This window comes from Nocardioides sediminis, from assembly GCF_003047295.1.
Taxonomy (GTDB): domain Bacteria; phylum Actinomycetota; class Actinomycetes; order Propionibacteriales; family Nocardioidaceae; genus Nocardioides; species Nocardioides sediminis.
In genome coordinates, this window is the sequence record NZ_PZYZ01000007.1 from 168,708 (window position 1) to 224,784 (window position 56,077).

The 56,077-nt window shown below is 71.7% G+C and carries 58 protein-coding genes (1 of these 58 running past the window's edge); 40 read left to right on the plus strand and 18 right to left on the minus strand.

Annotation, left to right across the window (positions count from 1 at the left end; genetic code table 11):
- From uvrA to DAI17_RS16535, 12 genes are all read left to right on the plus strand, one after another.
- On the plus strand, positions 1-2,357 hold the 3' portion of the coding sequence (uvrA, locus tag DAI17_RS16480; protein WP_107774297.1) for an excinuclease ABC subunit UvrA. Its footprint begins 715 nt before the window's first position; the window shows 2,357 of its 3,072 coding nt (coding positions 716-3,072); the start codon falls outside the window, past its left edge; its stop codon occupies positions 2,355-2,357.
- 128 nt (positions 2,358-2,485) lie between these two features.
- The gene (locus DAI17_RS16485) at positions 2,486-2,953 is read left to right on the plus strand and encodes a Rieske (2Fe-2S) protein (RefSeq protein WP_107774298.1); all 468 of its coding nucleotides are present in this window, start codon (positions 2,486-2,488) and stop codon (positions 2,951-2,953) included.
- A gap of 55 nt (positions 2,954-3,008) precedes the next feature.
- Positions 3,009-5,012, plus strand: coding sequence for an excinuclease ABC subunit UvrC (gene uvrC / locus DAI17_RS16490; protein ID WP_107774299.1), 2,004 nt, complete (start codon positions 3,009-3,011; stop codon positions 5,010-5,012).
- On the plus strand, positions 5,012-5,878 hold the full coding sequence (gene rapZ, locus DAI17_RS16495) for an RNase adapter RapZ (protein ID WP_107774300.1): 867 nt from the start codon (positions 5,012-5,014) through the stop codon (positions 5,876-5,878). Before uvrC ends, rapZ begins: the two co-directional genes overlap by 1 nt.
- Entirely contained in the window at positions 5,875-6,849 is a 975-nt protein-coding gene (locus tag DAI17_RS16500; protein WP_407669742.1) for a gluconeogenesis factor YvcK family protein, read from the plus strand. The genes rapZ and DAI17_RS16500 overlap by 4 nt, the downstream gene beginning before the upstream one ends.
- Positions 6,850-6,900: 51 nt before the next feature.
- Positions 6,901-7,887, plus strand: a complete 987-nt coding sequence (gene whiA / locus DAI17_RS16505) for a DNA-binding protein WhiA (RefSeq protein ID WP_107774301.1) — start codon at positions 6,901-6,903, stop codon at positions 7,885-7,887.
- Positions 7,888-8,110: 223 nt separating this feature from the next.
- Positions 8,111-9,106: a type I glyceraldehyde-3-phosphate dehydrogenase gene (gene gap / locus DAI17_RS16510; protein ID WP_107774302.1), complete on the plus strand. Its 996-nt coding sequence runs from the start codon at positions 8,111-8,113 to the stop codon at positions 9,104-9,106.
- Between the two features lies 1 nt (position 9,107).
- Positions 9,108-10,319 (plus strand): phosphoglycerate kinase, encoded by a 1,212-nt coding sequence (locus DAI17_RS16515; RefSeq protein WP_107774303.1) that lies wholly within the window; start codon positions 9,108-9,110, stop codon positions 10,317-10,319.
- The gene (tpiA, locus tag DAI17_RS16520) at positions 10,316-11,104 is read left to right on the plus strand and encodes a triose-phosphate isomerase (protein WP_107774304.1); all 789 of its coding nucleotides are present in this window, start codon (positions 10,316-10,318) and stop codon (positions 11,102-11,104) included. The genes DAI17_RS16515 and tpiA overlap by 4 nt, the downstream gene beginning before the upstream one ends.
- 30 nt (positions 11,105-11,134) lie before the next feature.
- Positions 11,135-11,374, plus strand: a complete 240-nt coding sequence (gene secG, locus DAI17_RS16525; protein ID WP_107774305.1) for a preprotein translocase subunit SecG — start codon at positions 11,135-11,137, stop codon at positions 11,372-11,374.
- Positions 11,375-11,441: 67 nt separating this feature from the next.
- Positions 11,442-11,804 carry an RNA polymerase-binding protein RbpA gene (locus DAI17_RS16530; protein ID WP_107774306.1) on the plus strand — a complete coding sequence of 121 codons (363 nt, stop codon included), beginning with the start codon at positions 11,442-11,444 and terminating at the stop codon, positions 11,802-11,804.
- A 143-nt stretch (positions 11,805-11,947) separates the two neighbouring features.
- Positions 11,948-12,928, plus strand: a complete 981-nt coding sequence (locus tag DAI17_RS16535) for a hypothetical protein (RefSeq protein WP_107774307.1) — start codon at positions 11,948-11,950, stop codon at positions 12,926-12,928.
- A gap of 58 nt (positions 12,929-12,986) precedes the next feature.
- Here the strand turns inward: DAI17_RS16535 and pgl are convergent, their stop codons facing one another.
- The 6 genes from pgl to tkt are packed head-to-tail and all read right to left on the minus strand — an operon-like array spanning position 12,987 to position 21,043.
- Positions 12,987-13,715, minus strand: a complete 729-nt coding sequence (gene pgl / locus DAI17_RS16540) for a 6-phosphogluconolactonase (RefSeq protein WP_107774308.1) — start codon at positions 13,713-13,715, stop codon at positions 12,987-12,989.
- Positions 13,716-13,717: 2 nt separating this feature from the next.
- The gene (locus DAI17_RS16545; RefSeq protein ID WP_107774309.1) at positions 13,718-14,629 is read right to left on the minus strand and encodes a glucose-6-phosphate dehydrogenase assembly protein OpcA; all 912 of its coding nucleotides are present in this window, start codon (positions 14,627-14,629) and stop codon (positions 13,718-13,720) included.
- Between the two features lie 2 nt (positions 14,630-14,631).
- Positions 14,632-16,167 carry a glucose-6-phosphate dehydrogenase gene (gene zwf / locus DAI17_RS16550; protein ID WP_107774310.1) on the minus strand — a complete coding sequence of 512 codons (1,536 nt, stop codon included), beginning with the start codon at positions 16,165-16,167 and terminating at the stop codon, positions 14,632-14,634.
- An 11-nt stretch (positions 16,168-16,178) separates the two neighbouring features.
- Complete coding sequence (gene pgi / locus DAI17_RS16555) at positions 16,179-17,846, minus strand: glucose-6-phosphate isomerase (protein WP_107774311.1); 1,668 nt, start codon at positions 17,844-17,846, stop codon at positions 16,179-16,181.
- Entirely contained in the window at positions 17,843-18,964 is a 1,122-nt protein-coding gene (tal, locus tag DAI17_RS16560) for a transaldolase (protein ID WP_107774312.1), read from the minus strand. Before tal ends, pgi begins: the two co-directional genes overlap by 4 nt.
- 45 nt (positions 18,965-19,009) lie before the next feature.
- Positions 19,010-21,043, minus strand: a complete 2,034-nt coding sequence (gene tkt / locus DAI17_RS16565; RefSeq protein ID WP_234412567.1) for a transketolase — start codon at positions 21,041-21,043, stop codon at positions 19,010-19,012.
- 210 nt (positions 21,044-21,253) lie between these two features.
- Between tkt and DAI17_RS16570 the strand changes: the two genes are divergently transcribed.
- Complete coding sequence (locus DAI17_RS16570) at positions 21,254-22,186, plus strand: heme o synthase (RefSeq protein WP_234412568.1); 933 nt, start codon at positions 21,254-21,256, stop codon at positions 22,184-22,186.
- 79 nt (positions 22,187-22,265) lie between these two features.
- On the opposite strand, the gene DAI17_RS16575 is transcribed toward DAI17_RS16570, so the two are convergent.
- Genes DAI17_RS16575 through DAI17_RS16585 form a run of 3 tightly spaced genes read right to left on the minus strand, consistent with a single transcriptional unit; the run spans position 22,266 to position 24,938 of the window.
- Entirely contained in the window at positions 22,266-23,198 is a 933-nt protein-coding gene (locus tag DAI17_RS16575; protein ID WP_107774315.1) for a COX15/CtaA family protein, read from the minus strand.
- A gap of 1 nt (position 23,199) precedes the next feature.
- A complete protein-coding gene (locus DAI17_RS16580) occupies positions 23,200-23,991 on the minus strand; it encodes an ABC transporter permease (RefSeq protein ID WP_107774316.1) in 792 nt (263 codons plus the stop codon).
- Entirely contained in the window at positions 23,988-24,938 is a 951-nt protein-coding gene (locus DAI17_RS16585; protein WP_234412544.1) for an ABC transporter ATP-binding protein, read from the minus strand. The genes DAI17_RS16580 and DAI17_RS16585 overlap by 4 nt, the downstream gene beginning before the upstream one ends.
- A gap of 72 nt (positions 24,939-25,010) precedes the next feature.
- Here DAI17_RS16585 and DAI17_RS16590 point away from each other — a divergent pair, with 72 nt between their 5' ends.
- Positions 25,011-26,033: an ATP-binding cassette domain-containing protein gene (locus DAI17_RS16590; protein ID WP_107774318.1), complete on the plus strand. Its 1,023-nt coding sequence runs from the start codon at positions 25,011-25,013 to the stop codon at positions 26,031-26,033.
- On the plus strand, positions 26,030-26,854 hold the full coding sequence (locus DAI17_RS16595) for an ABC transporter permease (RefSeq protein ID WP_107774319.1): 825 nt from the start codon (positions 26,030-26,032) through the stop codon (positions 26,852-26,854). Before DAI17_RS16590 ends, DAI17_RS16595 begins: the two co-directional genes overlap by 4 nt.
- Positions 26,855-26,893: 39 nt before the next feature.
- Here the strand turns inward: DAI17_RS16595 and DAI17_RS16600 are convergent, their stop codons facing one another.
- The 3 genes from DAI17_RS16600 to DAI17_RS16610 all read right to left on the minus strand — a co-directional run bounded on the left by DAI17_RS16600 (position 26,894) and on the right by DAI17_RS16610 (position 29,286).
- Positions 26,894-27,556: a glycerophosphodiester phosphodiesterase gene (locus tag DAI17_RS16600; RefSeq protein WP_107774320.1), complete on the minus strand. Its 663-nt coding sequence runs from the start codon at positions 27,554-27,556 to the stop codon at positions 26,894-26,896.
- Between the two features lie 2 nt (positions 27,557-27,558).
- Positions 27,559-28,296, minus strand: a complete 738-nt coding sequence (locus DAI17_RS16605) for a phosphatase PAP2 family protein (RefSeq protein WP_107774321.1) — start codon at positions 28,294-28,296, stop codon at positions 27,559-27,561.
- A gap of 111 nt (positions 28,297-28,407) precedes the next feature.
- On the minus strand, positions 28,408-29,286 hold the full coding sequence (locus DAI17_RS16610; protein WP_107774322.1) for a lysylphosphatidylglycerol synthase domain-containing protein: 879 nt from the start codon (positions 29,284-29,286) through the stop codon (positions 28,408-28,410).
- A 160-nt stretch (positions 29,287-29,446) separates the two neighbouring features.
- Between DAI17_RS16610 and DAI17_RS16615 the strand changes: the two genes are divergently transcribed.
- From DAI17_RS16615 to DAI17_RS16680, 14 genes are all read left to right on the plus strand, one after another.
- Complete coding sequence (locus DAI17_RS16615; protein WP_234412545.1) at positions 29,447-30,157, plus strand: helix-turn-helix transcriptional regulator; 711 nt, start codon at positions 29,447-29,449, stop codon at positions 30,155-30,157.
- Complete coding sequence (sufB, locus tag DAI17_RS16620) at positions 30,154-31,572, plus strand: Fe-S cluster assembly protein SufB (RefSeq protein ID WP_107774324.1); 1,419 nt, start codon at positions 30,154-30,156, stop codon at positions 31,570-31,572. Before DAI17_RS16615 ends, sufB begins: the two co-directional genes overlap by 4 nt.
- Before the next feature lie 85 nt (positions 31,573-31,657).
- Entirely contained in the window at positions 31,658-32,824 is a 1,167-nt protein-coding gene (sufD, locus tag DAI17_RS16625; RefSeq protein WP_234412546.1) for a Fe-S cluster assembly protein SufD, read from the plus strand.
- Entirely contained in the window at positions 32,824-33,171 is a 348-nt protein-coding gene (locus tag DAI17_RS16630; protein ID WP_107774326.1) for a non-heme iron oxygenase ferredoxin subunit, read from the plus strand. The genes sufD and DAI17_RS16630 overlap by 1 nt, the downstream gene beginning before the upstream one ends.
- Positions 33,168-33,929 carry a Fe-S cluster assembly ATPase SufC gene (gene sufC, locus DAI17_RS16635; RefSeq protein ID WP_107774327.1) on the plus strand — a complete coding sequence of 254 codons (762 nt, stop codon included), beginning with the start codon at positions 33,168-33,170 and terminating at the stop codon, positions 33,927-33,929. Before DAI17_RS16630 ends, sufC begins: the two co-directional genes overlap by 4 nt.
- A 44-nt stretch (positions 33,930-33,973) precedes the next feature.
- Positions 33,974-35,236: a cysteine desulfurase gene (locus DAI17_RS16640; protein WP_107774328.1), complete on the plus strand. Its 1,263-nt coding sequence runs from the start codon at positions 33,974-33,976 to the stop codon at positions 35,234-35,236.
- The gene (gene sufU, locus DAI17_RS16645; protein WP_107774329.1) at positions 35,236-35,682 is read left to right on the plus strand and encodes a Fe-S cluster assembly sulfur transfer protein SufU; all 447 of its coding nucleotides are present in this window, start codon (positions 35,236-35,238) and stop codon (positions 35,680-35,682) included. The genes DAI17_RS16640 and sufU overlap by 1 nt, the downstream gene beginning before the upstream one ends.
- Positions 35,679-36,062 (plus strand): metal-sulfur cluster assembly factor, encoded by a 384-nt coding sequence (locus DAI17_RS16650; protein WP_107774330.1) that lies wholly within the window; start codon positions 35,679-35,681, stop codon positions 36,060-36,062. Before sufU ends, DAI17_RS16650 begins: the two co-directional genes overlap by 4 nt.
- A 34-nt stretch (positions 36,063-36,096) precedes the next feature.
- Positions 36,097-36,480 (plus strand): ASCH domain-containing protein, encoded by a 384-nt coding sequence (locus DAI17_RS16655; RefSeq protein ID WP_107774331.1) that lies wholly within the window; start codon positions 36,097-36,099, stop codon positions 36,478-36,480.
- Positions 36,473-37,030 (plus strand): NYN domain-containing protein, encoded by a 558-nt coding sequence (locus tag DAI17_RS16660; RefSeq protein WP_199905170.1) that lies wholly within the window; start codon positions 36,473-36,475, stop codon positions 37,028-37,030. The genes DAI17_RS16655 and DAI17_RS16660 overlap by 8 nt, the downstream gene beginning before the upstream one ends.
- A gap of 86 nt (positions 37,031-37,116) precedes the next feature.
- Entirely contained in the window at positions 37,117-38,049 is a 933-nt protein-coding gene (locus DAI17_RS16665) for an ABC transporter ATP-binding protein (RefSeq protein WP_234412547.1), read from the plus strand.
- The gene (locus DAI17_RS16670; protein ID WP_107774333.1) at positions 38,049-38,927 is read left to right on the plus strand and encodes an ABC transporter permease; all 879 of its coding nucleotides are present in this window, start codon (positions 38,049-38,051) and stop codon (positions 38,925-38,927) included. The genes DAI17_RS16665 and DAI17_RS16670 overlap by 1 nt, the downstream gene beginning before the upstream one ends.
- A gap of 30 nt (positions 38,928-38,957) precedes the next feature.
- The gene (locus DAI17_RS16675; protein ID WP_107774334.1) at positions 38,958-39,200 is read left to right on the plus strand and encodes a helix-turn-helix transcriptional regulator; all 243 of its coding nucleotides are present in this window, start codon (positions 38,958-38,960) and stop codon (positions 39,198-39,200) included.
- 18 nt (positions 39,201-39,218) lie between these two features.
- Positions 39,219-39,821 carry an acVLRF1 family peptidyl-tRNA hydrolase gene (locus DAI17_RS16680; RefSeq protein WP_107774335.1) on the plus strand — a complete coding sequence of 201 codons (603 nt, stop codon included), beginning with the start codon at positions 39,219-39,221 and terminating at the stop codon, positions 39,819-39,821.
- On the opposite strand, the gene DAI17_RS16685 is transcribed toward DAI17_RS16680, so the two are convergent.
- Positions 39,792-40,316, minus strand: coding sequence for a GbsR/MarR family transcriptional regulator (locus DAI17_RS16685; RefSeq protein ID WP_107774336.1), 525 nt, complete (start codon positions 40,314-40,316; stop codon positions 39,792-39,794). The two genes, DAI17_RS16680 and DAI17_RS16685, sit on opposite strands and share 30 nt — an antisense overlap.
- Positions 40,317-40,370: 54 nt before the next feature.
- Between DAI17_RS16685 and DAI17_RS16690 the strand changes: the two genes are divergently transcribed.
- From DAI17_RS16690 to DAI17_RS16700, 3 genes are read left to right on the plus strand one after another with little or no spacing between them, the layout of a single operon-like run.
- Positions 40,371-41,285: an ABC transporter ATP-binding protein gene (locus DAI17_RS16690; protein WP_107774438.1), complete on the plus strand. Its 915-nt coding sequence runs from the start codon at positions 40,371-40,373 to the stop codon at positions 41,283-41,285.
- Entirely contained in the window at positions 41,282-42,859 is a 1,578-nt protein-coding gene (locus tag DAI17_RS16695; RefSeq protein ID WP_107774337.1) for an ABC transporter permease, read from the plus strand. The genes DAI17_RS16690 and DAI17_RS16695 overlap by 4 nt, the downstream gene beginning before the upstream one ends.
- 10 nt (positions 42,860-42,869) lie before the next feature.
- Positions 42,870-43,772, plus strand: coding sequence for a phosphotransferase (locus DAI17_RS16700; protein ID WP_107774338.1), 903 nt, complete (start codon positions 42,870-42,872; stop codon positions 43,770-43,772).
- 9 nt (positions 43,773-43,781) lie between these two features.
- On the opposite strand, the gene ypfJ is transcribed toward DAI17_RS16700, so the two are convergent.
- Positions 43,782-44,711 (minus strand): KPN_02809 family neutral zinc metallopeptidase, encoded by a 930-nt coding sequence (ypfJ, locus tag DAI17_RS16705; protein ID WP_107774339.1) that lies wholly within the window; start codon positions 44,709-44,711, stop codon positions 43,782-43,784.
- A 118-nt stretch (positions 44,712-44,829) separates the two neighbouring features.
- Here ypfJ and DAI17_RS16710 point away from each other — a divergent pair, with 118 nt between their 5' ends.
- The 3 genes from DAI17_RS16710 to DAI17_RS16720 all read left to right on the plus strand — a co-directional run bounded on the left by DAI17_RS16710 (position 44,830) and on the right by DAI17_RS16720 (position 49,180).
- A complete protein-coding gene (locus DAI17_RS16710; RefSeq protein WP_107774340.1) occupies positions 44,830-46,428 on the plus strand; it encodes an ABC-F family ATP-binding cassette domain-containing protein in 1,599 nt (532 codons plus the stop codon).
- Between the two features lie 90 nt (positions 46,429-46,518).
- Positions 46,519-48,396: an ABC transporter ATP-binding protein gene (locus DAI17_RS16715; protein WP_107774439.1), complete on the plus strand. Its 1,878-nt coding sequence runs from the start codon at positions 46,519-46,521 to the stop codon at positions 48,394-48,396.
- A 28-nt stretch (positions 48,397-48,424) separates the two neighbouring features.
- Positions 48,425-49,180: an SDR family oxidoreductase gene (locus DAI17_RS16720; RefSeq protein WP_107774341.1), complete on the plus strand. Its 756-nt coding sequence runs from the start codon at positions 48,425-48,427 to the stop codon at positions 49,178-49,180.
- Here DAI17_RS16720 and DAI17_RS16725 read toward each other — a convergent pair.
- Positions 49,066-49,962 (minus strand): SURF1 family cytochrome oxidase biogenesis protein, encoded by an 897-nt coding sequence (locus tag DAI17_RS16725; RefSeq protein ID WP_107774342.1) that lies wholly within the window; start codon positions 49,960-49,962, stop codon positions 49,066-49,068. The two genes, DAI17_RS16720 and DAI17_RS16725, sit on opposite strands and share 115 nt — an antisense overlap.
- 127 nt (positions 49,963-50,089) lie before the next feature.
- On the opposite strand from DAI17_RS16725, the gene moaA reads away from it, so the two are divergent.
- Positions 50,090-51,079 carry a GTP 3',8-cyclase MoaA gene (gene moaA / locus DAI17_RS16730; protein WP_107774343.1) on the plus strand — a complete coding sequence of 330 codons (990 nt, stop codon included), beginning with the start codon at positions 50,090-50,092 and terminating at the stop codon, positions 51,077-51,079.
- Between the two features lie 15 nt (positions 51,080-51,094).
- On the opposite strand, the gene DAI17_RS16735 is transcribed toward moaA, so the two are convergent.
- Complete coding sequence (locus DAI17_RS16735) at positions 51,095-51,298, minus strand: acetone carboxylase (protein WP_107774344.1); 204 nt, start codon at positions 51,296-51,298, stop codon at positions 51,095-51,097.
- 148 nt (positions 51,299-51,446) lie between these two features.
- Complete coding sequence (locus DAI17_RS16740; protein ID WP_107774440.1) at positions 51,447-51,749, minus strand: DUF3099 domain-containing protein; 303 nt, start codon at positions 51,747-51,749, stop codon at positions 51,447-51,449.
- Between the two features lie 88 nt (positions 51,750-51,837).
- On the opposite strand from DAI17_RS16740, the gene DAI17_RS16745 reads away from it, so the two are divergent.
- Genes DAI17_RS16745 through DAI17_RS16760 form a run of 4 tightly spaced genes read left to right on the plus strand, consistent with a single transcriptional unit; the run spans position 51,838 to position 55,343 of the window.
- Positions 51,838-52,050 carry a dodecin gene (locus DAI17_RS16745; RefSeq protein ID WP_107774345.1) on the plus strand — a complete coding sequence of 71 codons (213 nt, stop codon included), beginning with the start codon at positions 51,838-51,840 and terminating at the stop codon, positions 52,048-52,050.
- A 52-nt stretch (positions 52,051-52,102) separates the two neighbouring features.
- Entirely contained in the window at positions 52,103-52,828 is a 726-nt protein-coding gene (gene fabG / locus DAI17_RS16750) for a 3-oxoacyl-[acyl-carrier-protein] reductase (protein WP_107774346.1), read from the plus strand.
- A gap of 20 nt (positions 52,829-52,848) precedes the next feature.
- On the plus strand, positions 52,849-53,619 hold the full coding sequence (gene fabI, locus DAI17_RS16755) for an enoyl-ACP reductase FabI (RefSeq protein WP_107774347.1): 771 nt from the start codon (positions 52,849-52,851) through the stop codon (positions 53,617-53,619).
- Positions 53,620-53,645: 26 nt separating this feature from the next.
- On the plus strand, positions 53,646-55,343 hold the full coding sequence (locus DAI17_RS16760) for a Mur ligase family protein (RefSeq protein WP_107774348.1): 1,698 nt from the start codon (positions 53,646-53,648) through the stop codon (positions 55,341-55,343).
- A gap of 32 nt (positions 55,344-55,375) precedes the next feature.
- Here DAI17_RS16760 and DAI17_RS16765 read toward each other — a convergent pair whose 3' ends face one another.
- Positions 55,376-55,891: an SGNH/GDSL hydrolase family protein gene (locus DAI17_RS16765; RefSeq protein WP_107774349.1), complete on the minus strand. Its 516-nt coding sequence runs from the start codon at positions 55,889-55,891 to the stop codon at positions 55,376-55,378.
- Positions 55,892-56,077: the final 186 nt, after the last annotated feature.

Here is a 56,077-nt window from a genome sequence, read left to right on the forward strand (position 1 = left end):
ACCTCGACGCCAAGGACCCGGGCCGCGAGCTGCGCTTCTCCGAGCGGATGGCCTGCCCCAACGAGCACACGATCGACACCGACGAGCTCGAGCCGCGCTCGTTCTCGTTCAACTCGCCCTTCGGCGCCTGCCCGCAGTGCCACGGCATCGGCACCCGGATGGAGGTCGACCCCGAGCTCGTGGTCCCGGACGCGGGAGCGACCCTGGGCGAGGGCGCGATCCAGCCGTGGAGCAACGCGCACGTCGCCGACTACTTCCTGCGCCTGCTGAACGCACTCGGCGAGGAGCTCGGCTTCGACCTCAACACCCCGTGGGAGCAGCTCACCCAGCGCGCCCGCACCGCCATCCTCGACGGCCACAAGACCAAGGTGCACGTGGTCACCCGCAACCGCTACGGCCGCCAGCGGTCCTACTACGCGGCCTTCGAGGGCGTCCGCCCCTACATCGAGCGGCGCCACCAGGAGGCCGAGTCCGACACCAGCCGGGAGCGCTTCGAGGGCTTCATGCGCGAGGTGCCCTGCCCGACGTGCCGCGGCAGCCGGCTCAAGCCGGTCTCGATGTCGGTCACCCTCGGTGCCCGCGAGGAGGGCGGCAAGAACATCGCCGAGCTCTGCGCCCTCCCCATCAACGAGACCGCCGCGTGGCTGCGCGACCTCGAGCTCTCGCCGCGGGAGAGGCAGATCGCCGAGCGGGTGCTCAAGGAGATCCAGGAGCGCCTCAACTTCCTCCTCGACGTCGGGCTCGACTACCTCTCCCTGGACCGGCCCTCGGGCTCGCTGTCCGGCGGCGAGGCCCAGCGCATCCGGCTCGCGACCCAGATCGGGGCGGGCCTCGTCGGCGTGCTCTACGTCCTCGACGAGCCCTCGATCGGTCTCCACCAGCGCGACAACCAGCGCCTGATCGAGACCTTGGTGCGCCTCAAGGACCTCGGCAACACCCTGATCGTCGTCGAGCACGACGAGGACACCATCCGCACCGCCGACTGGGTCGTCGACATCGGGCCGGGCGCCGGCGAGCACGGCGGCCAGGTGGTCCACAGCGGCAGCGTCAAGGACCTCTACGAGCACCCCGACTCGATGACGGGCCAGTACCTCTCGGGTCGCCGCGAGATCCCGGTCCCGGAGGTACGCCGGCCGCGCACCAAGGGTCGCGAGCTCACCGTCCACGGCGCCAAGGAGAACAACCTGCGCAACGTGGACGTGAGCTTCCCGCTCGGCGTCTTCTGCGCGGTGACGGGCGTCTCCGGCTCGGGCAAGTCGACGCTGGTCAACGACATCCTCTACACCTCGCTGGCCAAGCAGATCTACAACGCCCGCACCGTTCCCGGGCGGCACACCAGGATCACCGGCACCGAGCACGTCGACAAGGTCATCCACGTCGACCAGTCGCCGATCGGCCGCACCCCGCGGTCCAACCCCGCGACGTACACCGGGGTCTTCGACCACGTCCGCAAGCTCTTCGCCTCGACGCCCGAGGCCAAGATGCGCGGCTACCTCCAGGGGCGCTTCTCGTTCAACGTCAAGGGCGGTCGCTGCGAGGCGTGCTCCGGCGACGGCACCATCAAGATCGAGATGAACTTCCTGCCGGACGTCTACGTCCCCTGCGAGGTCTGCCACGGCGCGCGCTACAACCGGGAGACGCTCGAGGTCCACTACAAGGGCAAGAGCATCGCCGAGGTCCTCGACATGCCGATCGAGGAGGCGGCGGAGTTCTTCGCGGCCGTGCCCGCCATCGCACGGCACATGAAGACGCTGTGCGAGGTGGGGCTCGGCTACGTCCGCCTCGGGCAGCCGGCGACCACCCTCTCCGGCGGCGAGGCCCAGCGCGTCAAGCTCTCCAGCGAGCTGCAGAAGCGCTCGACCGGTCGCACGGTCTACGTCCTCGACGAGCCGACCACGGGCCTGCACTTCGAGGACATCCGCAAGCTGCTGCTGGTGCTCGGCAAGCTGGTCGACGCGGGCAACACCGTCCTCGTGATCGAGCACAACCTCGACGTCATCAAGACGGCCGACTGGCTGATCGACATGGGTCCCGAGGGCGGTTCCCGCGGTGGCGTCGTGGTCGCCGAGGGCACCCCCGAGACGGTCGCCGGCCACCCCGAGAGCCACACCGGTCGCTACCTCGTGCCGCTGCTCGAGGGCCGCGCCGCGCAGCAGCCCGCGGGTCGGGTCGCGCCGAAGGAGCTGCCGCCGACCAGGCTGGCGAAGAAGGCCGCGCGCAACGCCGCCGCCAAGGACGCCGCGTCCGGGCGGGCGGTGGCCCAGAAGTCGGTGGCCAAGAAGGCGCCGGCCAAGAAGGCGCCGGCCGAGAAGGCGACCACGAAGAAGGTCGCTGCGAGGAAGGCGTCGACCACGTAGGCGTCACCCGTGGCGCGACGACCGGGTGACGGAGCAGGCTGGGGACACCAGCCTGCTCCCCGCCGGCACTGGGGTCGGTGTCCTACGGTGGTGTGCACCGTCTGCTGACCTGACCGAGAGGCCACCTCATGAGCACCGAGCACCCCTTGACCCGCCGCCGGTTCACCGCGACCGCCACCGCCGGGCTCGCGCTCCCCGTGCTGGCCGCGTGCGGGTCCGACGACGGCGGCACGGCCGCCGACAGCTCCTCCGCCGAGCCGAGCGACGCCTCCTCGAGCCCCGCGGAGGACGGCGCCGGCGGCGCGACGGGCGCCGTGCTCGCGAGCACCTCGGACGTCCCGGTCGGCGGGTGCGCGGTGTTCGAGTCCGAGAAGGTCGTGGTCACCCAGCCGACGGAGGGCGAGTTCAAGGCGTTCAGCTCCACGTGCACCCACCAGGGCTGCGCGGTGAGCTCCTCGAGCGACGGCGAGATCCCCTGCAACTGCCACGGCAGCCGCTTCTCCCTGGAGGACGGCTCGGTCCTCAACGGGCCGGCCACGGCGCCGCTCGACGAGGTCGCGATCACCGTCGAGGGGGACAGCATCACGCTGGCCTGAGCCGGCCCCTCACCACCCCTCGGGCACTGTCCCCGGGGGTCCGTAGGGTTGTCGCGTGGCCACCCCCAGCAGCTATCGACCCGCTCCAGGGTCGATCCCGACCGACCCGGGGGTCTACCGGTTCCGCGACGCCAAGGGCCGGGTGATCTACGTCGGCAAGGCCAAGAGCCTGCGCCCGCGCCTGTCGTCGTACTTCCAGGACATCGCCAACCTGCACCCGCGCACGGCGAGCATGGTGACGACCGGCGCCAGCGTCGAGTGGACCGTCGTCCGCACCGAGGTGGAGGCCCTCCAGCTGGAGTACAGCTGGATCAAGGAGTTCGACCCGCGGTTCAACGTGAAGTACCGCGACGACAAGTCCTACCCGTGGCTCGCGGTGACCCTCGGTGAGGAGTTCCCGCGCGTCATGGTGGGTCGCGGGGCCAAGCGCAGGGGGACGCGCTACTTCGGGCCCTACGGCCACGCCTGGGCGATCCGCGAGACGGTCGACCTGCTGCTGCGGGTCTTCCCGATGCGCTCGTGCAGCAATGGGGTGTTCAAGCGGTCCAGCCAGATCGGCCGGCCGTGCCTGCTCGGCTACATCGACAAGTGCTCGGCGCCGTGCGTCGGCAACGTCACCGCCGAGGAGCACCGCCGCATCGTCGACGACTTCTGCGACTTCATGGCCGGCAACACCAACGCGTTCGTGCGTCGCATCGAGAAGGAGATGTACGCCGCCTCGGAGGCGCTCGACTTCGAGAAGGCCGCCCGCCTCCGCGACGACCTCGGCGCCATGCGCAAGGCCCTGGAGAAGCAGGCAGTGGTGCTGGGCGACGGCACCGACGCCGACGTCATCGCGCTGGCGGAGGACCCTCTCGAGGTGGCCGTCCAGATCTTCTACGTGCGCGGCGGGCGCATCCGCGGCCAGCGCGGCTGGGTGGCCGACCGGGCCGACGACAGCGACACCGCCGGCCTCGTCCAGGAGTTCCTGCTCCAGCTCTACGGCGGCGCGGCCGCCGACGACGACGCCTCGGCGATCCCGCGCGAGGTGCTCGTGCCGGCGCTGCCGCCGGACGCCGCGGTGCTCGAGGAGCTGCTCAGCGACCTGCGGGGGAGCCGGGTGTCTATCCGGGTGCCGCAGCGGGGGGCCAAGCTCACCCTCCAGCAGACGGTGGCGTCCAACGCCGGCCAGGCGCTCGCGCTGCACAAGACCAAGCGGGCCAGCGACCTCACCACCCGCAACCGGGCGCTCGAGGAGATCCAGAAGGCGCTCGGGCTCGACGAGGTGCCGCTGCGCATCGAGTGCTACGACGTGTCCAACCTGCAGGGCACCGAGGTCGTGGCCTCGATGGTGGTCTTCGAGGACGGCCTGCCGCGCAAGGGGGAGTACCGCCGGTTCGTCATCCGGGGCGAGGACGGGGCCGACGGACAGGTCGGGCAGAACGACGTCGCCCACATGCACCAGGTCATCACGCGGCGCTTCCGGAGGCTGCTCGACGAGCAGGCGCGCTCCGAGACGGTCAGCACCGACTCCGGGCCGATGCTGGTCGACCCCGAGACGGGCCGGCCGCGCAAGTTCGCCTACGCGCCGGGGCTCGTGGTGGTCGACGGCGGTCCGCCGCAGGTCGCCGCCGCGCAACAGGCCCTCACCGAGCTCGGCATCGACGACATCCCCGTCTGCGGCCTGGCCAAGCGGCTCGAGGAGGTGTGGCTCCCCGACGAGGAGGACCCGGTGATCATGGCGCGGTCCAGCGAGGGCCTCTACCTCCTGCAGCGGGTGCGGGACGAGGCCCACCGGTTCGCGATCACGCACCACCGGTCCCGACGGTCCAAGACGATGGTCGAGAGCGTCCTCGACGACGTCCCGGGCCTGGGCGAGGTGCGCCGCAGGACGCTGCTCAAGCACTTCGGGTCGCTCAAGAAGCTGCGCGAGGCCGACCAGGCGGAGATCGCCCTGGTCCCGGGCATCGGCCCCCGCACGGCCGCCTCCATCAAGGAGGCTGTCGCCGGGGCCGCCGCGACCCGCCAGACTGGCGCCCCGCGGGTCAACACCGCCACGGGCGAGATCGAGGAGGACTGATGGACGCCACGCCGGCAGAGCTGGTCGTCGTGACCGGCATGACGGGCGCCGGACGCAGCACGGCGGCCAAGGAGCTCGAGGACCTCGGGTTCTTCGTGGTCGACAACCTGCCGCCCACCCTCGTGCGCGACGTCGTACGCCTCGTCGACGACAGCCGTGGGATCAGCCAGCCGATCGCCGTGGTCGTCGACGTCCGGTCGGGCTCGTTCTTCGACTCCCTCCAGGCCAACCGCACCCAGAAGGTCACCGGCCGCCCCACCACGCTGCTGTTCCTCGACGCGACCGACGAGGTCCTCGTGCGCCGCCAGGAGGCCGCCAGGCGCCCGCACCCGCTCCAGGGCAGCGGCCGGCTCCTCCACGGACTGCAGCGCGAGCGCGAGGTGCTGGCCGACCTGCGCAGCGACGCCGACCTGGTCATCGACACCACCAACTTCAACGTCCACCAGCTCACCGACCGGATCGCGGAGCAGTTCGGCACCCCCGAGTCGACGCGGCTCAAGGTGACGGTGACCAGCTTCGGCTTCAAGTACGGCATCCCGGTGGACGCCGACTTCGTGGCCGACATGCGCTTCCTCCCCAACCCGCACTGGGTTCCCGAGCTGCGTCCCCTCAACGGGCGCGACGAGCCCGTGGCCGCCTACGTCAAGGACCGGCCCGGGGCCGTCACGTTCCTCGAGCAGTACGTCCCCGTGCTGGAGACGGCCGCCGAGGGCTACCTGCGCGAGGGCAAGCGGTTCATGACGATCGCGATCGGCTGCACGGGCGGCAAGCACCGCAGCGTGGCGATGACCGAGGAGATCGCGTCGCGCCTGCGCGAGCGCGGGTACGACGTCTCGGCACGGCACCGCGACCTCGGGAGGGAGTGACGATGGCGCGCGACACCGCCCAGGCCGCCGTCGCCCTGGGCGGCGGACACGGCCTGTTCGCCACCCTGAGCGCGCTGCGGCGCCTGGAGGCCGACCTCACGATCGACTCGCTGACCGCGGTCGTCACCGTCGCCGACAACGGCGGCTCCTCCGGACGACTGCGCGGCGAGTTCGGCGTCCTGCCGCCGGGCGACCTGCGGATGGCCCTGGCGGCGCTGTGCCGCGACGACGACTGGGGGCGCACCTGGGCCGACGTGGTCCAGCACCGCTTCGCCGGCGAGGGCGACATGCGCGGCCACGTCATCGGCAACCTGCTGATCGTCGGACTGTGGGAGCTGATGGGTGACCACGTGCGCGCCCTGGACTGGGTCGGACGCCTGCTCGGTGCGCAGGGGCGGGTGCTGCCGATGGCGATCACGCCGATGGACATCACCGCCGAGGTCCGAGGGCTCGACGCCGAGCGTCCCGAGCTCACCAGCACGGTCCGCGGCCAGGTCGAGGTGGCGACCACGGAGGGCGACATCGTCTCGGTGGCCCTCGACCCGCCGTCGCCCGCGGCGTGCCCCGAGTCGGTCGAGGCGATCATGGCCGCCGACTGGGTGTTCCTCGGACCCGGCTCCTGGTACACCTCGGTGATCCCGCACCTCATGGTCCCGCGGCTGCGCGAGGCCCTCGTCGCCACCAGCGCCCGGCTGGTCGTCGTGCTCAACCTCGAGCCCCAGGAGGGGGAGACGCCCGGCTTCGGCCCCGAGGACCTCCTCGCGGCGCTCTTCGAGCACGCACCCGACCTGAAGATCCACACCGTCCTGGCCGACCGGGCCAGCGTCGGCCACCCCGACGTGCTGGAGCGCGTCGTGTCCGATGCCGGAGCCGAGCTCGTGCTGGCCGACGTGGCCGAGGACGGTGCGTCGGACCGCCACGACCACGCCCGGCTGGCGGCCGCCTTCGAAGCCATCGTGTCGCGCCCCTGAGAGGCCCGGGCGACGGTCCGGGTGATTGACGCGCATGGCAGGATCGGGGCCATGGCGATGACGGCACAGGTGAAGGCGGAGCTCGCCAACACCCAGATCACCAAGACCTGCTGCCGCAAGGCCGAAGTGGCCTCCATGCTGCGTTTCGCGGGCGGTCTGCACATCGTCAGCGGCCGGATCGTGGTCGAGGCCGAGCTCGACACGGGGGCGGCTGCGCGCCGCCTCCGCAAGGACATCTCCGAGGTCTACGGCCACCAGTCCGACGTCGTGATGGTGCAGGGCAACGGCATCCGCAAGGGCAGCCGCTACATCGTGCGCGTGGTCAAGGACGGCGAGGCCCTGGCCCGCCAGACCGGCCTCCTCGACCAGCGGGGCCGGCCCGTGCGCGGCCTGCCGCCGGCCGTGGTGTCCGGTGGCGGCTGCGACGCCGTCGCCGCCTGGCGCGGCGCCTTCCTGGCCCACGGCTCGCTCACCGAGCCGGGCCGCTCGTCCTCGCTCGAGATCACCTGTCCCGGCCCCGAGGCCGCGCTGGCCATCGTCGGCGTCGCCCGGCGCCTCGGCATCTCCGCCAAGGCCCGTGAGGTGCGTGGAGTCGACCGGGTGGTCATCCGCGACGGCGACGCCATCGGCGCGCTCCTGACACGGCTCGGCGCCCACGAGTCGCTGATGGCCTGGGAGGAGCGGCGGATGCGGCGCGAGGTGCGCGCCACCGCCAACCGCCTGGCCAACTTCGACGACGCCAACCTGCGCCGCTCCGCCCGCGCCGCCGTGGCCGCCGGTGCCCGCGTCGAGCGGGCCCTGGAGATCCTGGCCGAGGAGGTCCCCGACCACCTCAAGCTGGCGGGTCACCTGCGCCTCGAGCACAAGCAGGCGAGCCTCGAGGAGCTCGGCCAGCTCCACGACCCGGTCCTCACCAAGGACGCCATCGCCGGTCGTATCCGCCGTCTCCTCGCCATGGCCGACAAGCGCGCCGAGGAGCTCGGCATCCCCGACACCGAGGCGTCGCTGACCCCGGAGATGCTGGCCGAGGAGGCCTGAGCGCCCACTCGGCGTACGACCTCCGGGGGACGGTCGTGGGCCTCGCCCTGCCGGAGATGCGGTGCGCGCCGAGTGGGGGTTCTGCGGTTACCCGCACGTACCCCGATATGGCCCCCGACACGTGGCGCGACCGCGCGATAGGGTCGGCGCGAGACGCCGTCGAGCGCGCTTGCGCGTCGTCGTGCCACCTGACCCAGCACGCCAGTTCCCTAGGAGTCCCGCAGTGACTGTTCGCGTAGGTATCAACGGCTTCGGCCGCATCGGCCGCAACTTCTTCCGCGCCGTGCGCGCGTCTGGTGCCGACATCGAGATCGTCGGCGTCAACGACCTGACCGACAACGCCTCGCTCGCGCACCTGCTCAAGTTCGACTCGATCCTGGGCCGCCTCGACACCGACGTGTCCAGCGACGAGAGCTCCATCAAGGTCGGCGACCAGACCATCGCCGCCTTCGCGGAGCGCGACCCGGCCAACCTCAAGTGGGGCGACCTGGGCGTCGACGTCGTCGTCGAGTCGACCGGCTTCTTCACCGACGCGACCAAGGCCCGCGCCCACGTGGACGGCGGCGCCAAGAAGGTCATCATCTCCGCCCCGGCGAAGAACGAGGACCTCACCGTCGTCATGGGCGTCAACCACGAGCTCTACGACGGCGACAAGCACACCGTGATCTCCAACGCCTCGTGCACGACCAACTGCCTCGCCCCGATGGCCAAGGCGCTCCACGAGGAGTTCACGATCGTCAAGGGCCTGATGACGACGGTGCACGCCTACACCGCCGACCAGAACCTGCTCGACAACATCCACAAGGACCCGCGCCGCGCCCGCGCCGCCGCCCTCAACGTGGTGCCGACCTCGACCGGTGCGGCCAAGGCGATCGGCCTGGTCATGCCCGAGCTGAAGGGCAAGCTCGACGGCTACGCGCTGCGCGTCCCCGTCCCGACCGGCTCCGCCACCGACCTCACGTTCGAGGCCGGCCGCGAGACGTCCGTCGAGGAGGTCAACGCCGCGGTCCAGAAGGCCGCCGACGGCCGGTTCCTCAAGTACTCCACCGACCCGATCGTCTCCAGCGACATCGTGACCGACCCGGCGTCGTGCATCTTCGACGCGCCGCTGACCAAGGTCATCGGCAACCAGGTCAAGGTCGTCGGCTGGTACGACAACGAGTGGGGCTACTCCAACCGCCTCGCCGACCTGATCACCCACATCGGCTCGACGCTCTGACGTGTCGGACATCTCCTCCCTGGGTGACCTGACCGGCAAGCGCGTCCTGGTCCGCTCGGACCTCAACGTGCCCCTGGACGGCAGCACGATCACCGACGACGGCCGCATCCGCGCCAGCGTCCCGACCATCAAGCAGCTCTCCGAGGCCGGCGCCCGCGTCGTCGTGACCGCCCACCTGGGCCGTCCCGACGGCGCGCCGGACCCGAAGTACAGCCTCGCCCCGGTGGCGGCACGCCTCGGCGAGCTGCTCGGCCAGGACGTGGCGTTCGCGACCGACACGGTGGGCGAGAGCGCCACCGAGACCGTCGCCGGGCTGCGGGACGGCCAGGTGGCGCTGCTGGAGAACGTCCGCTTCAACGCGGGCGAGACCAGCAAGGACGACGACGTGCGCGGCTCGTTCGCCGGGCAGCTCGCCCAGCTCGCCGACGCCTTCGTCTCCGACGGCTTCGGCGTCGTCCACCGCAAGCAGGCCAGCGTCTACGACGTGGCGCTGCGCCTGCCGTCGGCCATGGGCGGGCTCGTCGCCACCGAGATCGACGTGCTGCGTCGCCTCACCGTCGACCCCGAGCGGCCGTACGTCGTCGTGCTGGGCGGCTCGAAGGTCTCCGACAAGCTGGGCGTCATCGACAACCTGCTGGAGAAGGCCGACAAGCTGCTCATCGGCGGCGGCATGGTCTTCACCTTCCTCAAGGCGCAGGGCCACGAGGTCGGCAAGAGCCTCCTGGAGGAGGACCAGCTCGACACGTGCCGGCGCTACCTCGAGGAGGCCGCCGAGCGGGGGGTGGAGATCGTGCTGCCGACCGACGTGGTCGCCGACACCGCCTTCCCCAGCGGGGACCGCGAGCCGCAGCCGCGGGTCGTGGCCGCCGATGCGATCCCCGCCGACTCCCTCGGCCTGGACATCGGCCCCGAGTCGGGCGCGGCCTTCGCCGACGCCCTGGCCGGCGCCCGCACGGTCTTCTGGAACGGCCCGATGGGTGTCTTCGAGGTCGAGGCGTACGCCGAGGGCACCCGCGCGGTCGCGCAGGCCCTGACCGAGGTCGAGGGCCTGTCCGTGGTCGGCGGGGGCGACTCCGCCGCCGCGGTCCGCAAGCTCGGCTTCGACGAGGCCGCCTTCGGCCACATCTCCACCGGTGGCGGCGCCAGCCTCGAGTTCCTCGAGGGCAAGGAGCTGCCCGGCATCGCCGTACTCGAGAGGAACGCAACCCGATGAGCCGCACCCCGATCATGGCGGGCAACTGGAAGAGCAACCTCAACCACCAGGAAGCGGTGGTGCTCGTCCAGAAGCTCGCGTGGACCCTGTCGGACAAGCGTCACGACTACGGCAAGGTCGAGGTGGTCGTCGTACCCCCGTTCACCGACCTGCGGTCCGTCCAAACGATGGTGGACGGGGACCGGCTCTCCATCAAGTACGGCGCCCAGGACGTGTCCACGCACGACGGGGGCGCCTACACCGGCGAGATCTCGGCGGCGATGCTGGCCAAGCTCGGCTGCTCCTACGTGGTGGTCGGGCACAGCGAGCGGCGTGAGTACCACGGCGAGTCCGACGAGACGGTCAACGCCAAGGCCCACCGGGCGCTCGCTGCCGGCATGACCCCGATCGTCTGCGTGGGCGAGGGCCTGGACGTCCGCAAGGCGGGCGAGCAGGTGCCCTACACCCTCGCCCAGGTCGACGGCTCGCTGGCGGGGTTCACCGCCGAGCAGGTCGCCGGCCTCGTGATCGCCTACGAGCCGGTCTGGGCGATCGGCACCGGCGAGGTCGCCACCCCCGACGACGCCCAGGAGGTCTGCGGAGCCATCCGCGAGCGCGTCCGGGAGGTCCACGGGGACGCCGCGGCCGACGGTGTCCGGATCCAGTACGGCGGGTCGGTGAAGGCCGCCAACGTCGCCGGGATCATGGAGAAGCCGGACGTCGACGGGTGCCTCGTCGGGGGCGCGAGCCTGCAGGCCGAGGAGTTCGGGGGAATCTGCCGGTTCTACGAGATGCCGGTCCTCTGATTCGTCGGCCTGTGACGTAGGCTTCCGCACGTGATTCCGCTCTTCACTGTCCTGCTCGTCATCACGAGCCTGATCCTCATCCTGCTGGTGCTGCTCCACAAGGGTCGCGGCGGCGGACTCTCGGACATGTTCGGCGGCGGCGTCTCCAGCACCCTCGGAGGCTCCTCGGTGGCCGAGCGCAACCTCGACCGGTTCACGGTCGGCGTGGGCATCATCTGGTTCGCCTGCATCATCGCGCTGGGCCTGCTGAAGGCGTACAACGGCGCCTGACGTTTCGTTACGGGGATCGTGTCCCGCGGCGAGTCTCTCGCCGGGGTCTTGAACAAGGAGAGAGCACGTGGCTGGTGGCGGTGGTAACGCGATCCGAGGAAGCCGGGTCGGTGCGGGCCCGATGGGCGAGGCCGAGCGTGGTGAGGCGGCTCCGCGTCAGGCGGTGACCTACTTCTGCTCGCACGAGCACCGTTCGGTGGTGACCTTCTCGGTCGAGGCGACGGTCCCCGAGTCCTGGGACTGCCCCAAGTGCGGCCTCCCGGCCAGCCTCGACTCCGAGAACCCGCCGCCGGCGCCCAAGATCGAGCCCTACAAGACGCACCTCGCCTACGTGAAGGAGCGCCGCTCCGACTCCGAGGCGGCGGACATCCTCGACGAGGCGATCCAGCTGCTCCGCAGCCGTCGCAAGTCGGGCGACATCATCTTCTGACCCACCGGGCACTTCCTGATCGCTGGATCGTGCCGACCGGGCGGTTCCTGACCGCTGGATCGTGCCGACCGGGCGCTTCCTGGCGCGCGCCTCCCTGTGGATGACGGCGGACGCCGGATCCGGAACTCGGACACGGTGGTGCCATGAGCGACCGACTCCCGGCCTGGTGCCGCGACGCCGTCCTCCTCGGGGAGGACGCGCCTGTCCCGATCGATCGACCGTTCACGGCGGCGTACGCCGAATCCGTGGGCGTCGGTCCACGGCTGCGACGCGGCCTGGTCGAGCAGGGCTTCCTCAGGCCGATGCTCAGGGGAGTGCTGGTCGCGACCCAGGTCCCCGACTCGCTCCGCCTGCGGGTGGCTGCCGTCCACCTCGTCGTCCCGGAGCACGCCGTCGTCGTGGACCGGCTGGCCGCATGGGTGCACGGGGTCGACGCGCTGCCCCGCAACACCATTCAGGAGATGCCGTCGCTCGACGTCTTCAGTCGCACGGGGAGCCGGATGCGCCGCGACAGCGTCCGCAGCGGCGTACGCGACCTTACGGCGAGCGACGTGTGCACCGTCGACGGGCTGCAGGTGACCACCCCGCTGCGGACGGCGTGCGACCTGGGCCGGCTCCTTTGGAGGTACGACGCCCTGGGTGCCATCGACGGCTTCCTGCGGCTGGGGGTCGCCCAGGACGAGCTGCTTCGCGAGGCCGAGCGCTTCAAGGGCTTCCGGGGCGTCGTCCAGCTGCGCACGTTGGTTCCCCTCGGCGACCCCAAGGCTGAGTCGCAGCCCGAGAGCGCACTGCGCCTGCACTGGCACGAGGCCGGGCTTCCCTGGCCCCAGACCCAGATCTGGGTGCACGACGGCGACGTGCCTCGGTTCCGCATCGACCTGGGGCACGAGGGCACGCGCTACGGAGCCGAGTACTTCGGCGAGGAATGGCACGGCGAAGACCGTCAGGAGCACGACGAGAGCCAGATCCGATGGTTGGAGGACCAGGACTGGATCATCGACGTGTTCCTCAAGCACCACGTCTACGGCCTGGACCCAGCCGGCCTGCGACTGCGACAAGGGTTCCAGCGCGCTCGCAGCCGATGGGGCCTGCGGGGCACGACGTACGTCGACCTCGGGCGCTGAGCGCGCACCGGAACCGCCCGGTCGGTGCGATCCAGCGGTACGAAAGCGCCCGGTCAGCTCACAGGGAGGACGCGGCGGCCTCGTCCAGCAGCCACAGCGTCTCCTGCTCGCCGGACACCCCGCGGGCCGGGATCTCGTGGAGGTCACCGCCGGCGAGGGCGGCCGCGACGGCGTCGGCCTTCCCGTCACCGCTGACCAGGAACCACACGGCCCGGGCGCGGTCGAGCGCCTCGAAGGTCAGGGTGACGCGGTCCGGCGGCGGCTTGGGGGAGTCGTGCACGGCCACGGCGACCGCGTCGGTGGCGTCGAGGGCCTCGTGGCCGGGGAAGAGCGACGCGACGTGGCCGTCGGGACCGACCCCCAGCATCAGCACCTCGAAGAAGCCGGCGCCCTGCGTGCGCATCGCCTCGGAGTACGCCGCGGCGGCGTCCTCCGCGGTGGCCACGGCATCGGCAGCGGGCACCTCGTGCACGTTCCCCTCGGGCACCCCGAGTGCGTCGAGGAAGGCCTCGCGCGCCTGGCGAGCGTTGCGGTCCGGCGAGCCGGCCTCGACGAACCGCTCGTCCCCCCACCAGAACACCACGCGCGACCAGTCGACCGACGAGTCAGCCGCCCGGCGGGCGACCTCGCGGTGCAGGGTGTCGGCGATCGTGCCGCCGGTGAGCCCGACGTGCGGCACCTCGCCGCGCCCCTGTGCCGACTCCAGCCGGTCGAGGAGCATCGAGGCCGTGTCGCCGGCCAGCGTCTGGGCGTCCTCGTGGATCACGACGCGGGGGGAGGCGGTCATCGTCAGGACTCCTTGTCCAGGGCCACGAGCCGCTTGGCCGTGGCGGCGTAGACGTCGTCCTCGTCGAGGCGACGCAGCTCCTCGGTGAGGAGCGCGGGGACCTCGCGCCGCTTGAGCGCCACCGGGCGGTCGGGGCGGCCGGGTGAGGAGAACGTGGCGAGCCGCCCGTCGTCGCGGGCGATCGTGATCGGGCCCTGCTTGGTGTCCATCACCACCTGCGTGATCCCCGGCCCGTCCGACGTGTGCCGCTCGACGGGCACGCGCAGCCGGTCGTTGAGCCACGCCACCAGCAGGTCCGCGCTCGGGCTGATCCGCTCGGCCGCCACCGACGCCCGGGTCACCTTGAGGGGGTGCTGGTCCAGCGCCGCCGCCAGCAGGGCACGCCAGGGCGTGAGGCGGGTCCAGCTCAGGTCGGTGTTGCCCGGCGCGTAGGACTGGCACTGGCGCAGCATCGCCGACGACGCGGAGCGGTTGCTGGCCGCGGAGTCGGTGATCCGCCGACGGGCGAGTGCACCCAGCGGGTCGTCGGCCGGGTCGTCCGGCGACTCCGTGGGCCACCAGATGGCGACGGGGGAGTCGGGCAGCAGGAGCGGGAGCACGACCGACTCGGCGTAGCGCACCACCTCGCCCTTGAGGCGGATCAGGGCGGTCTCACCGACCCAGCCGCCGCCGGTGCCGACGGTCGCGTCGATCCGGGCCTTGCCGCGTCCGTCGCCGAGGATGACGCCGAGCACCCGGGCGGGGTGCTCGCGCGAGGCCCGCTGAGCGGCCTGCATGGCGGCTTCGGCGTCGTCGTCGGGAACGACGATGACCAGCGTCATCACCATGCCCATCGCCGGCGAGCCCGCACGGGTGCGGGCGCGGACGAACTCGGCCGCGATGTTGGACGCGTTGGTGCCTTCCAGCTCGAACATGGTCATGGCCTCCTCCAGGTGCGGCCGTCACGGGCGAGCATCTTGTCGGCCGACTCCGGCCCCCAGGTGCCGGACGCGTAGGGCTCCGGCTTCCCCTTGCGGGCCCAGTGCTCGAGGATCGGGTCGAGGATCTTCCACGAGAGCTCGACCTCCTCGTGCCGGGGGAAGAGCGGGGGGTCACCGAGCAGCACGTCGAGGATGAGCCGTTCGTAGGCCTCCGCGCTCGCCTCGGTGAATGAGCCGCCGTAGGCGAAGTCCATGTTGACGTCGCGGATCTCCATCGCCGTCCCCGGCACCTTGGACCCGAAGCGCATCGTCATGCCCTCGTCCGGCTGGACGCGGATGACGAGCGCGTTCTGGGTGAGCTCCTCGGTCGAGGTCGCGTTGAAGGGCAGGTGCGGCGCCCGCTTGAACACCACGGCCACCTCGGTGACCCGGCGCCCGAGGCGCTTGCCGGTGCGCAGGTAGAACGGCACGCCCGCCCACCGCCGGGTGTCCACGTGCAGCGTGATCGCGGCGTACGTCTCGGTCTTGGAGGTACGCCGGATGCCTTCCTCCTCCAGGAAGCCGATGACCTTCTCCCCGCCCTGCCAGCCGGGCGTGTACTGGCCCCTGGCGGTCGTGGTGTCCAGCCGCGACGGCAGCACGACGGAGGCCAGCACCTTCTGCTTCTCCAGCCGCAGCTGCTCGGCGTCGAAGGAGGTCGGCTCCTCCATCGCGACCAGCGCCATCAGCTGGAGCAGGTGGTTCTGGATGACGTCGCGGGCGGCGCCGATGCCGTCGTAGTAGCCGGCGCGCCCCCCGATGCCGATGTCCTCGGCCATGGTGATCTGCACGTGGTCGACGTAGTTGGCGTTCCAGATCGGCTCGAACATGTTGTTGGCGAAGCGCATCGCCAGGATGTTCTGGACGGTCTCCTTGCCGAGGTAGTGGTCGATGCGGAAGATCGACTCCGACGGGAACACCGAGTCGAGCACGTCGTTGAGCTCGCGCGCCGACCCCAGGTCGTGCCCGAAGGGCTTCTCCACGACCACCCGGCGCCACGAGGGCATGCCGGTGGAGTCCGTGGTCGGCTCGGCGAGCCCGTGCTCCTTGAGCTGGCCGACGACGGTCCCGAAGAACGCCGGGGGGATGGCCAGGTAGAACGCGGTGTTGCCGCCGGTCCCGCGGGCCTCGTCGAGCTCGATCATCGTCCGCTTGAGGGTGGCGAAGGCCTCGTCGTCGTCGAAGTTGCCCGGCACGAACCGGAACCCCTCGGCGAGCTGGCGCCACACCTCTTCCCGGAAGGGCGTGCGGGCGTGCTCCTTGACGGAGTCGTGCACGATCTGCGCGAAGTCCTGGTCGGCCCAGTCGCGCCGGGCGAAGCCCACGAGCGAGAAGCCCGGAGGCAGCAGCCCGCGGTTGGCCAGGTCGTAGATGGCCGGCATGACCTTCTTGCGCGACAGGTCGCCGGTGACGCCGAAGAGGACCAGGCTGGACGGTCCGGCGATCCGGGGGAGCCGGCGGTCCTCGGGATCCCGGAGCGGGTTGGGTCGCATCGAGACGCCTCTCAGTCGCGGTGCGACAGGTAGTAGGTCACCAGGGACCGCGTGGACGCGTCCTGGTCTTCCAGCGCTGCCTCGTCCCCGGCGACCGCGGGGGCGACCTGCTGGGCGAGCTGCTTGCCCAGCTCGACGCCCCACTGGTCGAAGCTGTCGATGCCCCACACGACGCCCTGGGTGAAGGTGATGTGCTCGTAGAGCGCGACGAGCTGGCCCAGCACCGAGGGCGTCAGCGCCGGCGCCATGATCGACGTGGTCGGCCGGTTGCCGGTGAAGACCCGCGCGGGGACGACCTCCTCGGCCGTGCCCTCGGCCCGGACCTCCTCGGCGGTCTTGCCGAACGCCAGGGCCGCCGTCTGCGCGAAGAAGTTGGCGAGGAACAGCTCGTGCACGTCGGACTCGCCGTCCCGCAGCGGGTACGCCGGGGTGGCCACCGCGATGAAGTCGGCCGGCACGAGCCGGGTGCCCTGGTGGATCAGCTGGTAGAACGCGTGCTGGCCGTTGGTGCCGGGCTCGCCCCAGAAGACCTCGCCCGTCCCGGACGTCACGGGGGAGCCGTCCCAGCGGACGCCCTTGCCGTTGGACTCCATCGTCAGCTGCTGGAGGTACGCCGGGAAGCGGTGCAGCAGCTGGCTGTAGGGGAGCACCGCGTGGGTCTCGGCACCGAGGAAGTTGACGTACCAGATGTTGAGCAGGCCCATCAGGACCGGCACGTTGCGCGACAGCGCGGCGGTGCGGAAGTGCTCGTCCATGGCGTGCATGCCCGCGAGCAGCTCGGCGAAGCGCTCCGGCCCGATGGCGACGACCAGCGAGGTCCCGATGGCCGAGTCGAGCGAGTAGCGGCCGCCGACCCAGTCCCAGAAACCGAACGCGTTGTCGGGGTCGATCCCGAAGTCGGCCACCTTGTCGAGCGCGGTGGACACCGCGACGAAGTGGCGGACCACCGCCTCGGCGTCGTCGTCACCGATGGCGCCCGCCTCGCGGAGCCCCTCGAGCAGCCAGGCCTTGCAGAGCCGGGCGTTGGTGAGTGTCTCGAGCGTGCCGAAGGTCTTGCTGGAGACGATGAACAGCGTGGTGGCGGGGTCGAGCCCGGCCAGCGTGGTGGCGGCGTCCGTGGGGTCGATGTTGCTGATGAACCGGCACTCGAGGCCGTCCTGCACGTAGGGTTGCAGGGCCTCGTAGGCCATCACGGGACCGAGGTCGGAGCCCCCGATGCCGATGTTGACGACGGTGGCGATCCGTTGCCCGGTCACCCCGGTCCATGCTCCGGACCGCACCCGCTCGGCGAAGTCGTAGACGCGCTCCAGCACGTCGTGCACGTCGGCGACCACGTCTCGGCCGTCGACCTCCAACGCGGCACCGCGCGGCCGGCGCAGGGCGGTGTGGAGCACGGCGCGGTCCTCGGTGACGTTGATGCGCTCGCCGCGCAGCATCGCGTCGCGCCGCTCGGCCAGGCCCACCTGCTCGGCGAGCGCGAGGAGCGCGGCGAGCACCTCGTCGTCGACCAGGTTCTTGGACAGGTCGACGAAGAGGTCACCGGCGACGTGGGTGTAGCGCTCGACCCGGTCCGGGTCCTGCTCGAACCACGCCCGCAGGTCCGGGGAGGAGCCGGCGGCGAGGTCCGCCAGCTCCGACCACGCCGCCGTCGTGACGGCGTCGACGGGCCCCGAGGTCACGCGGAGGTTCCCTCGCCCGCGGCCTTGAGCTGCCCGGCCACGGTGTCGAGGAGCTCGGCCCACGACGCCTCGAACTTCTCCACGCCCTCCTGCTCGAGGGTCGCGATCACGTCGTCGTAGTCGATGCCGACCCCGGCGAGCCTCTCCATGACCTCCTGGGCCTCGACGTACGTCGTGGTGACCCGGTCGCCCGCGACCTCGCCGTGGTCGGCGAACGCCTCCAGCGTCTTCTCCGGCATGGTGTTGACGGTGCCGGGGACCACGAGGTCGGCGACGTACATCGTGTCGCGGTAGTCGGGGTTCTTGACCCCGGTGGAGGCCCACAGCGGCCGCTGCCGGCGGGCGCCGGCGGCCTCGAGCGCCTCCCAGCGCTCGCCGCTGAAGAACTGCTCGAAGTCGCGGTAGGCCAGCACGGCGTTGGCCACACCGGCCTTCCCGCGCAGCGCCAGGGCCTCGTCGGTGCCGATCGACTCGAGCCGCTTGTCGATCTCGGTGTCCACGCGGGAGACGAAGAACGAGGCCACCGAGTGGATGCGGGACAGGTCGTGGCCGTTGTCGCGGGCCTTCTCGAGCCCGGTCACGTAGGCCTCCATCACGCCCTGGTAGCGCGCGAGCCCGAAGATCAGGGTGACGTTGACGCTGATGCCCTCGCCGAGCACCGTGCTGATCGCGGGGGCGCCCTCGGTGGTGGCCGGGATCTTGATCAACAGGTTGTCGCGGTCGACCTCGTTCCACAGGGCACGCGCCGCGGTGATGGTGGCGTCGGTGTCGAAGGCCAGGGTCGGCGCGACCTCGATCGAGACGCGACCGTCCACGCCCTCGCTGGCGTCGTACGCCGGGCGGAGGATGTCGCAGGCCTGACGGACGTCGGTGGTGGTCAGGGCGAAGACCGTCGTGTCGACGTCGGCGTCCTCGGCCGCCAGCTCGCGCACCTGGGCGTCGTACCGCTCGCCCTCGGCCAGCGCGGCCGCGAAGATCGACGGGTTGGTGGTGACGCCGACGACGGAGCGCTTCTCCATCAGCTCGGCGAGGTTGCCGGTCTCGATGCGCTCGCGCGACAGGTCGTCGAGCCAGATGGACACACCCTCGTCGGCGAGGGCCTTCATGCGGTCACTCATGGTTCCTCCTGGTGTCGCTGTCGGGGTGCCGCCGGAGCGGGCGGGTCAGTCGGTGCAGGCGCGGATGCTGTCGCGGGCCGCGTCGGCGACCGCCTCGCCGGTGATGCCGTACTCCTGGTAGATCCGGGCGAAGTCGGCCGAGGCGCCGTAGCCCTCGATGGACACGATGCGTCCGTGGTCGCCGACCACCTCGCGCCAGCCCATCGCGACGCCGGCCTCCACGGAGACCCGGGCCTTGACGGTGGGCGGGATGACGGTCTCGCGGTAGGCCTCGTCCTGGGCGTCGAACCACTCGCGGCACGGCATGGACACGACCCGTGCACGGATCCCGTCCTCGGCGAGCAGGTCACGGGCCGCGACCGCGACCTGGACCTCCGAGCCGGTGCCGACGAGCACCACGTCGGGCAGGCCGCCCTCGACGTCGAGGAGGACGTAGCCGCCGCGGTGGACCTGGGAGGTGTCGGCCCAGCCGTCGGTCCCGCGCGGGAACACCGGCACGTTCTGCCGGGTCAGGGCGATGCCGGCCGGACGGTCGGTGTTCTGCAGGACGGCGTGCCAGGCGGCCGCCGTCTCGTTGGCGTCCGCCGGGCGGACGACGTCGAGGCCGGGGATGGCACGCAGCGCGGCGAGGTGCTCGACCGGCTGGTGGGTCGGACCGTCCTCACCGAGTCCGATGGAGTCGTGGGTCCACACGTAGGTCACCGGCAGCTGCATGAGCGCGGCGAGCCGGACCGACCCGCGCATGTAGTCGGAGAACGTGAGGAAGGTGCCGCCGAAGACGCGGGTGCCGCCGTGGAGCGTGATGCCGTTGAGGATCGCGCCCATGCCGTGCTCGCGGATGCCGAAGTGCAGCACGCGGCCGGCCTCCGGGTCGCCGGTCCACTCGTCGGTCGACCGGTCCTTGGGGATGAAGGAGGCGGCGTCCTTGATCGTGGTGTTGTTGGACTCCGCCAGGTCGGCCGAGCCTCCCCACAGCTCGGGCATCAGGGCGGCGACCGCGTTGATGACGGCGCCGGACGCCTTGCGGGTGGCCACGCCCTTGGGGTCGGCGTCGAAGGTCGGCAGGGCCTCGGTCAGGCCGTCGGGCAGGGCCCGGGTCTGCATCCGCTCCCACGTCGCCAGCAGCTCGGGGGAGGCGCCGTCGCGCCAGGCGGCCAGCTCGTCCTCCCAGGCGGCCTGCGCCTCCTTGCCGCGCTGCACGAGCTCGCGGGTGCGCTCGATCACGTCGGCCGGCACCTCGAAGTGCTGCTCGGGGTCGAAGCCCAGGATCTCCTTGGTGGCCGCGACCTCCTCGGGGCCGAGGGCCGACCCGTGCGAGGCGCCGGTGCCCTGCGCGTTGGGGGCGGGCCAGGCGATGACCGTGCGGAGCACGATGAGGCTGGGCTGGTCGGTGACCTCGCCCGCCGCGCGGATCGCGTCGTGCAGCTGCGGGACGTCCTCGGTGTAGCCCGTGCCGTCGTGGGTCCAGTCGACGGTCTGCACGTGCCAGCCGTAGGCCTCGTACCGCTTGCCGACGTCCTCGGTGAACGCGACGTCGGTGTCGCCCTCGATGGAGATGCGGTTGGCGTCGTAGATGACCGTCAGGTTGCCCAGTCGCTGGGTGCCGGCGATCGAGGAGGCCTCGGCGCTCACGCCCTCCTGCAGGTCGCCGTCGCTGCAGATGGCGTAGACGTGGTGGTCGAAGGGCGAGGCGCCCTCGGCGGCACCGGGGTCGAGCATCCCGCGCTCGCGACGGGCCGCCATGGCCATGCCGACGGCGTTGCCGACGCCCTGGCCCAGCGGACCGGTGGTCGTCTCGACACCCGCGGTGTGGCCGTGCTCCGGGTGGCCGGGGGTCTTGCTGCCCCAGGTGCGCAGGGCCTTGAGGTCGTCGAGCTCGAGGCCGAAGCCGCCGAGGAAGAGCTGCGTGTAGAGCGTGATCGAGCTGTGGCCGGCCGAGAGCACGAACCGGTCACGACCCGCCCAGCTCGGGTCGGCCGGGTTGTGGCGCATGACCTTCTGGAAGAGCAGGTACGCCGCCGGCGCCAGGCTCATCGCCGTCCCCGGGTGGCCGTTGCCGACCTTCTGGACGGAGTCCATCGCCAGCACGCGCGCGGTGTCGACGGCCTTCGAGTCGAGTTCGTTCCAGTCGAGCGCGGGCACAGTGGAAGGCACAGGGATCCTCTCGGACGATCATGGGCGGGCGCCGCCGAGCCTACTCATGACGCGGGCTAGACTCGACCCCGCATCAGTTCCCCTTCCTCGAGGTTCCATACCGTGTCCCACGCCGGCCGATCGGCCTCCGCTGCCGTGCCGTCGACACCTCACGGGGACAGTGACCCGGGCCACACCCGGGCGTCCGCGCGGGACGTCGTGGCGGCGTACGTCGGTCTCACCAAGCCGCGCGTCATCGAGCTGCTGCTGCTCACCACCGTCCCGGTGATGTTCTTCGCCGCCCGCGGCATCCCGCCGCTGGGCCTCGTGGCCGCCACCGTCGTCGGCGGCGCCCTTTCGGCCGGCTCCGCGTCGGCCTACAACTGCGTCTACGACCGCGACATCGACGAGCAGATGCGACGGACGCGCCGGCGGGCCCTGCCGCGGCACATCGTCTCGCCGGTCTCCGCGCTGGTCTTCGCGACGGTGCTGGCGATCCTGTCCACGGTCGTGCTCGCGCTCTGGGTCAACTGGCTCTCTGCCGGGCTCTCGCTGCTGGCCAACGCGTTCTACGTGCTCGTCTACACGATGGTCCTCAAGCGCCGCACCACCCAGAACATCGTGTGGGGCGGGCTGGCCGGGTGCTTCCCCGCGCTGATCGGCTGGACCGCGGTCACCGGTGAGCTGGCCTGGACGCCGGTGGTGCTCTTCCTCGTCGTCTTCTTCTGGACCCCGCCGCACACCTGGGCGCTGGCCCTGCGCTACCGCGAGGACTACGCCGGCGTGGACGTGCCGATGCTCCCCGTCGTCGCGCCGGCCGCCGAGGTCGGACGGCAGGTGGTCATCTACAGCTGGGTGATGGTGGCGACCTCGTTGCTGCTGTGGCCGGTGGCCGGCACGAGCTGGTTCTACCCGGTGGCGGCGGCCGTCCTGGGTGCGGTCTTCCTCGTGGAGGCGCACCGCATGTGGCGCCGTGCCAAGGCCTCGGACCAGCTCTCCGAGATCGCCCCGATGCGGCTGTTCCACCACTCCAACCTCTACCTCAGCCTGCTGTTCGTCGCGGTCGCGCTCGACCCGCTCATCGGCTGACGGCCGCCCCCGGTCCCGCGCGGGAGCGGTGGCTGAGCCACGTTCTCGACCACGTACGAGGCCGAGCGCGGGCACGCGATCAGGCGCGAGCGCGGGCGGCGAGGACGACCCAGGTGGCGCTGGCCGAGATCACGGCCGCGCCGAGCATGTGGATGCCGACGAGCAGCTCGGGCAGGTCGGTGAAGTACTGCACGAAGCCGACCACGCCCTGGGCGACCTCCAGCACGAGGAGCAGGACGGTGGCGGAGGCCAGCGTCGGCGTGCCCACTCGCCGGGCGGCGACCGCCAGCCCGAGGGTGAGCGCCAGGAGGAGGTAGACCGCCGCCGCGTGGACGTGCGACATGAGCTGGGGGTCCAGGCCGGTACGACGGGAGTCCAGGTCGCCGGAGTGGGGACCGCTGCCGGTCACCACGGTGCCGAGGTAGAGCACGACCCAGGTGACCGCGAAGACCGCCCAGACCAGCGGCACGAGCCGGGTCGAGGCGTCCCGCCGCGGCCCGCGGAGCTCGTCGAGCAGCACCACGCACACCCCGATGATCGCCATCGACACCAGCAGGTGCAGCGACACGATCCACGGGTTGAGGTCGGTGTGCACCGTGACGCCGCCGATGACGGCCTGGGCCGGGATGCCGAGCGCGATCGTCGTGGCCAGCCAGAACGGCCGCCACGCGCGCTCACCGTGCCAGGTGCGGACCAGGCCGACCAGCATCACGACCCACAGGGCCACGGCCAGCGCGACCAGGACGAAGGTGAGCATCCGGTTGCCGAACTCGATGGCGCCGTGGATGCCGAGCTCGCCGTGGGCGACGTAGGAGTCCTCGGTGCAGCGCGGCCACGTCGGGCAACCCAGGCCGGACCCGGTGAGCCGTACCGCGCCGCCGGTGATGACGATGCCGATGTTGGCGACGAGGTTGGCCAGGGCCAGCGGCCACGCCAGCCGCAGCGCCTCGCGCGGGCGCAGGTCGGTGGAGCGGTCAGCCGAGTGGTCGGCGGGACGGTGCAGGCCGGTCATGTCATTCCCAGGTGAAGGTGCGCGCGGTCAGCAGGGTGCCGACGGCACCCCAGGCGAGGAGGACGAGGAGGGCGGTCAGGTCGAGGTGGGCGTCGACGAGCGCGGCGCGCATCGCGTCGCCGAGGGCTGCCGAGGGCAGCCACTGGATCACGGTCGACGCGGCGCCGTACGACGACGTGGGCAGCACGACGCCGCCGGCGGCCATCAGCAGCAGGTAGACGAGGTTGGCCAGCGCCAGGGTCGCCTCGGCGCGCAGGACGCCCGCCACGAAGAGGCCCAGCGACGCGAAGGCCCACGTGCCCGCCGCCACGGCCAGCAGCGTGGCGCCCACGGTCGTCGCGGGGTGCTCGAGGGTCGGGCGCCACCCGAGGGCGAGGCCCACGGCCACCAGCACGACCAGCTGGAGCGCGACCACGTTGAGCAGCGCCAGCACCTTGCCCAGCAGCAGGCCGTGCCGGGGGAGCGGGGAGGCGCCGAGACGCTTGATCACGCCGTAGCGCCGTTCGAAGCCGGTGGCGATGGCGGTGGAGGTGAACGCCGTCGACATGACGGCCAGGGCGAGCACGCCCGGGGTCAGGACGTCGACCGCGCGGTGCCCGTCGAGGTCGAGGCCCAGGCGGTCCGCCCCGGCGACCCCGCCGACGAGCACGATGACCGGGATCACGATGGCGAGCAGGAGCTGCTCGCCGTTGCGCAGCATGAGCCGCGTCTCCATGCGCGCCTGGGCGGCGACCTGCCGCGACAGGGGCGCGGCCCCGGGGCGGGGGGTGAAGGTGCTCGTGCGGTCGTTCATCCGACCAGCTCGTGACCGGTGAGCTCGAGGAACACGTCCTCGAGGGTGCGGCGGCCGAGGGCCAGGGACTCGGGCAGCACGTCGTGGCGCTCGCACCAGGCCGACACCGTGGCCAGCGTGCTGCCGTCGGCCGGCCCGGTGATGAGCATGCTGACGGCGTCGAGCTGGGTGACCTCGGTGTGGGGACCGAGCGCCCGGCGCAGCGACTCGGGGGCACCGTCGGGGAAGGGGCGGGTGACGACGAGCCGGATGGTCGCCGACCGGCCGCCGCTGGTGAGCTCGGTGGGAGAGCCCGACGCGATCAGCCGGCCCCGGTCGATGATGTGGATGGTGTCGGCGAGGTGCTCGGCCTCGTCCATGTGGTGCGTCGTCAGCACCACGGTCACGCCGTCGCGGCGCAGCTCGTCCAGCAGCTCCCAGGTCGCCCGCCGAGCCTGCGGGTCCATGCCGGCGGTGGGCTCGTCCACGAACACGAGCTCGGGACGCCCGACCAGGGCCATGGCCAGGCCGAGGCGCTGCTGCTGGCCGCCGGAGAGACGTCGGTACGGCGTCCGGCCGCAGTCGGCGAGCCCCAGGCGGTCGCTGAGCATGGCGGTGTCGAGGGGGTGCGCGTGCAGGGCGGCCACGTGGTCGAGCATCTCCATCGCGCGCACGCCCGACCAGGCGCCACCGGCCTGGAGCATCACCCCGATCCGGGGGAGCAGCGCCCTCCGGTCGGCGTGGGGGTCGAGCCCGAGCACGCGGACGGAGCCGGACCGGGGGCGTCGGTAGCCCTCGCAGGTCTCCAGCGTCGTGGTCTTGCCGGCCCCGTTGGGCCCCAGCACTGCGGTGACGCTGCCGCGCTCGACGCGCATCGAGAGACCGTCGACGGCCACCTTCTCGCCGTACCTCATCACCAGCCGGTCGATCTCGACGGCTGGGCCGTCGTGGGGGAGTTCGGCTGGCACGTGGCAATTCTAGGAGTGGCCCCGAGGAAAAGCGGACGCGCCCTGTCCCCGGTCGCGACTAGCGTGGCTGTCATGACGACCCATGCGATCGAGGCCGACCACCTGGTCAAGCACTTCGGGGACACGGTGGCCGTGGACGACGTCTCCTTCGTGGTCCCGCAGGGCACGGTGCTCGGCCTGCTCGGACCCAACGGGGCCGGCAAGACCACGACCGTGCGGATGATGACGACCCTGACGCAGCCCTCGGGAGGCACCGCCCGGGTGGCCGGGCACGACGTGCTCGCCGACCCCGCCGCGGTCCGCCGCAGCATGGGCCTCACCGGTCAGGCCGCCACGGTCGACGAGCTCCTGACCGGTCGGGAGAACCTCCGCCTGGTCGGCCAGCTCTACGGACTCGACCGCGGCTACATCAGGCGGGCCAGCGACGACCTGCTCGAGCGGTTCTCCCTCACCGATGCCGGGGACCGGATCGCCAAGACCTACTCGGGCGGCATGCGGCGCAGGCTGGACCTCGCGGTCAGCCTGATCGCGACCCCGCCGGTGCTCTTCCTCGACGAGCCCACGACGGGGCTGGACCCCAGGTCGCGCGTCGAGCTGTGGGACGTGCTGCGCGAGCTCGTGGCGGACGGTACGACGCTGCTGCTGACGACGCAGTACCTCGAGGAGGCCGACCAGCTCGCCGACAACATCGTGGTGATCGACCGCGGCACGGTGATCGCCGAGGGCACGCCCCTCGAGCTCAAGGACCAGTCCGGCGCCGCCGCACTGGTCGTGACCGTCTCGCGGGCCGAGGACCTCGGGCCGGCCGAGGCCTTGATGCGCCCCTACGTCCGCGAGGTGCACGTCGACGCCGGCGCCCGCCAGCTCACCGCACCGGCCGAGGGCCTCGGGCACATGACGAGGGTCGCCGGCGTCTTCGACGACAGCGGGATCGTCCTCGACGACATCGGGCTCAAGCGCCCCAGCCTCGACGACGTCTTCCTCCACCTCACCGGACACCGGGCCGAGGACCGCGAGGCCGGACCGGACGACCCCAGCGAGACCGACGAGACCAGCACCGACACCAGCACCGACACCAGGGAGACCGTCCGATGACGACCCTCGAGCGCCCCGAGATCCGTCCCACCGGCCTGCTCGGCCAGTCCTGGTCGATCGCGCGCCGCAACTTCCTGCACATCCGCCGGATGCCCGAGATGCTCCTGGACGTGACCATCCAGCCGGTCATGTTCGTGCTGCTCTTCGCCTTCGTCTTCGGGTCGTCCATCGCCGTCGACACCGCGGCCGGCTACCGGGCCTTCCTGCTGGCCGGGATCATGGCCCAGACGGTGGCCTTCGCCTCCTTCATCGTCGCGGTGGGCCTGACCGCCGACCTCGAGAAGGGCATCGTCGACCGGATGCGCTCACTGCCCATCAACCCCTCGGCGGTGCTCGTCGGGCGCAGCATCTCCAGCCTCGCCCACTCCTCGATCGGGCTGGTCGTGATGTCGTTCACCGGCCTGCTCATCGGCTGGCGCATCCACACCAGCGTCCCCGAGGCAGCGCTCGGATACCTGCTGCTGCTCGGCTGGGGCTTCGCGATGATCTGGGTGGGCATCTGGGTCGGGTCGGCGATGCGCTCGGTGGAGGCGGTCAACGGCGTCATGTTCGCGACGATGTTCCCCATCACGTTCCTGGCCAACACCTTCGCCCCCACCGACCAGATGCCGACCTGGCTGCGGTTCGTCGCGGAGTGGAACCCCATCTCTTCCCTGACCCAGGCGGTCCGGGTGCTGTGGGGCAACGACCAGCCACTGGCCCCGGGCGCGGCCTTCCCGATGCACCACCCGATCCCGTTCACCATCGGGTGGATCGTCCTGATCACGGCGGTGGTGGCGCCGCTGGCCATCCGGACCTTCCGACGCCGGACCGCCGCCTGAGACCGCTCGCACCCACCCGGGCGAGTGCGAGCAGCCGGCTCAGCTCGCGGCGGAGCGCCGGCGCAGGAGCTCCGCCAGGACCTCGGACTCGTCGCTGATGATGCCGGTGACGCCGACGTCGAGCAGGGCGTCGAGGGAGGCGAGGTCGTTCACCGGCCAGGTCATCACGACCTCCGTGCGCTGCGCCAGCCGTGCGACGACCGCGCGTCCGAGCAGGTTGCGGTGCACGGAGACTCCGTGGACCCCCGGCCCCATCGCGAGCCGGCGCTCGAGCCTGACGAGCTCGTCACGACGCCGGGCGGAGAGCACCGGGAGGACGTGCGGGAGCCGGGCCACGGCCTCGACGGAGGGCCAGTGCCTGCCGCAGACCAGGATGGGCGCGCCGCGATCGCCCTCCCGGAGCAGCCGCACCACCGATCGCGCGGCCGAGGGCCGGCGTCCCTTGAGGTCCAGCATGAACGCCGTGCCGTGCCGGTTGGCCTCGAGCACCTCGGCCAGCCCCAGCCGTGGTGCGGCTGCGGACGCCAGCTCCCAGCGGTCCCAGAGGAAGGGCAGCGGCCCGGCCGTCTTGAGGTGCCTCACCTCGAGGTTGCCGCGGTGCTGGTGGACGTCGCACTCGATGACGTCGACCCCGAGCTCGTTGGCGGCGTGCAGACCGGCGAGCGAGTTTCCGGCGCGGTGCGCGATGGCGAGGACCGGCACCGTCAGGTCTCCTGCGGCGTGCTGTGTCTTCGACGCTCCAGCGCGAGGGCGAGCACGTGGGCGACCAGCACGAGCGACACGCCGGCGACCACGTCGAGGATGTAGTGGTTGGCGGTGAAGACGACCGCGAGCGCCATCAGCATCGGCAGCACGAAGCCGACCGCCCGCAACCACACGGACGACGCCGCCGCGACGATCGCCATGCCGACCAGCAGGTCCCAGCCCGAGTGGAGGCTCGGCATGGCGGCGTACTGGTTGGTGAACATCGGCGGCTGGAGCACCCGGTAGGCCTCGCTGCTGCGGGTGACGGTGTCCACCAGGCCGAGCCCGGCGAGCCTCGGCGGCATCACGGGGTAGAGCGCGAAGATCACCATCCCGATGGCACCGGAGATCATCATCGCGTTGCGGAGCCGCACGAAGATGGTGCGGTGCCTGGCCAGGAGCCAGATGAACGTGGCGATGATGACCGGCCAGTGACCCCACACGTAGACCCAGTTGGCGGCCGCCTCGAGGGTGGCCGAGCCGTTGACGGGGGTCTGCAGCCAGCCCTCGATGTGGATCCCTAGCCGCTGCTCGAGGTCGATCACCTCGTGGGCGTTGTCCAGCGCCACGTCGGGGGAGGCGGCCGTCTGCCCCCGTACGCCGAAGTAGATGACGATCCCGGCCGCCACCACCGCCACCTGTTGCAGCGCCCAGAGCGCGCGCGTCCGCACCGGCTCGGAGACCTGCAGCTGGACCACGACGCCCCCCGGCTCGTGTTGGGACGGACCGCCACCCGGATGGATCTGCGGTCCCTCCCAGCCTGCGGGTCCGGCGGCCGGACCGGAATACCCAGTCCGGACCAATTGCGCTCAGGCAGGGACTAGCCCGGCCTTGTGGCTGCGACGCGTCATGAACAGGCTGGCGCCACCCAGGGTGAGGGCCGGGAGCCAGGCGATGGCCGCCTTGAGGGCGACCGCGGCGACCGCCGCGACCAGCGGGATGCCGAGCGCGGCGAGGGCGACGACCAGGGCGGCGTCGCGCGGGCTGGCGCCGTTGGGCCCGGGGACGGCCCCGGCCAGCTGGCTCGCACCGAACGCGCCCAGGACCGAGAGGGGGTGGAGCCCGTGGCCGGTCGCGGCGATCGTGCCGAGGAGCAGGGCCGCGATGGACAGCTGGTAGCCGGCCGACAGGAGCAGCCCGAGGGCCAGCTGGCGGGGTGCCGGGAGGTGCGGTCGCTCGGGCAGCCACTGGGGCCGGACCTTGCGGACCACGAGCAGCGCCGCCCCGCCGATGACGAGGATGCCCAGCGCGGGGAGGAGCAGGTGGACCGGCAGTGCGGCCCCGGCAAAGCCGACGAACACGGCGAGCCCGATGGCGCCCACGACGCGGTCCATGCCGACGCTGACGAGGGCCGCGCTGCGGTCGAGGCCAGTGCGGGTGAGCCGTCGCAGCCGCCACAGGTCGGCGCCGACGTGGCCCGGGGTGAGGAGGCCGAGCAGCTCGGACTCCGCGTAGGCCCGCATGTGCCACCACCGGCCGAGGTCGCCCTCGGTGAGCGCGCGCCAGCGCAGCGGGCACAGGACGTACTTCCCGACGATCCACGGCACGAGGCCGAGGACGACCGGCCACATCGCCACCTGGGGGAGCGAGGGGAGGGTGAACACCGGGACGGCCAGGGTCACGAGGACCCCGAGCACGAGGACGGTGCGGGAGTGGACGGCGCGGTGCAGGGTGGCGCGAAGACCCATCGATGACCTCTCGGGGGGATGCAGGCTCGTTCGTCGTTCGTACCCCCGGTGTCGAAGACGATGCCACAGTGCTGTAAAGAGGTCCGAATCGCGGACCGGGTTAGGCGACCCTTGCTTGAAGGCGCGGAAGCATTAACGTCACACTTGCGTTGTGCAATTCGTGAGGACGACTTCTACGGCGCCCGACAGGGACGCCCCCACCCGTGAGCGGGTGGCTCGGTCGATCCTCGAGAACGGACCCTCGACGGCCGCGGCTCTCGCCGAGCGGCTCGGCCTCACCCCGGCCGCCGTGCGGCGCCACCTCGAGCACCTGACCGAGAGCGGCACGGTCGAGGGACGCGAGCAGAAGGTCTACGGCAGCCGCGGCCGCGGACGACCCGCCCGGGTCTTCGCCCTCACCGACGCCGGCCGCGACGCGTTCGACCAGCAGTACGACGACCTCGCCGTCGCCGCGCTGCGGTTCCTGGCCGAGACCCAGGGCGAGGACGCGGTCGTGGAGTTCGCCCGCCGCCGCGTGGGGTTCGTCGAGCGCGACTACGCCGCGGTGACGGCCGAGGACCCGACGCTCACGCCGGCCGAGGCGCTGGCCCGGGTCTTCACCGCCGGTGGCTACGCCGCCACCGTGCGCGACCTACCCATCGGCGACCAGCTGTGCCAGCAGCACTGCCCGGTCGCGCACGTGGCCCACGAGTTCCCGCAGCTGTGCGAGGCCGAGACCGAGGCCATCGGCCGGGTGCTCGGCACGCACGTCCAGCGGTTGGCGACGATCGCCCACGGCGACGGCGTCTGCACGACCTGCATCCCCAGCACGGCCAGCAGCACCCAGACGCAGATCCAGAGCACCCCCCCGACGACCAAGGAGAAGGCATGACCTCCATCGAAGAGCTCAACCCCGAGCTCCAGGGCATCGGCCGCTACGAGTTCGGCTGGGCCGACTCCGACGTGGCCGGCGCCTCCGCCACCCGTGGCCTCAACGAGGACGTCGTCCGCGACATCTCCGCCAAGAAGAACGAGCCGCAGTGGATGCTCGACCTGCGCCTGAAGGGGCTCAAGCTCTTCCACCGCAAGCCGATGCCCACGTGGGGCTCCGACCTCAGCGGCATCGACTTCGACAACATCAAGTACTTCGTGCGCTCGAGCGAGAAGCAGGCGACCTCGTGGGAGGACCTCCCCGAGGACATCAAGAACACCTACGACAAGCTCGGCATCCCCGAGGCGGAGAAGCAGCGCCTCGTCGCGGGCGTCGCCGCGCAGTACGAGTCCGAGGTCGTCTACCACTCGATCCGTGAGGACCTCGAGGAGCAGGGCGTCCTGTTCCTCGACACCGACACCGCGCTCAAGGAGCACCCGGAGCTCTTCCAGGAGTACTTCGGCACGGTGATCCCCGTCGGCGACAACAAGTTCGCCGCGCTCAACACCTCGGTGTGGTCGGGCGGCTCGTTCATCTACGTGCCCAAGGGCGTCCACGTGGACATCCCGCTGCAGGCCTACTTCCGGATCAACACCGAGAACATGGGCCAGTTCGAGCGGACGCTGATCATCGTCGACGAGGACGCCTACGTGCACTACGTCGAGGGTTGCACCGCGCCGATCTACTCCAGCGACTCGCTGCACTCCGCGGTCGTGGAGATCATCGTCAAGAAGGGCGGCCGCTGCCGCTACACGACCATCCAGAACTGGTCCAACAACGTCTACAACCTCGTCACCAAGCGCGCGACCTGCGAGGCCGGCGCCACCATGGAGTGGGTCGACGGCAACATCGGCTCCAAGGTGACGATGAAGTACCCCGCCATCTACCTCATGGGCGAGCACGCCAAGGGCGAGACGCTGTCCATCGCCTTCGCCGGCGAGGGCCAGCACCAGGACGCCGGCGCCAAGATGGTGCACGCAGCCCCCCACACGTCGAGCTCGATCCTGAGCAAGTCGGTGGCCCGCGGCGGCGGCCGCACGTCGTACCGCGGCCTCATCCAGGTCAACGAGGGGGCGCACGGCTCGAAGTCCAACGTGCTGTGCGACGCGCTCCTGGTCGACCAGGTCAGCCGCAGCGACACCTACCCCTACGTCGACATCCGTGAGGACGACGTGTCCATGGGCCACGAGGCGAGCGTCTCCAAGGTCTCCGACGACCAGCTCTTCTACCTCATGTCGCGCGGCATGGAGGAGGACGAGGCGATGGCGATGATCGTCCGCGGCTTCGTGGAGCCGATCGCCAAGGAGCTGCCGATGGAGTACGCCCTCGAGCTCAACCGCCTGATCGAGCTGCAGATGGAGGGCGCGGTCGGCTGATCCTCCCCGGATCAGCAGCCCCGCCCGCTTCGCACCAGAAAGAGACGTAGTGACTGTCACGGATTCCGTTCGATCCGCCCTCGAGGTGGACAAGGTCGAGAGCCACCTCCACCCGGAGGGCTCCTTCGACGTCGCCGACCACGCGGTGCCCACCGGCCGCGAGGAGATCTGGCGCTTCACGCCCCTCAAGCGGCTGCGCGGCCTCCACGCCGACGCCGAGTTCGCCCCCAGCGCGACCGCCTGCACCTGGAACACGCCTGCCGGCGTGCGCATCGAGGGTGTGGACGGCGACGAGGCACGCTCGCTGCGCGGCGTGAGCGGCCTCGTGCCCAACACCCGGTTCGCCGCCCGCGTCCTGGCCGAGGTGCCCGCGACCCTGCTCGTGGACGTGCCGGCCGAGGCCGACGTCACCGAGCCGATCGTCGTGGAGCTCACGGGTGAGGACGTCGAGGTGACCGAGGCGGGCCACGTCGTGCTCCGCTTCGGCAACCACTCCCGGGCGACCGTGGTCCTCAACCACACCGGACACGCGTCGATGGCCCAGGTCGTCGAGGTCGTCGTGGGCGACGGTGCGCAGGTCTCGGTGATCTCGCTCCAGGACTGGGCCGACGACGCCGTGCACCTCACGCACCACGAGACGACCGTCGGTCGCGACGCGACCTACAAGCACGTCGCGGTCAGCTTCGGCGGCGACGTCGTGCGGATGGACGCCAACGTGTCGTACGCCGGTCCCGGCGGCTCGGCGGAGCTGCTCGGCCTCTACTTCGCCGACGCGGGCCAGCACATCGAGCACCGGCTCTTCGCCGACCACACGGCCCCCCGCACCAAGAGCCACGCCGTCTACAAGGGTGCGCTGCAGGGCCAGGGCGCCCACACGGTGTGGATCGGCAACGTGCTCATCCGCAAGGTCGCCGAGGGCATCGAGACCTACGAGGAGAACCGCAACCTCGTGCTCAGCGACGGCTGCCAGGCCGACTCGGTCCCCAACCTGGAGATCGAGACGGGCGAGATCGAGGGTGCCGGCCACGCCAGTGCCACGGCCCGCTTCGACGACGAGCAGCTGTTCTACCTCCGGGCGCGAGGCATCGACGACAAGGAGGCGCGCCGCCTGGTCGTGCACGGCTTCTTCAACGACCTGATCCGCAAGATCGGCGTGCCCTCGATCGAGGACCGGCTGATGACGACGGTCGAGGCCGAGCTGGCCAAGAACGTCCTCAAGGACACCCCTTCGACGAGCTCAGGACAGCGCTGATGGGGTTCGTCCGCGCCTGCGCCCTCGACGAGGTCCCGGCCGACCAGGCCCTGGCCGTCACGATCGGCGACCTCGACGTCGCCGTCGCGCGTGACGGCGAGGAGGTCTTCGCGATCCAGGACCTCTGCTCGCACGCCGCGGTGGCGCTCAGCGAGGGCGACGTCGCCGACTGCACGGTCGAGTGCTGGCTGCACGGCTCCCGCTTCGACCTCCGCACCGGCAAGCCCACCGGCCTCCCGGCCACCGAACCCGTAGCAACCTTCCCTGTACAGATCCGTGACGACGAGGGCAGCGCCACTGTCTGGGTCGACACCGACACCACCCTGAACGGAGTTACCCCCGCATGAGCAAGCTCGAGATCAACGACCTCCAGGTCTCCGTGGAGACCGAGGACGGCCCCAAGCAGATCCTCAAGGGCGTCACGCTGACCATCAACGACGGCGAGACCCACGCGATCATGGGCCCCAACGGGTCGGGCAAGTCCACGTTGGCCTACTCCATCGCCGGTCACCCCAAGTACACGATCACCGGCGGCACCGTGACCCTCGACGGCGAGGACGTCCTCGCGATGTCGGTGGACGAGCGGGCCCGCGCCGGCCTGTTCCTGGCCATGCAGTACCCCGTGGAGGTGCCCGGCGTCTCCGTGGCCAACTTCCTGCGCACCGCCAAGACCGCCATCGACGGCGAGGCGCCCAAGCTGCGCACGTGGGTCAAGGACGTCAACACGGCCCTGGAGAACCTCGACCTCGACGCGTCGTTCTCGGGCCGCTCGGTCAACGAGGGCTTCTCCGGCGGCGAGAAGAAGCGCCACGAGATCGCCCAGCTCGAGCTGCTCGACCCCAAGGTCGCCATCCTCGACGAGACCGACTCCGGCCTCGACATCGACGCGCTGCGCATCGTGAGCGAGGGCGTCAACCGCTTCCGCTCGCAGGAGGGCAAGGGTGTCCTGCTGATCACCCACTACACCCGCATCCTGCGCTACATCACCCCCGACCACGTGCACGTCTTCGTCGACGGCCGGATCGCCGAGCAGGGCGGTCCCGAGCTGGCCGACCAGCTCGAGGCCGAGGGCTACGACAAGTACACCAAGACCGCCACGGTCTGACCGGCCGCCCGCACCCCACGACGTACGACGAGAGGAGACCAGCGATGAGCATCCCCGGACTGCTGCCGGAGCTGGAGGTCATCCGCAAGGACTTCCCGATCCTCGAGCGCGTGCTCGCGGGTGGGCACCCGCTGGTCTACCTCGACAGCGCCAACACCTCGCAGAAGCCGCAGGTCGTCATCGACACGATGGTCGACCACCTCGAGCACCACAACGCCAACGTCGCCCGCGCCATGCACCAGCTCGGCGCGGAGTCCTCGGAGGCTTTCGAGGCGGCCCGGGACCGGGTGGCGGCGTTCATCAAGGCGCCCAGCCGCGACGAGGTGATCTTCACCAAGAACGCCTCGGAGGCGCTCAACCTGGTCGCCAACACCCTCGCGTGGCGCGGTGACCTCCAGGTCGGTGAGGGCGACGAGGTCGTCATCACCGAGATGGAGCACCACTCCAACATCGTGCCCTGGCAGCTCCTCACCGAGCGGACCGGGGCGACGCTGCGGTGGTTCGGCCTGACCGACGACGGGCGGCTCGACCTGTCCGACATCGACGAGCTGATCACCGAGCGCACCAAGGTGGTCTCGCTGACCTGGGTGTCCAACATGCTGGGCACGATCAACCCCGTCCGCGAGATCGCCGACCGGGCGCACGCCGTGGGCGCGATCGTCGTCGTGGACGCCTCGCAGGCCGTCCCGCAGCTGCCGGTCGACGTCGTGGCCAGCGGCGCCGACGTGCTGGTCTTCACCGGCCACAAGGTCGTCGGCCCGACCGGCATCGGCGTCCTGTGGGGCCGGCGCGAGGTGCTCGAGCAGCTGCCGCCGTTCCTCGGCGGGGGAGAGATGATCGAGACCGTGCGCATGGAGCGCTCGACGTACGCCGGCATCCCGCACAAGTTCGAGGCCGGTACGCCGCCGATCGTCGAGGCCGTCGGCCTCGGCGCCGCGGTCGACTACCTGGACCACGTGGGCATGGAGGCGGTGCACGCCCACGAGCAGGCCATCACCGGCTACGCGCTCGAGGGCCTGCAGTCCGTGCCCGGCCTGACCGTCATGGGTCCGCTCGACGCCGCCTCGCGCGGTGGCGCGATCTCGTTCGAGCTCGCCGGCGTGCACCCCCACGACGTGGCACAGGTGCTCGACTCGCGTGGCATCGCCGTCCGCGCCGGCCACCACTGCGCCAAGCCCGCCCACGCCCGCTTCGGGGTGCAGAGCTCGACCCGGATGTCGTCCTACCTCTACACGACCCCGGCCGAGATCGACGCACTCGTCGAGGGCCTGCACCACACGCGTTCCTACTTCAAGCTGGGGAGCTGATGGACCTCGACGCCCTCTACCAGGAGATCATCCTGGACCACTACAAGCACCCCCACCACGCGGGCCTGCGGGACCCGTTCGAGGCCGAGGTGCACCACGTCAACCCCACGTGCGGTGACGAGGTGACGCTGCGGGTCCACCTCGACGACGGCGTGGTGCGGGACGTGTCGTACGACGCCGTGGGCTGCTCGATCTCCCAGGCGTCGACGTCGGTGATGACCGACCTCCTCATCGGCAAGGACGTCGACGAGGCCATGACGATCCACCAGGCGTTCCTGGAGCTGATGCAGGGCAAGGGGCAGGTGGAGCCGGACGAGGACGTCCTCGAGGACGGCATCGCGTTCGCCGGCGTCGCCAAGTTCCCCGCCCGCGTCAAGTGCGCCCTCCTGTCCTGGATGGCGTGGAAGGACGCGACCACACAGACCATCGAGAAGGAGAAGGCATGACCGAGAACAGCGCCCCCACCCCCGTGGACCACGGCGACCTGCCCGACGTGCCTGCAGCCGGCGGCACGAGCACCGTCAGCGTCGACGACGTGACCGAGGCGATGAAGGACGTCGTCGACCCCGAGCTCGGCATCAACGTGGTCGACCTCGGCCTCGTCTACGGCGTGCACCTCGACGAGGGCAGCAACGCCGTCATCGACATGACCCTGACCTCCGCGGCCTGCCCGCTGACCGACGTCATCCAGGACCAGACCAACTCCGCCCTCGAGGGCCTGGTCAACGACGTGGCCATCAACTGGGTCTGGATGCCGCCGTGGGGTCCCGACAAGATCACCGACGACGGCCGCGAGCAGCTGCGGGCCCTCGGCTTCAACGTCTGAGCTCGCGGGCCGGGGCGACGGCTAGGCTCCGGTCATGACCGACGCCGACGTGACCGTGACCGAGCCCGACCACCCGGAGGTCCGTGCCTTCTGGGACGTGGCGCGGATGCACGCCAAGCTCAACGCGGCCCCGTCCTACTTCGGGCCGACGCCGCTCGAGTCGGTCCCGCCGCCGGCGTGGTCCTACGGCGACACCCCGGCCGAGGCCGACGACTTCGTCGCGACCGCGCTGACCGACGAGGGGGGCGCGACCAGCGCCCCGCTCGGCGACTACGACGGCATGCTGCCCGAGGAGGGCGTCCTGTCGATCCTGTGCGACGGCGAGGGGCGCCCCCGCGCACTCATCGAGACCACGACCGTCGAGGTCTCCGGGGACGACGTGCGGGAGCACTTCCGGGTCGTCTACCGGGGTGACTGACGTGTCCGAGCGCACGACGTACCTCCTCGTCGACGGCGAGAACATCGACGCCACCCTCGGCAGCTCCATCCTCGGGCGGCGACCCCGGCCCGAGGAGCGCCCGCGCTGGGACCGGCTCCTGGAGTGGACCGAGCGCGCCTTCGACCAGGACGTCACCGGTCTGTTCTTCCTCGCCGCCGGATCCGAGCTGCCGACCACCTTCGTCCAGGCGCTGCTGGCCATCGGCTTCCGGCCCATCCCGCTCAGCGGCCCGGGCAAGGTCGTCGACATCGCCATCCAGCGCACCGCCGACGCCCTCGTCGAGCGACGGGACGCCGACGTGGTGCTCGTCAGCCACGACGGCGACTTCGTCGACCAGGTGTCCCGGCTGTGCGACGGCAGCCGTCAGGTCGGCGTGGTGGGGTTCAACGAGTTCGTCAACGGCGCCTTCCGCGGGCTCCCGGGCCTGCGGATCATCGACCTCGAGCACGACGTCGGCGCCTTCACCGCCCCGCTGCCGCGGGTGCGCGTGATCCCCATCGACGAGTTCGACCCGCTCGACTTCCTCTGACGAGGGGTTGCTTGCCGGGCCCGCTCGTGCATCACGCGCATGTAGCACTCTTGCTACGGGCGTAGCACACGTACTACATTGACGGAGTGCGCGAGAACGAGCACTCCGCCCCGGTCGTCGAGGTCCGGGACCTGCGGATGCGCTACGGCGCCACGGACGTCCTCACCGGGGTCGACTTCACCGTCGGCGCCGGCGAAGTGGTGTGCCTGCTCGGGCCCAACGGTGCCGGTAAGACGACGACCATCGAGATCCTCGAGGGCTTCCGGCAGCGCTCGGCCGGATCGGTGTCGGTGCTGGGGGAGGACCCGAGCAGGGCCACGGAGGGGTGGCGCGCACGGACGGGCGTCGTCCTGCAGTCCTGGCGTGACCACCCTCGCTGGACGCCGCGACGCCTGCTCGACCAGATGGGCGGCTACTACGCGCCGTACGGCACCGCCGAGCGACCCCGACCGACGCCCACCGAGGAGCTGCTCGACGTGGTCGGGCTGACCGACCTCGCCGACCAGAAGATCTCGACGTTCTCCGGCGGCCAGCGGCGCCGCCTGGACGTGGCCATGGGGATCGTCGGCCGGCCCGACCTGCTCTTCCTCGACGAGCCGACGGCGGGCTTCGACCCGCAAGCACGCCGCGAGTTCCACCACCTCGTGCACCGCCTCGCCGACCTCGAGGACACCACGATCCTGCTGACCACCCACGACCTCGACGAGGCCGAGAAGCTCGCCGACCGGGTGCTCATCCTGGCGGGAGGTCGCATCGTCGCCGACGACACGGCCGAGCGGCTCGCCCTGCGTGCGGCCATCGAGGTCGAGGTGAAGTGGTCGCGTGATGGTGAGCGCTTCGTGCACGCCACCCAGGACGCCACCGCCTTCGTGCACCGGCTCCTCGACGAGCACGGAGCCGCCGTGGAGGACCTCGAGGTCCGGCGGGCGAGCCTCGAGGACGCCTACCTCGCCCTGGTGCAGCGGCACGAGTCGGGGCAGTCCGACGAGGCGGCCCAGGCCTTCACGGAGGTGATCTGATGGCGAGCCGACAGCCTGCGCCGACCGGGAGTCCGGTGCTCCACGCCGTCCGCCTCGGCCTGGCGCGCGGCTGGGCGGAGTTCGTGCAGAGCCTGCGCAGCTCCCAGGACCAGTGGTTCTACCTCTTCACCGCCTTCCTCGCCGTCGGCTACCTCTACCTGCGGCGCGACACCCCCGTCGAGGGCACCGACCTGATGCTGCCCTCGGTGGCCCTGCCCAGCATCCTGGGCGGGCTGGTCGCCTTCGGACTCGTGATCGGCCCGGCGTACGCCCTCGCGATGGAGAAGGAGGACGGGACCCTGCTGCGCGCCAAGGCGGTGCCGCACGGCCTCGTCGGCTACTTCGCCGGCCAGCTGGTCCTGCACAGCTCGAGCATCGTCCCGCAGACCGTCGCCGTCCTGGTGCCGAGCTTCCTGCTCTTCGATGGCCTGATGGCCGACCCGAGCGGCTGGTTCACCGTGGCCTGGGTGCTGGTGCTCGGCCTGCTCGCGACGCTGCCGATCGGGATGATGATCGGTGCCCTCGTGCCCGGCGTCCAGAAGGTCGGCATGTGGGGGATGCTCCCGGTCATGCTCCTCGCCGGCATCTCGGGCATCTTCTACCCGATCACCGCCCTGTGGGGCTGGGTGCAGGTGGTCGCCCAGCTGTTCCCCATGTACTGGCTGGGCCTCGGCATGCGCTCGGCCTTCCTGCCCGAGTCCGCGGCCGCGATCGAGATCGGCGGGTCGTGGCGCACGGTGGAGACGGTTGCGGTCCTCGGGGCGTGGGCCGTGGCCAGCGCGCTGGTCGTACCGGTCCTGCTGCGTCGGATGGCACGCCGGCAGTCGGGGTCCCAGGTGGCCGCGGCGCGCGAGGCCGCCACCCAGTGGGTGAAGTGAGGTGGCGGAGCACGTGATGGGGTGGATCTGATGAGCGACTCCGTGCACAACCGCATCGCCCTGCTGCGTGCCGAGCAGGGCGTGTCCCGCCGCGACCTGGCCGCAGCCCTCGGGGTCCACTACCAGACCGTGGGCTACCTCGAGCGTGGCGAGAACAGCCCCAGCCTCGACCTCGCGCTGCGGATCGCGGCGTTCTTCGGCGTCCCGGTCGAGGCGGTCTTCTCGCTGGACCCGTTCCCGCGCGTCAGCGACGGCGCGGGGCGCTCCGCCTGAGGGGTTAACGTCTGCGCCGTGCCCGTCGTCCTCGTCCCACCCGCCCGCCTCGCGCGATGGGTCGACAACTTCGTCGTCCGGCACGGTCCGACGACGTACGCCGTGCAGGACGGTGCCCTCTGCGGCGCGGCCGCCGACGGCTCGTCCTTCGCCGCCCGCCTTCCCTTCGGGGCGTCGTACGACGGTGTGCCCGACGTCGGCGGCATGCTCGCCGCCGCCTCGCCGCCCGCCCGCTGGGGCGTGCTGCTCGTGCGCAAGGGCGGGTTCGCGGTGGCCAGGCTCCAGGGGGAGCAGCTCGTCGAGCACAAGATCGGACAGCGGCACGTCCAGGGACGGACCAAGGCCGGCGGGCAGAGCCAGCAGCGCTTCGCCCGTCGACGGGACAACCAGGCCCGGCAGGCCTACGAGGCAGCGGCCGAGCACGCCGCGCGCATCCTGCGTCCCGGACCGCTCGTCACCGGAGGCGACCGGGGCGCCGTAGAGGAGGTGCTGGCCGACCCGCGGCTCTCGGGTGCCGAGGTCGTGGAGCCGTGGCTCGCCGTGCCGGACCCCCGCCGTGTGGTGCTCGACCGGGCGATCGCCGACGCGCAGTCACTGGCCGTGTCGGTCACCAACGCCTGAGGCCGCGCGGTCGGACTGGAGCCGCGCGAGGTGCGCGGTCCAGCGCTCGCCGATGGCGTCGAGCTCGGACCCGACGAAGCGCAGGAACTCCAGCATCACCCACAGCCTGTGGTGCTCGGGACTCCCGGGATCCAACCCGTCGAGCGCCTCCGCCAGGGCGGTGACCATGGGGGCGTAGGTGGCGTCGTGCTGCATCATCGCCCGGTGCCACGCGTCGTCGTCCACGACATAGACGTCTCGCCGCGAGCCACGCTCGCGCTCCCGGTGCAGGAACCCGATCCGGCTGAGCGCGTTGACCGCGCCCGAGACGGCCGCGGGGCTCACGCCCAGGGCCTCGACGAGCTCCGCCGAGGTCATGCGGCCGTCGGGGTCGACGGTGAGGGCGGCGAACACCCGGGACGGCAACCGTGCCAGCCCGGCGCCGGCCAGGGCGGCGCCCATCCTCTCCACGTACTTCTCGGACGCATCCCGCTGCGTGCCCGCGATGTCCTGCATGTCCGAAACATAACACTCTTCAGAAACTGCTGAACCTTCGATATGCTCGCCGACGTGAGCGCCCCCATAGAGATCGCCGGACTCGTCAAGCACTTCGGCACGGTGCACGCCCTCGACGGCCTCGACCTGACGGTCGCCGAGGGCGAGGTGCACGGCTACCTCGGTCCCAACGGGTCCGGGAAGTCCACCACCATCCGGGTGCTGCTGGGCCTGCTGCGGGCCGACGAGGGGAGCGTCCGCTTGCTGGGCGGCGACCCGTGGCGCGAGGCCGCCGACCTGCACCGGCGCCTTGCCTACGTTCCCGGCGACGTGTCGCTGTGGCCCAACCTGACCGGCGGCGAGGTGATCGACCTGCTGGGCCGGCTGCGCGGCGGGCTGGACGAGCGACGGCGGGCGGAGCTCGTGGAGCGCTTCGAGCTCGACCCCACCAAGAAGGGCCGCACCTACTCCAAGGGCAACCGGCAGAAGGTCGCCCTCGTCGCGGCGCTGGCCAGCGACGTCGAGCTCCTGCTGCTGGACGAGCCGACCAGCGGGCTGGACCCGCTGATGGGCGAGGTCTTCGAGCAGTGCGTCGACGAGTTCCGCGAGCAGGGCGGGACGGCGCTGCTCTCCAGCCACGTCCTGGCCGAGGTGGAGCAGCTCTGCGACCGGGTGAGCATCCTGCGGTCCGGGCGCTGCGTGGAGACGGGCACCCTGTCCGAGCTGCGGCACCTGACCCGCACCACCGTGCGTGCCGAGACGGAGCGGCCGCCCGGGGGGCTGGCCAGCCTGCCCGGCGTGCACGACCTGGTCGTCGAGGGTCGGCGTGCAGCCTTCGAGGTCGACACGGCGGAGCTCGACACGGTGCTCGGCGTGCTGCACGCGGCCGGGATCAGGACCATGTCGGCGACCCCGCCGACGCTCGAGGAGCTGTTCCTCCGCCACTACGGCGACGCGGTGCCGACGGCCGCGCCCGTGGACGCGTCATGACCGGGACCTGGCTGCTGGTGCGGCACTACGTGCGCCGCGACCGGTGGATGGTGCTGTGGTGGGCCCTCGGGATCACGCTGCTCTACTGGTCGCAGGCCGTCAGCGTGAAGGGTCTGTACACGACCCAGGCGGAGTTCGACCGCGCGGCGGCGATGATGGAGACCAACACCGCCTTCGTCGCCATGGCGGGGCCGGCCCGCGCCCTCAACACCATCGGCGGCCAGGTGACCTGGCAGGCGACGGCGTTCGGCGCGATCACCGTCGGGCTGATGTCGATGTTCCTCGTGGTCCGCCACACCCGGGCCGAGGAGGAGACCGGGCGCGACGAGCTCCTCCGCGCCGCGGCGGTGGGGCGGCAGGCCACCACGGCCGCGACGCTGGTCGTCGCGCTGCTCGCGAACCTCCTCGTCGGCGCCATGGTCGCGCTGAGCCTGGTGACGTTCCCGCTGGCCGCCGCCGACTCGATCGCCCTCGGCGTCGGCCTCGCCGCCGTGGGCGCCGTCTTCACCGGTACGGCGCTGCTGGCCGCCCAGCTCGGCAGCAGCCCGCGGGCGGCGTACGGACTGACCGGTGCGGTGATGGGTGCGGCCTACGTCCTCCGCGCGATCGGCGACGTCGGGGACGGCACGCTGTCCTGGCTCTCACCGATCGGGTGGTACCAGGGCATGCACGCGTTCTCCGGCCTGCGGTGGTGGCCCGTCCTGCTCCTGCTGGCCGCCGCCGCGGCGACCACGGTGGGCGCCGTCCTGGTCTTCGCGCGGCGTGACTTCGGCGCCGGCGTCCTGGTGGACCGGCCGGGGCCCGACCGCGCCGGCGGCCTCCTGGGGACGCCCGAGGGGCTGGCCTGGCGGCTGCAGCGAGGGTCCGTGATCGGCTGGTCGGCCGGGCTGTTCCTCACCGGTCTCTCCTACGGGTCGCTGGGCGACGACGTGGGGGACCTGATGGGTGACAGCGAGATGTCGCGGGACCTGTTCGCCCAGGCCGGCGGGGCCCTGGTCGACGCGTTCTACGCCACCGCCATCCTCATGCTGGCACTGCTGGCCTGCGGGTACGCGGTCTCCAGCGCCATCCGTCCCCGCCGCGACGAGGACGAGGGCCGGGTCGAGGTGCTCCTGGCGACCGGGCTCTCGCGGCAGCGGTGGCTGCTGGCCCAGGTGCTGCTGACCGTGGCGGGTTCCGCGCTGGTGCTCGGGGCCGGCGGGCTCGGCCTGGGCATCGGCTTCGCCCTGACCTCCGGGGACTCCGGGGCGGTCGGCCGCTACTTCGTCGCCACGCTGCCGTTGCTGGCGCCGGTGCTGGTGCTGAGCGGCCTGGCGCGCCTGCTGTTCGGCGTCGTGCCCCGGTGGACGAGCCTGGCGTGGGCGGGCCTCCTCTTCGCCGTCGTCATCCTGCTCTTCGGTCCGCTCTTCAAGATGCCGGAGTGGCTGCAGGACCTCTCGCCCTTCCACCACCTCGCCCTGGTGCCCGCCGAGCCGTTCCGATGGGCACCGTTCCTCGTCCTGGGCGCCATCGCTGCCGCGCTCAGCGTGGCCGGCCAGGCGGCGTTCCGGCGTCGGGACGTGGAGGTCCGCTAGCCTCCGGGGCATGTGGCAGCCCGAGCCCGGTTGGCAGCGACTCCCGGGCGCCGGCCCGTCGACGTTCGGGGTCTGGTCCGCGGTGGAGGACGGGCGCGAGGTCGTGGTCAAGCGGCTCGCGGCCCCCGAGCCGCCGGACCCGCCGGGGCTGAGCGACCCGCGGGACACCAGCTGGTGGCGGCGCGCCGCCGACGTGGCGCTGTCCGGCGTCGTACGCCGTACGCCCGGGCTGCGCGAGGCACCCGTCGTACGCGTGGAGGAGGACGAGGACGGCGTCAGCGTCGTGCACCAGCGGGTCGTGGGCGAGCCGCCCGGCGGGTTGTTCATCGCCCACAGCCTCGGGCGCTTCGCCGGCGCGGACCTCGGGGGCCACGCCTGGCTCGCCACCGGCCAGCTGCGCACCCGGCTCGCGCTGGTGGAACGACGAGGTGGGTGGGGCACCCTGGCCCGGACGCCGGCCGCCGACGTCGCCGACCACCTGTGGGTCCGGCGCGAGTCCTGGCTGGCGCGCTGTGACGAGCTGCCGGCCGTGGCCCAGCACGGGGACCCGGTCGCCGCCAACGTGCCCGCCCGGGACGGGACGGACGCCGTCGCGATCGACTGGTCCCACCTGGGGCACGGACCCGTCGGCGCCGACCTCGGCTACCTGTCGCTGTCGTCGCGGGAGGGCTTCGGCCCGCTCCTCGACGCCTACCTGGACGGCCTGCCGGCGGGCCTCGCGACCCGGGAGCAGGCCGTGCTGGGCGCTCGCGTCACAGCCGTCTACACCGCGCTCACGAGGGTCGACTGGGCGCTGAGCCGGGTCGCCGACGGGGAGGGCGCGCTCGCCGGCAAGTTCCGCCACCCGGCGGTCGCGCCGTACATCGTCGCGATGCAGCGGCAGGTCACGCAGATCGAGGCCCTCCTCGGCTGACGAGCGGGGTCAGAGCTGGCCGGCCGCGAAGGTGTCGCAGGCCTCGAGGGTGCCCTCGTCGTAGCCGGTCGAGAACCAGCGGGCCCGCTGCTCCGACGAGCCGTGGGTCCAGCCCTCCGGGTCGACCCCCTGGCCGGACTTCTGCTGGATGCGGTCGTCGCCCACGGTCTTGGCCGAGTCGATGGCCTCCTCGATGTCGCCCTGGTCGAGCCCCTGGAGGATGCCGTCGCCGTCGCTGGCGTCCCGGGTCCACATGCCGGCGTAGCAGTCGGCCTGGAGCTCGAGCCGCACCGCGTCGGACTGGGGGCCCTGCTGGGTGCGGACGCGGCCCATGGTGCCCATCAGGTTCTGGATGTGGTGGCCGTACTCGTGGGCGAGGACGTAGGGCTCGACGAAGTCGCCGCCCTGGCCGCCGAGCTGGCCCTCGAGGACGTCGGAGAAGAACGTGGTGTCGAGGTAGATCTGCTGGTCGGCGGGGCAGTAGAACGGGCCGACCTGCGAGGTGGCCTGGCCGCAGCCGGTGCTGACGCCGCCGCTGAAGGTGATGGTCTGGGCCGGCGCGAGCTCGGTCCCGGCCTGCTCGGGGAGGGTCGCGCCCCAGTACTGCTCGAGGGAGAAGAGCACCGCCTTGCGCGCGCAGTCGACGTCCTTGTTGGCGTCGGCGCCGGTCTTGCAGTTGGCGTACCGCTCGCTGTCCTGGTCGAGACCGGCCGGGTTGCCACCCTGGCTGCTGGGGTCCGTGCCGGTGTCGATGCCCCCGCCGCCGCCCACGCACTGCGTCAGGACGAGGAACAGGATGATGACCAGCAGGCCGCCGATGCCGCCACCGGCCCTCGTGCCGCCGGGGAGCGGGATCCGCATCCCACCGCCACCGCCGCCGCCGCGTCCGGCGTCGCCGACACGACCCCCGCTGATGTCAGCCTTCGGGTTGAACCGCATGAGGAGCGCCTTTCGACGTGAGCAGGGTGGACCGAGGGGCAGGTTAGCGCTCCCGGGGCGCTTCGCGGGACACCGCCGATTCCTAGGGGTGGGCCCGCCCTCCGTACACTCGGGACCGATGATCACCGCCCAGCAGCTCGAGGTCCGCGCGGGCGCTCGCCTCCTCATGGAGAACGTCAACTTCCGCATCGCCGCCGGTGACAAGGTCGGGCTCGTCGGGCGCAACGGCGCCGGCAAGACGACCCTCACCAAGATCCTCGCCGGGGAGGCCCAGCCGGCGTCCGGCACGGTGCTGACCAGCGGTGAGGTCGGCTACCTCCCGCAGGACCCGCGCATCGGCAACCCGGAGGTCCTGGCCCGCGAGCGGATCCTCTCCGCGCGCGGTCTCGACGACGTCGTACGACGCCTGCGCGAGGCCGAGGTCGAGATGGCGGACCCGGACCCCGCCGTCCACGAGCGCGGAATGAAGCGCTGGGCCCGCGCCGACGCCGAGCTGCACGCCGGCGGCGGCTACGCCGCGGAGTCCGAGGCCGCGCAGATCGCCAGCAGCCTCGGCATCGAGACGCGGCTGCTCGACCAGCCCCTCAAGACCCTCTCGGGCGGCCAGCGCCGTCGCGTCGAGCTGGCCCGGATCCTGTTCTCCGGCGCCGAGACGCTGCTCCTCGACGAGCCCACCAACCACCTCGACGCCGACTCCATCGTGTGGCTCCGCGGGTTCCTGTCCTCCCACAGGGGCGGGCTGATCGTCATCAGCCACGACAACGCGCTGCTCGAGGCGACCGTCAACAAGGTGATGCACCTCGACGCCAACCGCGGCGTGATCGACGTCTACAACATGGGCTGGAAGAACTACCTCGCGCAGCGCGAGACCGACGAGCGTCGTCGCAAGCGCGAGCGGGCCAACGCCGAGAGCAAGGCCAAGACCCTCACCGACCAGGCCAACAAGATGCGGGCCAAGGCCTCCAAGGCCACGGCTGCGCAGTCGATGCTCAAGCGCGCCGAGAAGATGATGGCGGGCCTGGAGGGGGAGCGCGCGTCCGACAAGGTGGCGCGGATCAAGTTCCCCGCCCCGGCCGCCTGTGGCAAGACCCCGATCACGGCCGAGGAGCTGTCGAAGTCCTACGGCTCGCTCGAGGTCTTCACCGACGTGGACCTGGCCGTCGACCGGGGCTCGCGCGTGGTGATCCTGGGCCTCAACGGCGCGGGCAAGACCACGATGCTGCGGATCCTCGCCGGCGTCGACGAGGCCGACACGGGTCGCGTGCTGCCCGGCCACGGCCTCAAGGTCGGCTACTACGCCCAGGAGCACGAGACGCTCGACACCGGCCGCACGGTGCTGGAGAACATGCAGTCGGCCGCGCCCCAGCTCACCGACAGCGAGGCGCGCAGCGTGCTGGGCTCCTTCCTCTTCTCCGGCGACGACGCGCACAAGTCCGCGGCGGTGCTCTCGGGCGGCGAGAAGACCCGACTGGCCCTGGCCGCGCTCGTGGTCTCCAGCGCCAACGTGCTGCTGCTCGACGAGCCCACCAACAACCTCGACCCCGCCTCGCGGGAAGAAGTGCTGGCGGCGATCCGTTCCTACGAAGGAGCGATCATCCTCGTCACCCACGACGAGGGGGCCGTGCGTGCCCTCGAGCCCGACCGCGTCCTCCTGCTCCCCGACGGGGACGAGGACCTGTGGAACGAGGGCTACCTCGACCTGGTGTCGCTCGCCTGACCAGGTGCTCGCCGGCTTGTCCTCATGTGGACATGAAGTCCTAGCCTCCGGACAGGTGGCAACCGCACGAGCGAGGAGAACTGAATGTCGATGATGGGTGGCGCCGGCCGGGGGGCGATCTTCCGCACCATGCGCACGGACCGGTCCGAGGTGCCGCGCGGCGTGAGCCGCCAGACCGTACGCCGGGTGCTCGCGTTCGCGCGCCCCCACCGCGGCCTGATCGCGGTCTTCCTGCTGCTGACCGTCATCGACGCGTGCCTCGTGGTCGTGAACCCGCTGCTCGTGCAGCGGCTCGTGGACGACGGCATCACCGGCGACGACGGCCGGCTCGTGACGCTGCTGGCCCTGGCGATGGCCGGCGTCGCGGTCGTGAGCGCGGCGCTGGCCGTGGTGGCCGGCTGGTTCTCCTCCCGCATCGGTGAGGGGCTCATCTTCGACCTGCGCACGCAGGTCTTCGCGCACGTGCAGCGGCAGAGCCTGGCGTTCTTCACCCGCACCCAGACCGGCGCCCTCGTCTCGCGGCTCAACAACGACGTCATCGGCGCCCAGCGGGCCTTCACCTCGACGCTGTCGAGCACGGTGTCCAACACGATCTCGGTCGTGGTGGTCGGTATCGCGATGCTCGCGCTGAGCTGGCAAGTCACGCTGCTGTGCCTGCTGCTCTTCCCGATCCTGCTCGTCACCTCGCGCTTCGTCGGCACCAAGCTGGCGGGCCTGACCCGCGACCAGATGGACGGCAACGCCGACCTCGGCAACGCCATGACCGAGCGCTTCAACGTCGGCGGCGCGATGCTGCTCAAGCTCTTCGGCCGCCGTGACGAGGAGGACGTGGTCTTCGCCGGCAAGGCCGGCGTCGTGCGCGACCTCGGCGTGCGGATCGCCCTGATCACCCGCGTCTTCGGGGCCGCGATGATGCTCGTCCCGGCGCTCGCCACGGCGCTGGTCTACGGCGTGGGCGGCCACCTCGCCCTGCGCGAGCAGCTGACCGTCGGCACCCTCATCGCACTCGCCACGCTGCTCCTGCGGCTGCTCGGCCCGCTGCAGGGCCTCTCCAACGTGCGCATCGACGTGATGACGGCCCTGGTCAGCTTCGAGCGCGTCTTCGAGGTGCTCGACCTCCCCTCGCTGGTCGAGGAGAAGCCGGACGCGGTCGTCCTGCCGCGCACCGCCGCGCGGCTGGAGTTCGACGACGTCTCGTTCCGCTACCCGCGCGCCGACGAGGTGTCGCTGGCGTCGCTGGAGAAGGTCGCGCGCCTGGAGTCCCGTGACACCGGCGAGGTGCTCAGCGGCGTGTCCTTCACCGCCGAGCCCGGCCAGATGGTCGCCCTCGTCGGCCCGTCGGGCGCCGGCAAGACGACCGTCACCCACCTCGTCGCGCGCCTGTACGACGCCACGTCGGGGACCGTCCGCGTCGGCGGGCACGACGTCCGCGACGTCACGCTGGAGTCGCTGGAGGCCGCGGTCGGCTACGTCACCCAGGACGCCCACATGTTCCACGACACCATCCGCGCCAACCTCGTCTACGCCCGTCCCGGGGCCACGGACGAGCAGGTGTGGGACGCACTCGAGGCCGCGCAGGTCGGCACGCTGGTGCGCGGGCTGCCCGACGGCCTCGACACCGTCGTCGGCGACCGCGGCTACCGCCTGTCCGGCGGCGAGCGGCAGCGCCTCGCGATCGCCCGGCTGCTGCTCAAGTCGCCGGCGATCGTGGTGCTCGACGAGGCCACCGCCCACCTCGACAGCGAGTCCGAGGCGGCCGTCCAGCGCGCCCTCGACGCGGCGCTGGAGCACCGCACCTCGCTGGTCATCGCGCACCGGCTCTCCACGGTGCGCAACGCCGACCGGATCCTGGTCCTCGACGGCGGCCGGGTCGTCCAGTCCGGCACGCACGCCTCGCTGCTCGCCGAGGGCGGCCTGTACGCCGACCTGCACGCGACTCAGTTCCGCGAGGACGCCGCCGCGGTCTAGCGCCTTCCTGCGCGGCTAGGGTCAGGACATGGACCTGTCGCTCGCGGACCGCGTGTACGTCGTCACCGGGGGAGCGCGTGGCCTGGGCCGCGCCACCGCCGACTGCCTGGTCGCCGAGGGGGCGCGGGTCGTCCTCTCGGGCCGCTCGGCGGACTCCCTGGAGGCGGCGGCCGCCGACCTCGGGGACGCAGTCACCACGGTGGAGGCCGACAACGCCGACGCCGACACCCCGGCCCGGCTGATCGCGGCCGCCCACGAGCGATGGGGGCGTCTCGACGGTGCCCTCGTCTCCGTCGGCGGACCGCCCAAGGGCCCCGTCACCGCGATGACCGACGAGCAGTGGACGACCGCCTTCGCGTCGGTCTTCCTCGGCGCCGTGCGCCTCTCCCGGGAGATCGGTGCCGCGCTGGGTCAGGGTGGCTCCCTGGCGCTGGTGCTGAGCTCCAGCGTGCGCGCGCCGCTGGCCGACATGGCCATCTCCAACGGCCTGCGCCCCGGCCTCGCCATGGTCGCCAAGACCCTGTGTGACGAGCTGGGGCCCCGCGGCGTGCGGGTCAACGGCCTGCTCCCCGGCCGGGTGAGCACCGAGCGGGTCGCCGAGCTCGACGCCCTGTCGGGTGACGCCGACGCGGCCCGGGCGGCCGCCGAGGCGACGATCCCGCTGGGCCGCTACGGGGAGCCGGAGGAGTTCGGCCGGGCGGCGGCCTTCCTGCTGTCGCCGGCCGCGTCGTTCGTCAACGGGGTCATGCTGCCGGTCGACGGCGGGATGCTCCGGGCGCTCTGACCGTCGTCACCTTCCGTCCCGGGCGGGGGAGAGCGGCGCGAGCCCCGCACCGGTCCGCGGCCGCCGCGCGACTCGTCGTACACGAGGTAGGCGAAGCCGAAGAGCGCCAGCGCGCCGAAGAACCACCACTGCAGGCCGTAGAAGAAGTGCGGGCCGCTGTCGAGCTCGGGCAGCTGGGCGGGCGCCAGCGGCTCGGCGGGCTCGGGAGCCTCCGAGCGGAGGTCCACGAAGCCCCGCAGCACCTCGTGGCCGATCGCGGGGCCGATCTCGGCACTGCTGATGGAGCGCGTGGAGCGATCGGTCACCTCCGTGCTGTCGCCGGTCGCGTCGATCCGGACCCAACCCTCGATCTCGACCTCGCCGGGCGGGGGAGCGGGGACGTCCTCGGGCGTGGTCCCACGGTTGTCCGTGGCGAACCAGCCGCGGTCGACGAGCAGGCTCGTGCCGTCGGGAAGGACCAGGGGGACGACCACGTCCACGCCGGAGGCGCCGTCCCGGGTGCGGTAGCGGACCACGACGCTGGAGTCCACGTCGTACGTCCCGGTGGCACTGACCCGGGTCCACTCCTCGTCGGAGGAGAGCGGCTCGTCGACGCCCATCACCTCGGTGACGGGGACGGGTGCCTGCGTCTCGTTGCGCTCGATGACCGCGTTGCGCTCCTGCCGGTCCTCGAGGCGGTGGAACTGCCACTCGCCGAGCCGCCACGCGACCCAGGCGAGCGCGAGGACGGTGAGCAGGAAGAGCACCCACCGTCTGCTGAGCAGGAAGCCGAACCGTCGCACTGCACGAGGCTATCCGGCACCACCGCACGCGGGTCCGCCGACCTCGCCCGTCGGACGCCCCTCCGGGTGGGCGAGTGAGGACCGTCACGCACCCCCACCACCTAGACTGGCTCGGGTGACGACTCGGATGCTCCCGCTCGCAGATGCCTACGGCCGTGTGGCGACCGACCTGCGCGTCTCCCTGACCGACCGGTGCAACCTGCGCTGCTCCTACTGCATGCCGGCCGAGGGGCTCGACTGGCTGCCGGACGAGCAGACCCTCACCGACGACGAGGTGGTGCGGCTGATCACCATCGCCGTACGCCGCCTCGGCGTGCGCGAGGTGCGGTTCACCGGGGGCGAGCCGCTCGTACGCCGCGGGCTCGTCGACATCGTGCGCCGCACCCACGACCTCGGCGGCGTCGAGACGTCCCTGACCACGAATGCCCTGGGCCTGCAGCGCAACGCCCGGGCGCTGCGCGAGGCCGGGCTCGACCGCATCAACGTCAGCCTCGACAGCGTGCGCCGCGAGACCTTCCACGAGGTGACCCGGCGGGACCGCCTCGACGACGTGATCGCCGGGCTCGAGGCGGCCCGGGAGGCGGGGTTGGCTCCGCTCAAGCTCAACGCCGTGCTGCTCCGCGGGATCAACGACGACCAGGCGCCCGAGCTGCTGCGCTGGTCGATCGACCGGGGCTACGACCTGCGCTTCATCGAGCAGATGCCGCTCGACGCCCAGCACGGGTGGAGCCGGGCCGAGATGATCACCGCCGACGAGATCTTCGACGCGCTCAGCGCCGAGTTCGACCTCACCCCGCACGGTGCGCCGCGCGGGAGCGCTCCGGCCGAGCTCTTCGACGTCGACGGGGGACCGGCGACCGTCGGCATCATCGCGTCGGTCACGCGGCCGTTCTGCGGAGACTGCGACCGGGTCCGCCTCACCGCGGACGGCCAGGTCCGCAACTGCCTGTTCGCCCGCGACGAGTCCGACCTGCGCACGGCCATGCGGGCGGGTGCCACGGACGAGGAGCTCGCGCAGCGCTGGGTGGCGGCGATGGCGGGCAAGCTGCCGGGCCACGGGATCGACGACCCGGCCTTCCTCCAGCCCGACCGGCCGATGTCGGCCATCGGCGGCTGACCGGGAGTCAGCGCCTCAGTCGGCCGGGTGGGCGACGACGTCCTTGAGGAAGCCCCGCGCCCCGAGGAAGTCGCCCAGCGTCGAGCGGTGCTCGTCGCACGCGAGCCAGGTCTTGCGGCGTTCGGGGGTGTGCACCTTGGGGTTGTTCCAGAGCAGCGCCCACGTCGCGGGGGCCGTGCACCCCTTGGCGGAGCAGATGTCGGGGAGCGTGTCGCTCAACCTCATGACCTCTTCGACGTCGGCAAATGAAACGGTGCCGGACAGCCACGGGGGAAGCCGTCCGGCACCGCTGACGCCACCTCAGACGGGGGATGCTGGGTGGCGAAGTTGATTCTTGCACGACAGAACAGCAAAAACCAACAACCTCTTACCGGCGAGTGGCGGGCGGCGGAAGCTGCCGAGTGGTCTGCGTACCACGCAGGTCGAAGCTGTCGTCCTTGCGCGTCTCCGGGTTGGCCATGACCACCGCGACGTACGGCAGCAGGAGGGCCGCGGCGACCAGCACCCAGCGGAGCCAGCCGGGGCCCACGGCGACGGCGGCGACGAAGCACACCGTGCGGATGGTCATGGAGATGACGTAGCGGCGCTGCCGGGCGGCGATGTCCTCGTGGTGGCTCGTCGCCGCGGTGGTGATGCGCACGGGAGCACTGCGATCCTCACGGCGGGCCATGGCCACCACTGTACGTCGCAGGGCCCAACGCGCCGTCGGTCGTCGCTAGGCTCGGCAGGGACTGTTCGCACCCACCCCAGGAGGACCCGTGTCCAACCGCACCTACCGCGTCACCGAGATCGTCGGCACCTCCCCGGACGGGGTCGACCAGGCCATCCGCAACGGCATCCAGCGCGCGGGGCAGACGCTGCGCCACATCGACTGGTTCGAGGTCACCCAGATCCGCGGCCACGCCGTGGACGGCGAGGTCGAGCACTTCCAGGTCGGCATGAAGGTCGGCTTCCGCCTCGAGGACGAGTGAGCCCGGCGAGGTCTTTTCGCGTACCGCGGGGTAATCACTAGCGTCGAGCACCATGAGCGACGACAACCGGACCGAGCCCCGATCCGTGCTGGTGACGGGAGGCAACCGCGGCATCGGCCGCGCCATCGCCGAGGCCTTCCTCGCGCAGGGCGACAAGGTCGCGGTGACCACCCGCAGCGGTGGTGCGCCCGACGGCGCGCTCGACGTGCGGTGCGACATCACCGACCCGGCGGCGGTCGAGGCCGCCTTCGCGACCGTGGAGGAGGCGCACGGCCCCGTCGAGGTCCTGGTGGCCAACGCCGGCATCACTGCCGACACGCTGGTGCTGCGGATGTCCGAGGACGACTGGTCCAGCGTCATCGACACCAACCTGACCGGCTCCTTCCGGCTGGCCAAGCGGGCGGCCAAGGGCATGCTGCGCCAGCGCCGCGGGCGGATCATCTTCATCTCCTCGGTCGTCGGGCTGCTCGGGTCGGCCGGGCAGGTCAACTACGCGGCCTCCAAGGCGGGCCTGGTCGGCATGGCCCGCTCGCTTGCCCGCGAGCTCGGCTCCCGGTCGATCACCGCCAACGTGGTCTCGCCGGGATTCGTCGAGACCGACATGACGGACGTGCTCACCGACGAGCAGAAGCAGACCATCAAGACCCAGGTGCCGCTGGGCCGCTACGCCACCCCCGAGGAAGTCGCCGGCGCCGTCACGTGGCTGGCGTCCGACTCGGCGGCGTACGTCACCGGGGCGGTCATCCCGGTCGACGGCGGCCTCGGCATGGGCCACTGACACTCGAAAGGGACTCGACAATGGGACTTCTGGACGGCAAGCGGATCCTCGTGGCCGGCGTGACGATGGACTCCTCCATCGGCTTCGCCACCGCCAAGGTGGCTCAGGAGCAGGGCGCCACCGTGCTCATCTCCAACTTCGGCCGGGCGCTGGGCATCACAAAGCGGATCGCCAAGCGGCTGCCCACCGAGCCGCCGGTGCTCGAGCTCGACGTCACCGACGAGGCGCACCTCGCGGGCCTGGCCGACCAGGTGCGCGAGCACGTGGACGGTCTCGACGGCGTCGTGCACTCCATCGCCTACGGCAACCCCGAGACGCTCCTGGGCGGCAAGTTCATGGAGGGTCCGTGGGAGGACGTCGCCCAGGCCGTGCAGGTGTCGGCCTACTCCCTCAAGTCGCTCGCCGTCGCCACGCGGCCGCTGATGTCGGGGGGCGGGTCCATCGTCGGCCTGACGTTCGACGCGACGACGGCGTGGCCGGCGTACGACTGGATGGGCGTGGCCAAGGCCGCGCTGGAGAACACCTCGCGCTACGTGGCCCGCGACCTGGGGCCCGAGGGCATCCGCTGCAACCTGGTCTCCGCGGGTCCGCTCAAGACGCTGGCCGCGAAGGCGATCCCCGGCTTCGAGGCCCTCGAGTCGTCGTGGAAGGACCGCGCGCCGCTCGGTTGGGACGAGACCGACCACGTCCCGACCGCCAAGGCCGTGTGCGCGCTTCTCAGCGACTTCTTCCCGGCTACCACGGGCGAGATCGTGCACGTCGACGGCGGCTTCCACGCGATGGGGCTCTGACGCACGCTTCTCGGTAGCGTGCGCGCGTGACCTCTCTCGTCGAGCTCCGGGTCCTGGAGGGCCCGAACCTCTACTTCCCGCGCGCCGCCGTCAAGCTGACCCTCGACGTCACCACGATCGTCGAGGCACCGGAGGAGACCGCCCTGCGGCTCGCGCGCCGGATCGGGCTGCGGACCACCCGACCGGGCGCGCCGGGGAGCGGCTTCCGCCAGCGGTTCGCGATGCGTGCGGTGGCACGGCTCCTGCGGGCGATCGCGGGGGAGTCCGGTACGACGCGGCTCGCGGTGCGGGTGCGTCCCACCAGCGACCCGGACCGGCTGGTCGTCGCCTACCCGTGGCGCCACCGGGGCCGGGCGACGGCCCTCGGGCGGGCCGTGGCCGAGGCCCTCGACGCGCTCCCGACCCCCGACCTGGAGGCCGCCGTGAGCGCCGCCGCGGAGACGGTGGCCGCTGCCGAGGCCGGCGACGGTCCCACCACGCTCACTCCCCGCGTGCCGGTCATCGCGGTCACGGGGACCAACGGCAAGACCACGACCAGCCGGATGATCGCGCACATCGCGCGCACCCACGGCCTGCTCGTCGGCTGGTCGAACACCGACGGCATCTACATCGACGGCGAGCTGGTCGAGGCCGGCGACTACTCCGGCCCCAGCGGAGCCGGGCGCGTGCTGGCGCACGACGAGGTGCAGATGGCCGTCACCGAGACCGCCCGCGGCGGCATCCTGCTCAAGGGCATCGGCCTGCGCCACAACGACGTCTCCGTGGTCACCAACGTGACCGCGGACCACCTCGGCCTCCAGGGCATCGACACCGTCGACCAGCTTGCGGAGGTCAAGTCGGTCGTCCCGCAGATCACCCGCAAGGACGGCTGGGCCGTGCTCAACGCCGACGACCCCCGCGTCCTCGCGATGCGTGCCGTGACCAAGGCCAGGCCGTGGGTGTTCTCCCGCGACCCAGACTCGCCGGCGATCCGCGAGGTCCTCGGCAGCGGGGGGCGGGCCACGACCGTCATCGACGGCTGGGTGACGGTCCTCGAGCCCTCGGCCGACCCGTTGCCGCTGGTCGAGCTCGTCGACGTCCCGATGACGCTGGCCGGCCTGTCCCGCTTCAACGTAGAGAACACGCTCGCCGCCGCTTCGGCCGCCCTGGCGGTCGGGTTGCCGGTGGAGGCCGTGGTCGAGGGGCTACGGTCCTTCCTGCCCGACGCGGAGCACAATCCCGGTCGGATGAACTTCTTCACGCTGCCGCTCGACGGGGACGAGATCTCCGTCGTCATGGACCTCGCCCACAACGAGGCGGGACTCGAGGCGCTGCTGGAGATCATGAACGGCGTCCGCCGCTCGGGCGCGCGTCTCCTCCTCGGCGTCGGCGCGGTCGGGGACCGTACCGACGAGCTCATCGACGCGCTCGGCGAGATCGGCGCCAAGGGCAGCGACGTGATCGCGATCGGTCACAAGGAGCGCTACCTGCGCGGCCGCACCATGGATGAGATCTCGGCACTCCTGCGGACCGGGGCCGCCCGCGTCGGGGTCGAGGACGTCCCGGCGTACGGGACCGAGGTGGAGTGCCTGGCCGCACTCGTCGCCGAGGCGAAGCCGGGGGACGTGGTCGGACTGATGTGCCACGCCGAGCGCGAGGAGGCCTACGCCTGGATCGCCGAGCACGGCGGTACGCCGGACACGCCCGCAGCGCTCGCGGCGAAGGTGCGGGCCACCTCGGCCTGACGATCCCACCCGGTTGGCCCGGCCGCCCTCCGTCAGCAGGTCCGCCCGCACTGAGCCAGGGCGGGCAGCAGGAGCCTGTAGGCCAGGCCGCTGAGGTGGAGACCGTCCTTGGCGAAGGCATCAGCGCCGAGGGGCGTCAGCAGCGAGCGGGTGTCGAGCAGTCGTGCGGTGCGCGAGTCCGCCACAGCGGTGGCAGCATCCCGGTAATGGGCCACGACTGCGTTGGTCCGATCGCCGGCACCGAGTCGTGACTCGTCGACGCCCGGGGGCGTCATGATGACCCACGCACCAGCCTGACGGGACCCCACGAATCGACTCAAGGTCCGTTGGAAGTCGGCGACCGGCACCGCGTTCCACGGGGCCGCATCGTTGGTACCCACAGAGACGACCACGAGGTCCGAAGCTGTCAGGCGCACGCCCTCCGCCTGTGCCTCGAGGTGCCGCACCGTGGCTCCGCCTTGTGCTGCATTGAGGACGTTCTCGCCGATGCGCGGTAGCTGCCGCTGGATCCGGGCGAGATGGCTGTCCCCGAGCAGAACGATCCTCACCGGCCGAACCCTAGAACGGCCGGCCTCTCATGCCTCTGTCCTTGCGGCATGGCGTGGCTGACTCGGGTCGATGTGCGGTGGTCACCGGCGGGTGGCCGTCCTACGCAGGTACGACCGTCCTTGACCAGCCTCTGCCAACGGATTGCCAAGGATGACATGTCCCACGACCACCTTTTGCCGTCGCCG

Bases quoted from the DNA above. Each gene is read 5' to 3' on its own strand.
- DAI17_RS16545 (WP_107774309.1), bottom strand. From the start codon at position 14,629: ATGTTCGAGCTGGAAGGCACCAACGCGTCCAACATCGCGGCCGAGTTC.
- DAI17_RS16695 (WP_107774337.1), top strand. From the start codon at position 41,282: ATGACCGGGACCTGGCTGCTGGTGCGGCACTACGTGCGCCGCGACCGG.
- DAI17_RS16485 (WP_107774298.1), top strand. From the start codon at position 2,486: ATGAGCACCGAGCACCCCTTGACCCGCCGCCGGTTCACCGCGACCGCC.
- whiA (WP_107774301.1), top strand. From the start codon at position 6,901: ATGGCGATGACGGCACAGGTGAAGGCGGAGCTCGCCAACACCCAGATC.
- DAI17_RS16685 (WP_107774336.1), bottom strand. From the start codon at position 40,316: ATGCAGGACATCGCGGGCACGCAGCGGGATGCGTCCGAGAAGTACGTG.
- DAI17_RS16715 (WP_107774439.1), top strand. From the start codon at position 46,519: ATGATGGGTGGCGCCGGCCGGGGGGCGATCTTCCGCACCATGCGCACG.
- DAI17_RS16535 (WP_107774307.1), top strand. From the start codon at position 11,948: ATGAGCGACCGACTCCCGGCCTGGTGCCGCGACGCCGTCCTCCTCGGG.
- DAI17_RS16630 (WP_107774326.1), top strand. From the start codon at position 32,824: ATGGGGTTCGTCCGCGCCTGCGCCCTCGACGAGGTCCCGGCCGACCAG.
- sufC (WP_107774327.1), top strand. From the start codon at position 33,168: ATGAGCAAGCTCGAGATCAACGACCTCCAGGTCTCCGTGGAGACCGAG.
- tal (WP_107774312.1), bottom strand. From the start codon at position 18,964: ATGAGTGACCGCATGAAGGCCCTCGCCGACGAGGGTGTGTCCATCTGG.
- zwf (WP_107774310.1), bottom strand. From the start codon at position 16,167: ATGCGACCCAACCCGCTCCGGGATCCCGAGGACCGCCGGCTCCCCCGG.
- sufU (WP_107774329.1), top strand. From the start codon at position 35,236: ATGGACCTCGACGCCCTCTACCAGGAGATCATCCTGGACCACTACAAG.
- DAI17_RS16650 (WP_107774330.1), top strand. From the start codon at position 35,679: ATGACCGAGAACAGCGCCCCCACCCCCGTGGACCACGGCGACCTGCCC.
- DAI17_RS16575 (WP_107774315.1), bottom strand. From the start codon at position 23,198: ATGACCGGCCTGCACCGTCCCGCCGACCACTCGGCTGACCGCTCCACC.
- DAI17_RS16590 (WP_107774318.1), top strand. From the start codon at position 25,011: ATGACGACCCATGCGATCGAGGCCGACCACCTGGTCAAGCACTTCGGG.
- fabI (WP_107774347.1), top strand. From the start codon at position 52,849: ATGGGACTTCTGGACGGCAAGCGGATCCTCGTGGCCGGCGTGACGATG.
- DAI17_RS16710 (WP_107774340.1), top strand. From the start codon at position 44,830: ATGATCACCGCCCAGCAGCTCGAGGTCCGCGCGGGCGCTCGCCTCCTC.
- DAI17_RS16640 (WP_107774328.1), top strand. From the start codon at position 33,974: ATGAGCATCCCCGGACTGCTGCCGGAGCTGGAGGTCATCCGCAAGGAC.
- tpiA (WP_107774304.1), top strand. From the start codon at position 10,316: ATGAGCCGCACCCCGATCATGGCGGGCAACTGGAAGAGCAACCTCAAC.
- moaA (WP_107774343.1), top strand. From the start codon at position 50,090: ATGCTCCCGCTCGCAGATGCCTACGGCCGTGTGGCGACCGACCTGCGC.
- DAI17_RS16655 (WP_107774331.1), top strand. From the start codon at position 36,097: ATGACCGACGCCGACGTGACCGTGACCGAGCCCGACCACCCGGAGGTC.
- DAI17_RS16720 (WP_107774341.1), top strand. From the start codon at position 48,425: ATGGACCTGTCGCTCGCGGACCGCGTGTACGTCGTCACCGGGGGAGCG.
- rapZ (WP_107774300.1), top strand. From the start codon at position 5,012: ATGGACGCCACGCCGGCAGAGCTGGTCGTCGTGACCGGCATGACGGGC.
- ypfJ (WP_107774339.1), bottom strand. From the start codon at position 44,711: ATGCGGTTCAACCCGAAGGCTGACATCAGCGGGGGTCGTGTCGGCGAC.
- DAI17_RS16610 (WP_107774322.1), bottom strand. From the start codon at position 29,286: ATGGGTCTTCGCGCCACCCTGCACCGCGCCGTCCACTCCCGCACCGTC.
- sufB (WP_107774324.1), top strand. From the start codon at position 30,154: ATGACCTCCATCGAAGAGCTCAACCCCGAGCTCCAGGGCATCGGCCGC.
- tkt (WP_234412567.1), bottom strand. From the start codon at position 21,043: ATGGACTCCGTCCAGAAGGTCGGCAACGGCCACCCGGGGACGGCGATG.
- DAI17_RS16580 (WP_107774316.1), bottom strand. From the start codon at position 23,991: ATGAACGACCGCACGAGCACCTTCACCCCCCGCCCCGGGGCCGCGCCC.
- DAI17_RS16740 (WP_107774440.1), bottom strand. From the start codon at position 51,749: ATGGCCCGCCGTGAGGATCGCAGTGCTCCCGTGCGCATCACCACCGCG.
- DAI17_RS16595 (WP_107774319.1), top strand. From the start codon at position 26,030: ATGACGACCCTCGAGCGCCCCGAGATCCGTCCCACCGGCCTGCTCGGC.
- pgl (WP_107774308.1), bottom strand. From the start codon at position 13,715: ATGACCGCCTCCCCCCGCGTCGTGATCCACGAGGACGCCCAGACGCTG.
- DAI17_RS16675 (WP_107774334.1), top strand. From the start codon at position 38,958: ATGAGCGACTCCGTGCACAACCGCATCGCCCTGCTGCGTGCCGAGCAG.
- DAI17_RS16700 (WP_107774338.1), top strand. From the start codon at position 42,870: ATGTGGCAGCCCGAGCCCGGTTGGCAGCGACTCCCGGGCGCCGGCCCG.
- fabG (WP_107774346.1), top strand. From the start codon at position 52,103: ATGAGCGACGACAACCGGACCGAGCCCCGATCCGTGCTGGTGACGGGA.
- DAI17_RS16670 (WP_107774333.1), top strand. From the start codon at position 38,049: ATGGCGAGCCGACAGCCTGCGCCGACCGGGAGTCCGGTGCTCCACGCC.